At 63.7% G+C, this 54,509-nt stretch carries 62 protein-coding genes (1 of these 62 running past the window's edge); 30 read left to right on the forward strand and 32 right to left on the reverse strand.

Annotated features, from left to right (window positions below):
* Positions 1-275, forward strand: a 275-nt coding sequence (locus RHODMAR_RS28930; protein ID WP_042938002.1) for a hypothetical protein, incomplete at its 5' end; no start/stop codon positions are given.
* Here RHODMAR_RS28930 and RHODMAR_RS04670 read toward each other — a convergent pair.
* From RHODMAR_RS04670 to RHODMAR_RS04685, 4 genes are all read right to left on the reverse strand, one after another.
* The gene (locus tag RHODMAR_RS04670; protein WP_008711816.1) at positions 263-712 is read right to left on the reverse strand and encodes an Hsp20/alpha crystallin family protein; all 450 of its coding nucleotides are present in this window, start codon (positions 710-712) and stop codon (positions 263-265) included. The genes RHODMAR_RS28930 and RHODMAR_RS04670 overlap by 13 nt on opposite strands.
* A gap of 176 nt (positions 713-888) precedes the next feature.
* The gene (locus RHODMAR_RS04675) at positions 889-1,908 is read right to left on the reverse strand and encodes a DUF5914 domain-containing protein (protein ID WP_042938005.1); all 1,020 of its coding nucleotides are present in this window, start codon (positions 1,906-1,908) and stop codon (positions 889-891) included.
* A 165-nt stretch (positions 1,909-2,073) separates the two neighbouring features.
* Positions 2,074-3,222 (reverse strand): NAD(P)/FAD-dependent oxidoreductase, encoded by a 1,149-nt coding sequence (locus tag RHODMAR_RS04680; RefSeq protein WP_042938007.1) that lies wholly within the window; start codon positions 3,220-3,222, stop codon positions 2,074-2,076.
* Entirely contained in the window at positions 3,219-3,554 is a 336-nt protein-coding gene (locus RHODMAR_RS04685) for a bifunctional 3-phenylpropionate/cinnamic acid dioxygenase ferredoxin subunit (RefSeq protein WP_008711822.1), read from the reverse strand. Before RHODMAR_RS04685 ends, RHODMAR_RS04680 begins: the two co-directional genes overlap by 4 nt.
* 178 nt (positions 3,555-3,732) lie before the next feature.
* On the opposite strand from RHODMAR_RS04685, the gene RHODMAR_RS04690 reads away from it, so the two are divergent.
* From RHODMAR_RS04690 to RHODMAR_RS04700, 3 genes are all read left to right on the forward strand, one after another.
* Positions 3,733-6,165, forward strand: a complete 2,433-nt coding sequence (locus RHODMAR_RS04690) for a GcvT family protein (RefSeq protein WP_008711824.1) — start codon at positions 3,733-3,735, stop codon at positions 6,163-6,165.
* Positions 6,166-6,335: 170 nt separating this feature from the next.
* Complete coding sequence (solA, locus tag RHODMAR_RS04695; protein WP_008711826.1) at positions 6,336-7,487, forward strand: N-methyl-L-tryptophan oxidase; 1,152 nt, start codon at positions 6,336-6,338, stop codon at positions 7,485-7,487.
* The gene (locus tag RHODMAR_RS04700; protein ID WP_008711829.1) at positions 7,484-8,635 is read left to right on the forward strand and encodes an aromatic ring-hydroxylating oxygenase subunit alpha; all 1,152 of its coding nucleotides are present in this window, start codon (positions 7,484-7,486) and stop codon (positions 8,633-8,635) included. Before solA ends, RHODMAR_RS04700 begins: the two co-directional genes overlap by 4 nt.
* Here RHODMAR_RS04700 and RHODMAR_RS04705 read toward each other — a convergent pair.
* From RHODMAR_RS04705 to RHODMAR_RS04715, 3 genes are read right to left on the reverse strand one after another with little or no spacing between them, the layout of a single operon-like run.
* Positions 8,609-9,370, reverse strand: a complete 762-nt coding sequence (locus tag RHODMAR_RS04705) for an IclR family transcriptional regulator (protein WP_008711830.1) — start codon at positions 9,368-9,370, stop codon at positions 8,609-8,611. The two genes, RHODMAR_RS04700 and RHODMAR_RS04705, sit on opposite strands and share 27 nt — an antisense overlap.
* 18 nt (positions 9,371-9,388) lie before the next feature.
* Positions 9,389-9,700 (reverse strand): AzlD domain-containing protein, encoded by a 312-nt coding sequence (locus tag RHODMAR_RS04710; RefSeq protein WP_008711832.1) that lies wholly within the window; start codon positions 9,698-9,700, stop codon positions 9,389-9,391.
* Positions 9,697-10,410 (reverse strand): AzlC family ABC transporter permease, encoded by a 714-nt coding sequence (locus tag RHODMAR_RS04715; RefSeq protein ID WP_008711834.1) that lies wholly within the window; start codon positions 10,408-10,410, stop codon positions 9,697-9,699. The genes RHODMAR_RS04710 and RHODMAR_RS04715 overlap by 4 nt, the downstream gene beginning before the upstream one ends.
* Before the next feature lie 66 nt (positions 10,411-10,476).
* Here RHODMAR_RS04715 and RHODMAR_RS04720 point away from each other — a divergent pair, with 66 nt between their 5' ends.
* Together RHODMAR_RS04720 and RHODMAR_RS04725 are read left to right on the forward strand one after the other, a co-directional pair.
* Positions 10,477-11,034: a helix-turn-helix domain-containing protein gene (locus tag RHODMAR_RS04720; RefSeq protein WP_008711835.1), complete on the forward strand. Its 558-nt coding sequence runs from the start codon at positions 10,477-10,479 to the stop codon at positions 11,032-11,034.
* A gap of 168 nt (positions 11,035-11,202) precedes the next feature.
* Positions 11,203-12,030, forward strand: coding sequence for an SDR family oxidoreductase (locus RHODMAR_RS04725; RefSeq protein ID WP_008711837.1), 828 nt, complete (start codon positions 11,203-11,205; stop codon positions 12,028-12,030).
* A gap of 84 nt (positions 12,031-12,114) precedes the next feature.
* Here RHODMAR_RS04725 and RHODMAR_RS04730 read toward each other — a convergent pair whose 3' ends face one another.
* From RHODMAR_RS04730 to RHODMAR_RS04770, 9 genes are all read right to left on the reverse strand, one after another.
* The gene (locus RHODMAR_RS04730) at positions 12,115-12,723 is read right to left on the reverse strand and encodes a response regulator (RefSeq protein WP_008711839.1); all 609 of its coding nucleotides are present in this window, start codon (positions 12,721-12,723) and stop codon (positions 12,115-12,117) included.
* A complete protein-coding gene (locus RHODMAR_RS04735) occupies positions 12,720-13,859 on the reverse strand; it encodes a sensor histidine kinase (RefSeq protein ID WP_008711842.1) in 1,140 nt (379 codons plus the stop codon). The genes RHODMAR_RS04730 and RHODMAR_RS04735 overlap by 4 nt, the downstream gene beginning before the upstream one ends.
* Positions 13,860-13,932: 73 nt before the next feature.
* Positions 13,933-14,715, reverse strand: a complete 783-nt coding sequence (locus RHODMAR_RS04740; RefSeq protein ID WP_008711843.1) for an ABC transporter permease — start codon at positions 14,713-14,715, stop codon at positions 13,933-13,935.
* Between the two features lie 9 nt (positions 14,716-14,724).
* Positions 14,725-15,672, reverse strand: a complete 948-nt coding sequence (locus RHODMAR_RS04745; protein ID WP_008711846.1) for an ABC transporter ATP-binding protein — start codon at positions 15,670-15,672, stop codon at positions 14,725-14,727.
* A 282-nt stretch (positions 15,673-15,954) separates the two neighbouring features.
* Positions 15,955-16,341: a hypothetical protein gene (locus tag RHODMAR_RS04750; RefSeq protein ID WP_008711848.1), complete on the reverse strand. Its 387-nt coding sequence runs from the start codon at positions 16,339-16,341 to the stop codon at positions 15,955-15,957.
* 27 nt (positions 16,342-16,368) lie between these two features.
* Positions 16,369-16,932 carry a DUF3558 family protein gene (locus RHODMAR_RS04755; RefSeq protein WP_232433580.1) on the reverse strand — a complete coding sequence of 188 codons (564 nt, stop codon included), beginning with the start codon at positions 16,930-16,932 and terminating at the stop codon, positions 16,369-16,371.
* 56 nt (positions 16,933-16,988) lie between these two features.
* Positions 16,989-17,375 (reverse strand): hypothetical protein, encoded by a 387-nt coding sequence (locus RHODMAR_RS04760; RefSeq protein ID WP_008711852.1) that lies wholly within the window; start codon positions 17,373-17,375, stop codon positions 16,989-16,991.
* Between the two features lie 27 nt (positions 17,376-17,402).
* Positions 17,403-17,915 (reverse strand): DUF3558 family protein, encoded by a 513-nt coding sequence (locus RHODMAR_RS26865; RefSeq protein WP_008711855.1) that lies wholly within the window; start codon positions 17,913-17,915, stop codon positions 17,403-17,405.
* A 383-nt stretch (positions 17,916-18,298) separates the two neighbouring features.
* Positions 18,299-18,538, reverse strand: a complete 240-nt coding sequence (locus RHODMAR_RS04770; protein WP_042938014.1) for a YgaP family membrane protein — start codon at positions 18,536-18,538, stop codon at positions 18,299-18,301.
* 138 nt (positions 18,539-18,676) lie between these two features.
* Here RHODMAR_RS04770 and RHODMAR_RS04775 point away from each other — a divergent pair, with 138 nt between their 5' ends.
* Together RHODMAR_RS04775 and RHODMAR_RS04780 are read left to right on the forward strand one after the other, a co-directional pair.
* On the forward strand, positions 18,677-20,857 hold the full coding sequence (locus RHODMAR_RS04775; protein WP_008711858.1) for an MMPL family transporter: 2,181 nt from the start codon (positions 18,677-18,679) through the stop codon (positions 20,855-20,857).
* 98 nt (positions 20,858-20,955) lie between these two features.
* Positions 20,956-21,219 (forward strand): metal-sensitive transcriptional regulator, encoded by a 264-nt coding sequence (locus tag RHODMAR_RS04780; protein ID WP_042938034.1) that lies wholly within the window; start codon positions 20,956-20,958, stop codon positions 21,217-21,219.
* 38 nt (positions 21,220-21,257) lie between these two features.
* On the opposite strand, the gene RHODMAR_RS04785 is transcribed toward RHODMAR_RS04780, so the two are convergent.
* The 4 genes from RHODMAR_RS04785 to RHODMAR_RS04800 all read right to left on the reverse strand — a co-directional run bounded on the left by RHODMAR_RS04785 (position 21,258) and on the right by RHODMAR_RS04800 (position 25,056).
* On the reverse strand, positions 21,258-21,776 hold the full coding sequence (locus RHODMAR_RS04785) for an Rv2732c family membrane protein (RefSeq protein ID WP_008711863.1): 519 nt from the start codon (positions 21,774-21,776) through the stop codon (positions 21,258-21,260).
* A gap of 52 nt (positions 21,777-21,828) precedes the next feature.
* Positions 21,829-23,205 (reverse strand): MBL fold metallo-hydrolase, encoded by a 1,377-nt coding sequence (locus RHODMAR_RS04790; RefSeq protein ID WP_008711865.1) that lies wholly within the window; start codon positions 23,203-23,205, stop codon positions 21,829-21,831.
* 291 nt (positions 23,206-23,496) lie between these two features.
* Positions 23,497-24,648: a hypothetical protein gene (locus tag RHODMAR_RS04795; RefSeq protein ID WP_232433581.1), complete on the reverse strand. Its 1,152-nt coding sequence runs from the start codon at positions 24,646-24,648 to the stop codon at positions 23,497-23,499.
* The gene (locus RHODMAR_RS04800; RefSeq protein ID WP_008711869.1) at positions 24,649-25,056 is read right to left on the reverse strand and encodes a DUF302 domain-containing protein; all 408 of its coding nucleotides are present in this window, start codon (positions 25,054-25,056) and stop codon (positions 24,649-24,651) included.
* A 140-nt stretch (positions 25,057-25,196) separates the two neighbouring features.
* Between RHODMAR_RS04800 and RHODMAR_RS04805 the strand changes: the two genes are divergently transcribed.
* From RHODMAR_RS04805 to galK, 7 genes are all read left to right on the forward strand, one after another.
* Positions 25,197-25,925, forward strand: coding sequence for a DsbA family protein (locus RHODMAR_RS04805; protein WP_042938016.1), 729 nt, complete (start codon positions 25,197-25,199; stop codon positions 25,923-25,925).
* A gap of 8 nt (positions 25,926-25,933) precedes the next feature.
* A complete protein-coding gene (locus RHODMAR_RS04810) occupies positions 25,934-26,767 on the forward strand; it encodes a cytochrome c biogenesis CcdA family protein (RefSeq protein WP_008711872.1) in 834 nt (277 codons plus the stop codon).
* A gap of 320 nt (positions 26,768-27,087) precedes the next feature.
* Positions 27,088-28,416: a reverse transcriptase family protein gene (locus RHODMAR_RS04815; RefSeq protein ID WP_157225984.1), complete on the forward strand. Its 1,329-nt coding sequence runs from the start codon at positions 27,088-27,090 to the stop codon at positions 28,414-28,416.
* Positions 28,413-28,688, forward strand: coding sequence for a YrhK family protein (locus tag RHODMAR_RS04820; RefSeq protein WP_008711875.1), 276 nt, complete (start codon positions 28,413-28,415; stop codon positions 28,686-28,688). The genes RHODMAR_RS04815 and RHODMAR_RS04820 overlap by 4 nt, the downstream gene beginning before the upstream one ends.
* 251 nt (positions 28,689-28,939) lie before the next feature.
* Positions 28,940-29,806, forward strand: coding sequence for a DeoR/GlpR family DNA-binding transcription regulator (locus RHODMAR_RS04825; RefSeq protein WP_232433582.1), 867 nt, complete (start codon positions 28,940-28,942; stop codon positions 29,804-29,806).
* 16 nt (positions 29,807-29,822) lie between these two features.
* Entirely contained in the window at positions 29,823-30,938 is a 1,116-nt protein-coding gene (galT, locus tag RHODMAR_RS04830; RefSeq protein WP_042938037.1) for a galactose-1-phosphate uridylyltransferase, read from the forward strand.
* Positions 30,935-32,101, forward strand: coding sequence for a galactokinase (gene galK, locus RHODMAR_RS04835; RefSeq protein WP_008711880.1), 1,167 nt, complete (start codon positions 30,935-30,937; stop codon positions 32,099-32,101). The genes galT and galK overlap by 4 nt, the downstream gene beginning before the upstream one ends.
* A gap of 98 nt (positions 32,102-32,199) precedes the next feature.
* On the opposite strand, the gene RHODMAR_RS04840 is transcribed toward galK, so the two are convergent.
* Positions 32,200-32,850, reverse strand: a complete 651-nt coding sequence (locus RHODMAR_RS04840) for a cutinase family protein (RefSeq protein ID WP_008711882.1) — start codon at positions 32,848-32,850, stop codon at positions 32,200-32,202.
* Between the two features lie 219 nt (positions 32,851-33,069).
* Between RHODMAR_RS04840 and RHODMAR_RS04845 the strand changes: the two genes are divergently transcribed.
* The 5 genes from RHODMAR_RS04845 to RHODMAR_RS04860 all read left to right on the forward strand — a co-directional run bounded on the left by RHODMAR_RS04845 (position 33,070) and on the right by RHODMAR_RS04860 (position 37,855).
* Positions 33,070-34,194, forward strand: a complete 1,125-nt coding sequence (locus tag RHODMAR_RS04845) for a hypothetical protein (RefSeq protein WP_157225985.1) — start codon at positions 33,070-33,072, stop codon at positions 34,192-34,194.
* Positions 34,191-35,294, forward strand: coding sequence for an SMP-30/gluconolactonase/LRE family protein (locus RHODMAR_RS04850; protein ID WP_008711886.1), 1,104 nt, complete (start codon positions 34,191-34,193; stop codon positions 35,292-35,294). Before RHODMAR_RS04845 ends, RHODMAR_RS04850 begins: the two co-directional genes overlap by 4 nt.
* A gap of 62 nt (positions 35,295-35,356) precedes the next feature.
* Complete coding sequence (locus tag RHODMAR_RS04855; RefSeq protein WP_042938020.1) at positions 35,357-36,739, forward strand: outer membrane protein assembly factor BamB family protein; 1,383 nt, start codon at positions 35,357-35,359, stop codon at positions 36,737-36,739.
* A 78-nt stretch (positions 36,740-36,817) separates the two neighbouring features.
* Positions 36,818-36,973, forward strand: a complete 156-nt coding sequence (locus RHODMAR_RS28125) for a hypothetical protein (protein WP_008711890.1) — start codon at positions 36,818-36,820, stop codon at positions 36,971-36,973.
* 51 nt (positions 36,974-37,024) lie between these two features.
* A complete protein-coding gene (locus RHODMAR_RS04860) occupies positions 37,025-37,855 on the forward strand; it encodes a MerR family transcriptional regulator (protein WP_008711891.1) in 831 nt (276 codons plus the stop codon).
* On the opposite strand, the gene RHODMAR_RS04865 is transcribed toward RHODMAR_RS04860, so the two are convergent.
* Positions 37,843-38,025 (reverse strand): hypothetical protein, encoded by a 183-nt coding sequence (locus RHODMAR_RS04865; RefSeq protein ID WP_042938024.1) that lies wholly within the window; start codon positions 38,023-38,025, stop codon positions 37,843-37,845. The two genes, RHODMAR_RS04860 and RHODMAR_RS04865, sit on opposite strands and share 13 nt — an antisense overlap.
* 290 nt (positions 38,026-38,315) lie before the next feature.
* On the opposite strand from RHODMAR_RS04865, the gene RHODMAR_RS04870 reads away from it, so the two are divergent.
* From RHODMAR_RS04870 to RHODMAR_RS04880, 3 genes are read left to right on the forward strand one after another with little or no spacing between them, the layout of a single operon-like run.
* Positions 38,316-39,590, forward strand: coding sequence for a sensor histidine kinase (locus RHODMAR_RS04870; RefSeq protein WP_051047790.1), 1,275 nt, complete (start codon positions 38,316-38,318; stop codon positions 39,588-39,590).
* Positions 39,581-40,237 (forward strand): response regulator transcription factor, encoded by a 657-nt coding sequence (locus tag RHODMAR_RS04875; protein ID WP_008711896.1) that lies wholly within the window; start codon positions 39,581-39,583, stop codon positions 40,235-40,237. Before RHODMAR_RS04870 ends, RHODMAR_RS04875 begins: the two co-directional genes overlap by 10 nt.
* Positions 40,234-41,007 (forward strand): DUF4097 family beta strand repeat-containing protein, encoded by a 774-nt coding sequence (locus RHODMAR_RS04880; protein ID WP_008711898.1) that lies wholly within the window; start codon positions 40,234-40,236, stop codon positions 41,005-41,007. Before RHODMAR_RS04875 ends, RHODMAR_RS04880 begins: the two co-directional genes overlap by 4 nt.
* Before the next feature lie 20 nt (positions 41,008-41,027).
* On the opposite strand, the gene RHODMAR_RS04885 is transcribed toward RHODMAR_RS04880, so the two are convergent.
* On the reverse strand, positions 41,028-42,248 hold the full coding sequence (locus RHODMAR_RS04885) for an FAD-binding domain-containing protein (protein WP_008711900.1): 1,221 nt from the start codon (positions 42,246-42,248) through the stop codon (positions 41,028-41,030).
* Between the two features lie 42 nt (positions 42,249-42,290).
* Entirely contained in the window at positions 42,291-42,788 is a 498-nt protein-coding gene (locus RHODMAR_RS29560) for an FmdB family zinc ribbon protein (protein WP_442970028.1), read from the reverse strand.
* Here RHODMAR_RS29560 and fmdA point away from each other — a divergent pair.
* Both fmdA and RHODMAR_RS04900 read left to right on the forward strand, forming a co-directional pair.
* Positions 42,711-43,964, forward strand: coding sequence for a formamidase (gene fmdA, locus RHODMAR_RS04895; RefSeq protein WP_008711902.1), 1,254 nt, complete (start codon positions 42,711-42,713; stop codon positions 43,962-43,964). The genes RHODMAR_RS29560 and fmdA overlap by 78 nt on opposite strands.
* A 15-nt stretch (positions 43,965-43,979) precedes the next feature.
* Entirely contained in the window at positions 43,980-44,477 is a 498-nt protein-coding gene (locus RHODMAR_RS04900; RefSeq protein WP_008711904.1) for a hypothetical protein, read from the forward strand.
* On the opposite strand, the gene RHODMAR_RS26870 is transcribed toward RHODMAR_RS04900, so the two are convergent.
* Both RHODMAR_RS26870 and RHODMAR_RS04910 read right to left on the reverse strand, forming a co-directional pair.
* The gene (locus RHODMAR_RS26870; protein WP_008711906.1) at positions 44,474-45,037 is read right to left on the reverse strand and encodes a hypothetical protein; all 564 of its coding nucleotides are present in this window, start codon (positions 45,035-45,037) and stop codon (positions 44,474-44,476) included. The two genes, RHODMAR_RS04900 and RHODMAR_RS26870, sit on opposite strands and share 4 nt — an antisense overlap.
* Positions 45,038-45,159: 122 nt before the next feature.
* Positions 45,160-45,633 carry a hypothetical protein gene (locus tag RHODMAR_RS04910; RefSeq protein ID WP_008711907.1) on the reverse strand — a complete coding sequence of 158 codons (474 nt, stop codon included), beginning with the start codon at positions 45,631-45,633 and terminating at the stop codon, positions 45,160-45,162.
* Positions 45,634-45,753: 120 nt separating this feature from the next.
* Between RHODMAR_RS04910 and RHODMAR_RS26875 the strand changes: the two genes are divergently transcribed.
* Both RHODMAR_RS26875 and RHODMAR_RS26880 read left to right on the forward strand, forming a co-directional pair.
* Complete coding sequence (locus tag RHODMAR_RS26875) at positions 45,754-47,616, forward strand: HNH endonuclease signature motif containing protein (protein ID WP_008711910.1); 1,863 nt, start codon at positions 45,754-45,756, stop codon at positions 47,614-47,616.
* A 77-nt stretch (positions 47,617-47,693) separates the two neighbouring features.
* The gene (locus RHODMAR_RS26880; protein ID WP_157225987.1) at positions 47,694-48,050 is read left to right on the forward strand and encodes a hypothetical protein; all 357 of its coding nucleotides are present in this window, start codon (positions 47,694-47,696) and stop codon (positions 48,048-48,050) included.
* An 11-nt stretch (positions 48,051-48,061) separates the two neighbouring features.
* On the opposite strand, the gene RHODMAR_RS04930 is transcribed toward RHODMAR_RS26880, so the two are convergent.
* Together RHODMAR_RS04930 and RHODMAR_RS04935 are read right to left on the reverse strand one after the other, a co-directional pair.
* Positions 48,062-48,259 carry a PLD nuclease N-terminal domain-containing protein gene (locus RHODMAR_RS04930; RefSeq protein WP_042938026.1) on the reverse strand — a complete coding sequence of 66 codons (198 nt, stop codon included), beginning with the start codon at positions 48,257-48,259 and terminating at the stop codon, positions 48,062-48,064.
* Between the two features lie 47 nt (positions 48,260-48,306).
* Complete coding sequence (locus RHODMAR_RS04935) at positions 48,307-49,824, reverse strand: hypothetical protein (RefSeq protein ID WP_008711917.1); 1,518 nt, start codon at positions 49,822-49,824, stop codon at positions 48,307-48,309.
* Between the two features lie 136 nt (positions 49,825-49,960).
* Here RHODMAR_RS04935 and RHODMAR_RS28135 point away from each other — a divergent pair, with 136 nt between their 5' ends.
* The gene (locus RHODMAR_RS28135; RefSeq protein ID WP_042938027.1) at positions 49,961-50,200 is read left to right on the forward strand and encodes a PLDc N-terminal domain-containing protein; all 240 of its coding nucleotides are present in this window, start codon (positions 49,961-49,963) and stop codon (positions 50,198-50,200) included.
* Here the strand turns inward: RHODMAR_RS28135 and RHODMAR_RS26885 are convergent.
* Both RHODMAR_RS26885 and RHODMAR_RS04950 read right to left on the reverse strand, forming a co-directional pair.
* Positions 50,182-50,634: a GNAT family N-acetyltransferase gene (locus RHODMAR_RS26885; protein WP_051047795.1), complete on the reverse strand. Its 453-nt coding sequence runs from the start codon at positions 50,632-50,634 to the stop codon at positions 50,182-50,184. The two genes, RHODMAR_RS28135 and RHODMAR_RS26885, sit on opposite strands and share 19 nt — an antisense overlap.
* Complete coding sequence (locus RHODMAR_RS04950; protein ID WP_008711919.1) at positions 50,621-51,586, reverse strand: aldo/keto reductase; 966 nt, start codon at positions 51,584-51,586, stop codon at positions 50,621-50,623. The genes RHODMAR_RS26885 and RHODMAR_RS04950 overlap by 14 nt, the downstream gene beginning before the upstream one ends.
* Positions 51,587-51,650: 64 nt before the next feature.
* Between RHODMAR_RS04950 and RHODMAR_RS04955 the strand changes: the two genes are divergently transcribed.
* Positions 51,651-52,562, forward strand: a complete 912-nt coding sequence (locus RHODMAR_RS04955) for an aminotransferase class IV (RefSeq protein WP_008711921.1) — start codon at positions 51,651-51,653, stop codon at positions 52,560-52,562.
* A 3-nt stretch (positions 52,563-52,565) separates the two neighbouring features.
* Here RHODMAR_RS04955 and RHODMAR_RS04960 read toward each other — a convergent pair whose 3' ends face one another.
* Complete coding sequence (locus RHODMAR_RS04960) at positions 52,566-53,714, reverse strand: serine hydrolase domain-containing protein (RefSeq protein WP_008711924.1); 1,149 nt, start codon at positions 53,712-53,714, stop codon at positions 52,566-52,568.
* An 88-nt stretch (positions 53,715-53,802) separates the two neighbouring features.
* Positions 53,803-54,366: a TetR/AcrR family transcriptional regulator gene (locus RHODMAR_RS04965; protein ID WP_008711927.1), complete on the reverse strand. Its 564-nt coding sequence runs from the start codon at positions 54,364-54,366 to the stop codon at positions 53,803-53,805.
* A 105-nt stretch (positions 54,367-54,471) separates the two neighbouring features.
* On the opposite strand from RHODMAR_RS04965, the gene RHODMAR_RS04970 reads away from it, so the two are divergent.
* Positions 54,472-54,509: the start of an alpha/beta fold hydrolase gene (locus RHODMAR_RS04970; RefSeq protein ID WP_008711929.1), read on the forward strand. It continues 802 nt past the right edge of the window; 38 of the gene's 840 nt are visible here — the first part of the coding sequence; the start codon lies at positions 54,472-54,474; the stop codon falls past the right edge of the window.

Below are 54,509 nucleotides of genomic sequence, written 5' to 3' on the forward strand. Positions count from 1 at the left end.
CCGGTGCCGGCCTGTTGTCGATGCGGTCAGGCCGCGACGGGTTGTCGAGATTCGTGCGGGTAGAGGTCGTCGTCGACAGTCTCCACTCGTTGCTGATCGAGCAGGTCCGCCGTCGAGCATTCCCGAACACCGGTATCGACATCTACGACTGTGCGCCACCACTGATCACGATCGGGCGACTCCGGCCAGAGCACGGCTTCCGTTTCCACTTGCACCACCTTCCCTCGGTGAATTCATCCGATTCGCTTGTGCACGTGCGTGATCAGGTCGACTGATGCTCGAGGGATCGTGTTTCGCCGCTGAGCTCGGTGTGCGCGATGTCGATCTTTCGAGGCTTCGCGCGTTCGGCGAGGGGAATCGTCACCGAGAGCACTCCGTTGTCGTACGACGCCGAGATTCGTTCGGTGTCGACGCCGTCACCGAGCGATACCTGCCTGCGGAACGTGCCCGCGAAGCGTTCCGAAGAGATCCACTGCACACCAGTGCTTTCCGGTGCGGAGCGTCGAGCGGTGAGCGTCAGGGTGCCACGATCGACGTCGACGTCGATCGAGCCGGGGTCGACGCCGGGCAGATCGGCACTGAGCATGTAGTGATCATCGACCTTGTACAGGTCCATCGGCATGAACCGCGGAGCGCGGTCCGAACCGGACGAGGCACCCAGCATGGCCGAGGTGAGGGAATCGACATCACGGAACGGATCGAAACGAAGCACAGCAACCACCTCCTGTACCCAGATGCGCTCGCCCCTGTGGCGAGTCGCTCCTCAACTGTGCAGAAAAGAAATTAGCACTCTCGACCATCGACTGCCAAGAGTCTTTACGGAGGTTCTCAGAAAATTTTCAGAACCAATGATGCTGGGCCGCAGTGGTGGTGGTAGTTCGTAGAAGTTCAGGCCCGACCCGTCGATCGCAGTTCGTAGCGGCGTTCGGCGTACTCGAGATCGTCCTTCCACAAGCGCGCGGCAGTGAAGTTCATCGCCGGACGCAGCAGTCCGGACACCTTGCGCGCCATCTGGAATCCCGGGCGATCCGAGCTGGCGATCGTGGCCTCGATGACGGAGGTACGCGGGGTGCCGTCGGGTGCCGGAGCGAGCGGTGTGGCGTGCGTTTCGACGACGCTTCCCGCGCCTTCGCCGTCGAGGATGCGCATGATGATGGTGCGGGGGCCGGGGCAGACGAACTCGGCACGTACCGGAACTCCGACGCCGCGGCTGACTCGAAAGGTCACGTCTACCAGGAAGCGATCGTCTTCTTCGGGCACGTCGATCTCGGTGGGCGCGCTGACAACTTTCAGCCTCGCGAACGAGTACGGGTGAAACCATGCGCCGTGCCACGGGTCGAGCCGATTGGCGATGATGTCATCGGGCTCGCACTTACCGACGAGGGTCACCACACCGGCAATGGCCGTCGACGCGGGCGGACGGATCGGAACCACCGGTACGGGCGTCGGCTCCTCACCACCGAGCTCGTCGAGCCGAACCCACACCAGAACCCCGTCGTCGAACGCGGGAACCGGACGCCACCCGGCCTTGCCCTTCGGTCCGAGCGCCAAACCGTGCCAGCGGCAGACCAACGCGTCGCACTCGATCTTCGCGGTGTCCAACGCAGCACCGAGGTGTGGACATGCGCCCGGCCCGATGTGCACCTTGCCGGCAGAGTCACGCCACGCAACGAGTTCGGTGGTTCCCACATAGCGACCGAACGGCTTGTCGGCCTTGACGTCGCGACTGGCCGCGAACACGAACCAGTTACCGGAAGTCCGCGTCTTGGCGCGCTTCAGAGCCGACTCGATGACCTGGGGATTCGCACCCTTCCAGGTGGGCTCCTGCTTGGCCCACGACTCCGACGGTAACGGTTGCAAAGGCATCGTCTTCGGCCACCGTCGTCGTACTGCATCCAGCGCGGTCATTGCTGCTCCCAAAGTCGACAGTCGGTGTTCTCCTCCATTGTTCCCGCTCCTTGGTACTCAATGTGACATCTGGTGGCCTTTTCGGGGGTCAATGTCACATCGAGTGGACTGCGGGAGGGGTGAGGGATTGACGGGAATCCGTCTGCGGAGGCAAATGGTGGACGCTCAGGTCACCAGGTTCGAGGTATCGATCACCTGGCGACGCCATTTGCCGAAGGATCGCGGCGAGGAGACGGCGAGCACGGCGACCGGGTGATTGCCGTGTCGGTAGAGCGCGACGAAAGGGCCGGTTGTGGGGTCGCCCTCGACGATTTCGGCGACGCTTTCGGCTTCGTGGCGTCCGGCGAACTGGATTCGTGCGTCGTATTGGTCCGACCACACGTACGGCAGGCCGGCGAACTTTCTCGACGAGCCGGTGAGCAATGCCTCCACTGCAATGGCCGGTCTGGTAGCGGCCGATGTCCAGTGTTCGTCGCGCGCCACGGCACCGGTTGCCGGATCGCGGACGGCGGCGCAGTCACCCACGGCGAGGACGGCCGGGTTCGAGGTGACGCCGCGTTGATCGGTCACCACTGCGCCGCTGATCTCCAACCCGCATCCGTCGAGCCAGCCGACGTTCGGCACCGAACCGACCCCGAGTACGACGACATCGGATTCGATCACCGTGCCGTCCGCCAACTGCACGGCGCGCACCCTCCCGGCGTCGGTGACGAATCCGGCCACGGACGCTCCGGTCAGCAGGGTCGCGCCGGCGATGCGGTGCCACCCGGCGATGAGCGCCCCCAGCTCACCACCGAACACGCGGGACAGCGGAGTCTGCGACGCCTCGACCACCGTCACCGATGCGCCCAATCGAATGGCAGTGGAGGCAACCTCGCTGCCGATGAATCCGGCACCGACCACGGTGAGTCGAACTCCCGACGCCAACGAGCTGCGCAGAGCAAGCGCGTCGTCGAGGCTGCGGAGTACGTGAATACCGTCGATCCCTGCGGTTCCCGGTAGGCGGCTCGCCGCAGCACCCGTTGCTATCACGACCGCATCCGCGCTCACGTCACCGGACACGGTCGACACCGTCGTCCCCGACAGCCCTGTCGCCGCACAACCGAGCCGCCATTCGACGTCGAGGTCGGCGACATCGAGCGGCACGGTCGATTCGTCACCGAGCAGAAATGCCTTGGACAGCGGCGGACGGTCGTACGGCAGGTGTACCTCGTCGCCGATCATCGTGATGTGTCCGTCGAACCCCTGATCTCGCAAGGCTCGTGCCGCACAGACCCCAGCGAGGGAGGCCCCGACCACCGTCACCGATCTCATGGATTGACCGCGACGCGGATGACACCGTCCTCGACGTACACAGCGTGCGTCCGCACGGGAATTTTGGCGGGCGCGCCCAGTGCAGCCCCGGTGCGGAGGTCGAAACATGCTGTGTGCAAGGGGCATTCGACGGCGCATCCCTCTACCCAGCCCTCGGACAGGGATGCGTCCTGGTGAGTGCAGGTGTCGTCGATGGCGAAGAGCTCGCCCTCGACGTTGAAGATCGCGATCGGCGGTGCCCCTACCGGCGTGACGCGTAGTGCCTCGCCGTCGGGCAGATCCTCGGCGCGACCGACGTCGAGCAGGACGCGGGTGGAAAACGTTGCGGTCATCGGCGGGCCTCCAGGGACCTTACGGATTTACGGAGCTTGTGTTGTACCCAGCGTGAGATCACCCGGTTGCGGCGATGGAACGCTCGAGTTTCAATCATGTGAATCTGTTGCGCTATGCGAAGCGCAGTTCGTATTGTGCAACTAAATCTTCTCGACGTACACCCCCAAGGAGCGAGTCATGTCACCGAGCATCCCGAGGGTTGTGATCGTCGGTGCCGGAATCGTCGGCTGCAGCCTCGCCGACGAACTCACCGCGCGCGGCTGGACGGACGTGACGGTGCTGGACAAGGGGCCGCTACCGCTCACCGGGGGATCCACCTCGCACGCCCCGGGCCTGGTGTTCGCCACCAACTCCTCGCGCTCGATGTCGCGTTTCGCCGCGTACACGGCGTCGAAATTCAAGAAGCTCGACTGCTTTCTCGACGTCGGTGGCTTGGAAGTGGCGACGACGCCGGAGCGCGTCGACGAACTGCATCGACGTCACGGATTCGCGTCCTCCTGGGGCCTCACCTCGGAGGTGGTCGACGCCGACCGTTGTCTCGAGCTGTATCCCCTCCTGGATCGCGGCCGGATCCTGGCCGGACTGCATACTCCCGACGACGGGCTGGCCAAGGCCGTGAGGGCCAGCGCGACGCAGGCCGAGGCGGCTACCGCGCGCGGCGCGCGCTTCATCGGCGGCATGGCAGTGACATCGATCGATCAGACCAGCGGTCGGGTCACGGCCGTGCGAGCGGGCGAGCACACATTCGAGGCAGACATCGTCGTCTGTTGCGCCGGCTTCTGGGGACCCGAGCTGGGCGAGCTCCTCGGCATGAGGGTTCCCCTGCAGCCACTGGCGCATCAGTACGCGCACACGACGGCGTTGGACCTGCCGTCGCGTCGAGCCGGGACCGAGGCGGTCCTGCCCATCCTTCGTTATCAGGACGAGCGGTTGTACTACCGCGAACACGGTGATCATCTCGGAATCGGCTCGTATCACCATCGCCCCATGCCCGTGGATTCTCGCGACCTCGGCTCGAGCGAGAATGTGACCGCCGAGAGCATGCCGTCGTCGATGCCTTTCACCGAAGACGATTTCGCCGATGCCTGGCAGCGCAGCACCGAGCTGATTCCCACTCTCGGACAAGCAAAACTACAGCACGCGTTCAACGGTATCTTCTCCTTCACCCCGGACGGTGCGCCGATCGTCGGTGAATCACGAGAAGTGCAGGGTCTGTGGGTATCCGAGGCGATCTGGGTGACGCATTCTGCCGGAGTCGCGAAATCGCTCGCCGAGCAGATGGTCACCGGGCACAGCGAGATCGACATGCACGAGTGCGATCTGTACCGATTCGAGAAGACCGACCTGGTGCCGTCGAACGTCGCGCGCACGAGCGCACAGAACTTCGTCGAGGTATACGACATTCTTCATCCGCTTCAGCCGAAAGTGGAACCGCGTCCGCTGCGAGTCAGCCCGTTCTACGGTCGTCAACAGGAGCTCGGCGCTGTGTTTCTCGACGGTGCCGGATGGGAGCGGCCGCATTGGTACGAGTCGAACAGCGCTCTACTCGAACAACTTCCGGAGCAGTGGCAGGCACCGAAGCGGGAGCCGTGGTCGGCGCAGTTCTGGTCGCCCATCAGCGCCGTAGAGGCCTGGCGTACCCGTGAGGCCGTGGCGATGTACGACATGACCCCGCTCCGACGCCTCGAGGTCGGCGGGCCGGGCGCGCTGGCGATGCTGCAGAACCTGACGACCAATCAGTTGGACAAGAAGGTCGGCAGCGTCACCTACGCATTGATGCTCGACGCCACCGGCGGCATCCGCAGCGATGTGACCGTCGCGCGGGTGGCCGCGGATCGCTTCCAGGTGGGCGTGAACGGACCCCTCGACGACGACTGGATGCTGCGCCATGCCGGTAGCGACGTGTATGTCCGCGACATCACCGGTGCCACAGCGTGTATCGGGCTGTGGGGCCCTTTGGCTCGCGAAGTACTGTCGCCGCTGACCTCAGCCGACATCTCCCACACCGGCCTGAAGTACTTCAACGGCGCGACGATCGCGGTGGGCGGAGTCGACGTCCTTGCCCTTCGGCTGTCGTACGTGGGCGAGCTCGGCTGGGAGCTCTACACCGACGCCGACACCGCACTGCGCCTGTGGGACACCCTCTGGGAGGCAGGTCAGGCGCACGGCGTCGTCGCCGCGGGACGAAGTGCGTTCAACAGCCTCAGGTTGGAAAAGGGCTACCGCTCGTGGGGCACCGACATGACGACCGAACACGACCCGTACCAGGCCGGGCTCGGATTTGCGGTTCGAAAGACCAAGGGCGACTTCATCGGTGCCACTGCCTTGCAGGAGGGTCGGGGCGGTCCGGTGCTGACCTGCCTGACCTTGGACGACCCGTCGCACGTGGTGATGGGTAAGGAACCGGTGCTGATCGATGGCACCGTGGCCGGCTACGTCACCAGTGCTGCCTACGGCTACACGGTCGGCAAGACGGTGGCCTATGCGTGGCTTCCGGCCGGGCTGCAACCCGGTGATCACGTTGCAGTGCAATACTTCCGAGACCAACTGCCCGCAACGGTCATGGCCGAACCGCTGGTGGATCCCGGCATGAACAAGATCAGATGCTGAGCCGGGAGTGGAGCCCGCAGGAACGACCCAGAAGCCGGGAGTGGAGCCCGCAGGAACGACCCAGAAGACGGGAGTGGAGCCCGCAGGAACGACCCAGAAGCCGGGAGTGGAGCCCGCAGGAACGACCCAGAAGCCGGGAGTGGAGCCCGCAGGAACAACATAGGAGAGATATGACGTACGACGTGATCGTTCTCGGTATCGGTGGCATGGGAAGCGCCGCCGCCTATCACCTCGCGAAACGCGGACAGCGGGTGCTGGGTATCGACCAGTTCGGTCCCGCACATGCTCTGGGCTCGAGTCATGGCGGTTCGCGGATCTACCGCCAGTCGTACTTCGAGGATCCCGCCTACGTGCCGTTGCTGCTGCGTGCGTACGAACTGTGGCACGACCTCGCGTCGGACAGTGGCCGGGATGTGTACACCGAGACCGGTGGCCTGTATATCGGACGGCCGGACGGGACCACGTTCGGCGGCAGCCTGCGAGCCTCGGAGCAGTGGGGCTTGAAGCACGATGTGCTCGATCCCACCGATGCGCGGCGACGCTTCCCGACGGTGCGACTGCAGCCCGACGAGTTCGCCCTGTTCGAGGAGAAGGCGGGAATCACACGACCGGAGACGACGGTCGGTGCCCACCTCGATCTCGCCGAGGCGGCCGGTGCCGAACTCCGGTACGACGAGAAGGTGCTCGGCTGGGAATCCGACGACACGTCGGTGACCGTGACGACGGCGGCAGGTACCTATACCGCCGGAGCACTGGTGATCTCACCGGGGGCATGGGCACCGAAGCTGCTTGCCGAAATCGGAGTCCCCATGGTGGTGGAGCGGCAGGTGATGCACTGGATCACCCCGAACTCGGGGGAAGCACCGTTCGACAGCTCGCACCATCCGGTGTACATCTGCGGTGACGGACCGGATCAGATCTACGGCTTCCCGGCTATCGACGGCGACGGCGGTGGCGTGAAGATCTCCTTCTTCCGCGCCGGTACGCCGTGCGATCCCGACACCATCGACCGGATCGTGCATCCCGAGGAGATAGCTCGCCTGCAGGAACGCATCGTCACCACTTTTCCGGCGTTGTCCGGTCCACACCTGGATGCGAGGACCTGCATGTACACCACCACGCCGGACGAGCACTTCGTCCTCGCGAAGCACCCGAACCATGCGAATGTGACCGTGGCGTGCGGATTCTCGGGTCACGGGTTCAAGTTCGTTCCGGTCATCGGGGAAGTCCTCGCCGACCTCGCGATCGACGGTGCCACCGAGCACCCCATCGCGTTGTTCGATCCCGCCAGAGCGACGCTCGACCAGGTGGTATCGGCATGACGATGCTCGAACCCGAACTGGCACCCGAGCCCACCCTGCTGCCCACGTTGGGCGGCGAGACCTACATCGATCCGGCGTACTTCGTGCGCGAGCAAGCGCAGATCTTCGAGCAGATGTGGTTCTGTGCGATCAGATCCGACGACATCCCTGATCCTGGCAATTTCCGAACGGTGCAGGTGGGACGAGAGTCGGTTCTGGTCAGCCGGAATCGAAAAGGCGGTGTGACCGCATTTTTCAACATCTGCCGGCACCGGGGCGCGACTCTGTGCACCGAGGCATCGGGAACTGTGCGACGAAACTTTCAATGTCCTTACCACGCATGGACCTACGACTTGGACGGCAAGCTGATCGCTGCCCCGAACCTTATCGATATGCCGATGATCGATCGCGTCGAGTACGGGCTGCGCAAGGTTCACGTTCGCGAGTGGCTCGGCTATGTGTGGGTGTGCGTGGCCGACACTGCTCCGTCGTTCGAGGAGACCGTGCAGGGCGACGTTCGTGAACGGCTCGGAGGCCTCGGCGCGATCGACTCGTACAGCATGGATTCACTTGCGTTGGGGCGTCGGATCGTCTACGACGTCAAGGCAAATTGGAAGCTGATCGTCGAGAATTTCATGGAGTGCTATCACTGCGCGACCATCCACCCGGAACTGACCGAGGTGCTGCCCGAGTTCGCCGACGGTCTTGCTGCGCAGAGCTACGTGGGCCACGGTGCCGAATTCGGCAGCGACATAGCTGGATTCACCGTCGATGGCTCCCATGGATTCGACGCCCTCGACGGAATCGGAGAAGACCGTGACCGGCGGTACTACGCCCTCACCGTCCGGCCGACTGTGTTCGTCAATCTTGTTCCCGACCACGTGATCATCCATCGGATGTTTCCGATGGCGGTCGATCGGACGGTCGTCGAATGCGATTGGCTGTATGTGCCTGCGGTAGTCGCCGATCCGAGCAACGCCGAGACGATGAACAAGTCGGTGGAGCTGTTCCATCGCGTCAACGAACAGGACTTCGAGGCGTGTGAGCGGTGCCAGCCGGCGATGTCGTCACGGATGTACCGCGACGGAGGAGTACTGGTGCCGGCCGAACATCACATCGGTGAATTTCACGACTGGGTGGCCTCACGCCTGGCCGGACCACCCCAGTAGCGTCGACACCTGCTGTGCGGCAGCGAGAACGGAAGTACCTGCAGCGGTAAGACGTTCGTCGTCGAGTCGGTAGGTGGGGCCCGAGACGGTGATCGCGCCGACCGCGGTACCGTCGTAGCTGAGGATCGTTGCTGCCGTTGCGTTCAGTCCGATCTCGAGTTCTTCGCGGGCATAAGCGATTCCGGTGGCGCGCACGGTCTCGATCTCGTCGAGCAGATTTGCCTTGGTGGTGATGGTGTTCGCGGTGAACAGCTCCAGATGGCTCTCGACTCCGGCTTTGAACAGCGAGTCGTCGTATGCCATCAGGGCTTTCCCGCTCGAGGTCGCATGCAGCGCGGACCGCTCACCGAGCCAGTTGTGACTGATGATCGACGAACCGCCGCGAACCTGATCGATGTTGACCGTCACGTTGCCGTCGGGCACTGCGATATTGACGGTCTCGCCGATGGCGTCGGCGAGTTCCTCGAGAATGGGCCGGGCGATGCGGGTGATGTCGAGCTGAGCGGACACCGAGGTTGCGAGGCGAATCAGGCCGATACCGAGTCGGTACTTGCCGCGCTCGCCGGGTTGCTCGACGAGCCTGCGGAATTCGAGGGCGCTGAGCAGGCGGAAGGCCGTGGACTTGTGTACGTCGAGATGCGCCGCAACATCCTGAACGCCGGACTCACCGTGATCGGCCAGGTACTCGAGCACCTCGATCGCGCGGTCGACGGACTGGATGGGGGAATCGGACATGAACCCAGTGTTGCAGACTCAGCTGATCCCCATCCACCGAAGTCCGGCAGTGGTCGCCGCTGCGGCGACGACGATCACGACGAATGGTGCTCGACGCCACGCCAGTACGCCGGCAACAGTGACTCCCACGGGGGCTGCGAAGCCCGCGAAGTCCTTGCCCACGAGCAGGGAAGAAGTGGCAACCAGTGCGACGAAGACGACCGCAACCGCAGTGCCCATGACCTTGTCGATGTGCGGCGAGATGGCAACCCTCGTGCGCAGAGCCGGTCCCGCGATGCGGAGCGAATAGGTGCCGATGACCAGGGCGAGCAATGCAATCGTGAGGCTCATGCGGATTCCTTTTGTGCGACAGGGGTATTGGACAGCATGGCGGGGACGACGGCGACCAAGGCGAGCAGCACGGGTATGCCGCTCGGCAGAAACATCGACGCGAGGAGGGCGATGCCCGCGCCGAGCAGTGCTGCAGTGCGGGTAGCTCGATCTCGCAGGGCAGGCATGATCAGTCCCAGCAGGATGGCCGGGAATGCGGCATCGAGGCCTAGTGCGGCGGTATCGGTGATCGCGCCACCGCCGAGTGTGCCGATCAGGACGCCGATGTTCCAGGTGGCGAACAGTCCGATTCCGCACAGCCAGAACGCTGTTCGACGGCTGCCCGCGTCCTTCTCGGCGACGCTGAAGGCAACGGCCTCGTCGGTGATGAGGTGGGTGCCGAGTAGCCGCCTCAGCGGCGACACGTGCTCGAAGACCGTGCCGATGGAGAAGCCGAGTGGGACCAGTCGGGTGTTGGCGAGCAGGGCGCTCGCGACGGCGGCGACCGGATTGCCGCTGGCGGCCAGGATGCCGACGAAGATGAACTGAGAGGAGCCGGCAAAGACCACCACCGACATCACCACCGGTAACCACAGGGGCAGCCCGGCGGCGACGGAGATGGCACCGAAAGAGGCCCCGACCAGTGCGTCGGCCAGACAGACCAACGCGATGTCGCGGATGTTGACACCGCCGAATCTCGAACCGCGGTATGTTCGCCATGTCGAACGCATGGTCGTTATATTGGACGATGTTAGTCTGTTCGTCAAATCAAACGAACGTACCGATGGAGTGAACGAATGGCGGATACCGGAGCGCCCATCGCGGCCATCGCGGCGGCTCTTCAGCAAGAGCGGCGACGCGTGGGCCTGTCGCTCGCGGAAGTGGCCCGTCGCGCAGGTATTGCGAAATCGACGCTCTCGCAGCTGGAATCGGGCACCGGGAACCCGAGCATCGAGACCTTGTGGGCGCTCAGTGTGACCCTGGACGTGCCGTTCTCCAGATTGGTGGAGCCGGCCAAGCCTTCGGTCCGGTTGATTCGTGCGGGGGAGGGGCCGAGATTCGCGTCGGACAGGGCGGATTACACGGCAACACTGCTGGCGTCGTCTCCGCCGAACGCACGTCGCGACATCTATCTGATCACCGCGCAGGTCGGAGAGCCGAGACGCTCGGACCCGCACTCGCCGGGCGTCGTCGAGCATCTTGTTCTCAGTACCGGACGTGCCATGGTGGGGCCGATCGACGAAGCCGTCGAACTGACCCCGGGCGATTATGTCGCCTACCCCGGTGACGCGCCGCACATTTTCGAGGCTTTGGAGCCGAACACCATGGCTGTGCTGGTCACCGAACACAGCTGACGTGCGGGGAATAGTCCTCGGCCGTGCCTCGTTGGACTCTTCTGACGGCGTTCGCTTGGCAAGCCCCGGGCCTCACCCCATTTGTCGCTACGAGCGACCACTCGCCGAGAGGCGTTTGCAGCGGACGTCGTCCCTACTTTTGTCTCCATAGGGAAAGGGACGGTATCGATGGCAGTCAAGACCTGGTTCATCACCGGCACATCCAAGGGATTCGGACGCGAATGGGCTATCGCAGCCCTCGAGCGCGGAGACCGAGTGGCAGCGACCGCCCGCAACACCGACACGCTGAAAGATCTCGTCGAGCAGTACGGCGACGCAGTTCTGCCGATCGAACTCGACGTGAACGATCGCGCAGCCGACTTCGCAGCGGTACAGCAGGCCCACGAGAAGTTCGGCTCACTCGACATCGTGATCAACAACGCCGGCTACGGCTTGTTCGGCATGGTCGAGGAAATCTCCGAGGAAGATGCCCGCGCGCAGATCGAGACCAACGTCTTCGGTGCGCTGTGGGTGACCCAGGCGGCGTTGCCGTTCATGCGTGCGCAGGGGAGTGGCCACATCCTGCAGGTCTCGTCCATCGGCGGCATTTCCGCGTTCCCGAATGTCGGTGCATACCATGCATCCAAATGGGCACTCGAAGGCTTCAGCCAGGCATTGGCGCAGGAAGTCGAGGACTTCGGCATTCACGTGACGCTCATCGAGCCGGGCGGATTCTCCACCGATTGGGCGGGGCCCTCTGCGAAGAAGTCCACCGACATCGCCGCCTACGATCCGGTCCGGGAGAAGGCTACGAAGCTCAGAAGCTCGCGGCAGGCGACCCCTGGTGATCCGAGTGCCACACGATCGGCACTACTGAAGGTGATCGACGCCGAGAAGCCGCCGCTGCGAGTCTTTTTCGGTGACGCACCGCTGGAGATCGCAACGAAGGACTACGAGTCGCGACTCGCGAACTGGCGCGAATGGCAGCCGGTGGCCGTCGAGGCGCACGGAGGCTGACCCTCGGCGCACCTGAGGGTTCACGATCGCACTCAACGGGCGGGTTTCCGCGTATGAGCGACGATAGTGAACCACCAGGTGCGGTTACAGCCACCCGTTTTCGCGTGCGGTCTTGATTGCTTCGAGTCGACTGCTTGCGCCCAATTTGGTGATGGTGCCCGAGAGGTAGTTCCGCACAGTGCCCGGGCTGAGGAACAATCGTTCGCCGATCTGTTTGGTGGACAACCCCTGATCGACGAGCCGCAATACGTCGAGTTCGCGGTCGCGCAACGGATTCGGGCCCGCGCGCAGTGCTTCGGCTGCCAGCGCCGGGTCGATGACGGTGTGCTTGGAGAGAACCGCTTTGATCCCCGCGAAAAGATGCACTGCGTCAGTGCTCTTGAGCAGGTAGCCGTTCGCCCCCGCCGCCAGTGCGTCGTGGACGTGCCCGCTACCGGGCAGGGCAGTGAGCAACAGCACGGGAGTGCGATCATTCGTAGCTCGAAGGGCGGCCGTGGCCTCGATACCCGTCATTCCGGGCATATCTATGTCCATGAGGATGACGTCCGGATGCAGCCGCTCGGCCGCGTCGCATACTTCGTCACCGCGCGAGACCCGGCCGACCACCTCGATGTCCGGGTCGGTGGACAACAACACTTCGAATGCCTCCGCCAGCAATGCGACATCCTCGGCCAGCAGCACTGTGATCGTCATAGTTCTTCCTCTGCCCGAGGGATTGTGGCCGCGACTCGAAACTCGGTACCCGCCGCCGTCCTGCCGGCTGTGAATCTGCCTCCGAGGTCCTCGACCTGACGGGTCAGTGCAGCGATCCCGGTTCCCGCGCCCGGGTCGGACTTCTCACGGGTGACGCCGTCGTTCGTGAATTCCAGTGCGTCGTGGCCCTGCTCCACAGAAAGTCGGACGGTGCATCTTCGAGGGTGGGCGTGCTTGAGCATGTTGGTGGATGATTCGCGCACGATGGCGGCGAACACCCGTTCCACGGTGCTGCCCGATGGGGATTCCACCGAGGTGACGCACTCGATCCCCAAACGGGCACACATCGCGTCGACGGTCGCAAGCTCGGACATGAAGTCGTCCAGAATGGGGCCGCTGGTGATTCTTCGAAGATCGGCCTGCCCACTGTTGAGTACGTCGTGCACATGCCCGAGCTGCTCACGAGCTTTCTCGGGTTGATTCTCGAACATCTGTATCGCAGCCTGATTGCGTAACTGTGCGGTCACCAACGTCCGGCCGATGACATCGTGCAGATCCCGCGAAATGCGGTGTCGTTCGGCATCGACGAGCAGACGGGCAATCTGCTCGCGCGAGGCGCGTAGGGCGTCGAGCGCGCGAGCCAGTTCGGTGAGTGCAATCAGCACCACAGTCGTGGCGATGCCGAACAACGTGATGCCGAAGGCCTGTAGTGGCTCGGCCCGGTCTACATCGACGATGACGATCGTCGCGGCGAGAAATACGCCACCGACAACCGCTGGAGCCCAACGTCCACGCACCAACGTCGAGGAGATCGCTACCGACATGGCGCACATCTCCCACACCTCGGACATCGGAACCACCACGATCCCGAGTGGAATGGCAATCCATGCGGCGACCGTCAGCCGCCGATCGGCGCGTCCCACGACGAACGTGCGCTGTGCCAACACCGTCACGACAGCCACGAAGATCACTATCGAGGCCGATAGTGCGGCAAGTCCGAAGCCGATGACCTCCCGATGGTCGAACACTGTTGTGAGGGAGATGAATGTGAACAGCGCGACCACGAGCCAACTCGCGGCAAAAGCGACCACAGCGCTGGGGAAATGCCCTTCGTGTGTGGCATCGATCGTTGTCACTGCCGTCACTTTCTCTGATGAGGAACCCACACTATCGACGACGCCTAAGCGTTCGGCAACCGCGACCTGCGAATCACTGTCGGCCGGTTGCCCCAGCGAATCGGCGAATGGCGGCGAAGGAGAATCCGAAGAACCAGGCGGCGACGTTGATGAGTGCCCCCGCGAGCGAGGCGTGTGATCCGTCGAGGTTGTAGCCGTCCGTCAATGCGTAGCGAGCCAATGTCGCGACGCCGTACAGCGGTGTCACCTGTGCAACCGCAAGCATGCCGCCGGACAGTGGGATGAAGATGTTGCCCAGGAAGGCGAGGCCGGTCATGACGACGCCGGGAACGTGGGTGACCACCTCGGGCGGAAGCAGCATGCCCAGCACCAGTCCGAGCGCGGAGAAGATGGCCGATCCGAGCCATGCGACGACGAGGCCGGTGATCCAGACGGACGCATCTGCGCGGGCGCCGGTGAGTGCCCCCAGGATGCCGACCACGACGACCGGAATTGCCGCGTACACCTGGCAGGCGATGATGCGTGATGCGACGTAACCGCCGGCACCCACGGGCGACAGGCGAATTGTGCGTAGCCAGCCGTTGGCCTTCTCGTTCGAGATGCCCGCAGCCCGTGAGATGGTGCCGATCGACGCGCCGTAGACGGCGATGCCGATCATCATCCAGGCCTGAAAGTTGCCGTGCGGCAGGTCGACTCCGGCGCTGGGTTCGACGACCCGGAACAGGGCGAGGTAGAGCACGGCAGGCAGCGCGACGGTGAAGATCAAATTCTGTGGTGTGATCTGCCGGCGGATGTCGTGCAGGACGAAGGTGGGGTGCAGTCCGCGGCGAGGGCGTAGTGCGGTTGTGGTGGTCATCGGAAGTCCTCAGTTCTGGTGGGTGCGGTCGGTCAGCGCGGCGAAAGCCTCGTCGAGCGAGGCCGACACGATCGCGATGTCGGTCGCGGAGGTCGACGTGCTCAGTGCGCGCACCACGGAATCGGTGTCGGTGCACACGAAGCGGAACCGGCCGTTGGCGAGCTCCTGCAGTCGCGAACTGGTCTGTGCTGCAACAGAGTCGGCTTCGGAACGCGGCAGGTTAGCATCCACGGTGCGATTGGAGACGGTGGCCTTGATCTGGGCAACCGTGCCGTCGGCGACGAGAGCTCCGTCGACGATGACGACGATGCGATCGGCGAAGTTCTGTGCCTCTTCGAGGTAGTGGGTCGCGAACATGACGGTGGTGCCGTTCGCTGCCTGGGCGCGCATTGCTTGCCAGAAGTGTTTGCGTGCAGTGACATCCATGCCTGCGGTCGGCTCGTCGAGCAGCAGCAGCGCGGGGTTGGACAACAGCGCGAGGGCGAACCGAACCTTCTGTTGTTCGCCTCCCGAGCACTTCGACACGCGCCGATCCACCAGCTCGCCGAGTCCGGCCCGGGTGATGGCCGCGGCGGGGTCGGCTCCGATGTACAGCGAACCCATCATGTCGACGAGCGCGCCGACCGTGACGTCCGGCAACAGTCCACCGGACTGAAGCACCGCGGCGCTGCGTCCTGTCGCGGCTGCGGTCAGCGGGTCGGTGCCGAGTACCTCGATGGTGCCGCCGTCCGGTTCGGTGAGCCCGAGGATCATGTCGATCGTCGTGCTCTTGCCTGCGCCGTTCGGTCCGAGAAACGCCACGACCTGCCCGCGGGGAATCGAGAGGTTCATTTCGCGAACGGCGCGGAACTTCGAACCCGTGGAGTCGCTGAACGACTTGTGGACACCGGTGGCGTGCACCGCGAGTGCAGTCTCGGTACCCACCGCCTCGGTGCGAGTTGAACTCTGCGTGATCATCTGCAATTCCCTTCGCTATTTCGTCAGTGGATCCTCAGCCGTGTTCTTTGGCGACACATCAGACTCTCCACCTCGACGAAAGCGCAGGTCAACGCCAAATGAGACGTCGTTTTCACCGTCATGACGAACTGCTGACAACTGTCATGTGCAACTACGGACCAGGTGTCACGTAAGCGCCGTGAAGCTGGGAACTACGCCCCTCGCAGTAATCGACACCCGGCGGACAGGGCGTGCCTGACCATCGAGGGCGCGGATTCGTAAACGGACGCCGGCGGTGCTCTCTCAGTTCTCCGGAGTGAGCGCGGTGATGTTCGCAGCGGTCTGGGCATCGGTGGTTTCTGTCTCGTCGAAGTAGCGACGGAAGAGCATCCGCATCGATTCGATGACGTCGATGTGCTGCTGAAGAATGACGTCGAGAGAGCGATCGGTGCCGGTGGCCAGGCGAAGGAACTTGCTTTGCAGATCCTGTGCAGACTTCATGTCGCCCCAGGCTTTTGTCTCCGTCAAGACTGATGCTTTGCGTTTCATGCCATTAAGGTGCGCGATATAGGTGACACACGCGGCGTCGCACTGTGCAGCAACGTCGGCGGGAATGGTGATGGTGCCGGCGTCCGCTTGGGCGTTAAGTTGTTGCCAATGCGCGATGAGGTTCGGCTGGGAACCGGTCATGGTTTCGACGTCTCTCGATCGTGGGAACTAGCTGGGAAGTTCGGAGTCGAGGGCGGCGACCACCCTGTTGAGTTCCGCGCACGGGTCGTACGGCGGGGTCCGAACCTGTCCATCGGTGATCAGCGTCGCTCGGATCAATTGGGGCCCTGCCGTGAAGGCGACGCCGCAATTGAGTGATGCGTCGGACGCGAGCTGCTGATACTGGGTGGCATTGCGAGTGCCCACCCGCACTGGGCTGAGTCGGTCGAAGTAGCTCGGATCGTCAATGAAGTCCAAGGTCTGGAGCCCGACAATCAACGAGACGTAGTACATGTTGTTCGGCGGCCGGTCTTCCCAGCCGCAGATCTTGAATCCGTACTGATCTCGTCCGAAGATCCCCGACTCTTTCGTGCTGACGTTGAGCCCGGCTCGCTCGATGGCCTCGTCGGGGATGGTGCAGGGATCCCAGGGCGTCGTGGGGGCTGCGGCGGTGGTGCTGGTCTCGGCGCTTACGGCTGTGTCGGCTGATGCCTCACCCTCGGTGCTACTCGTGCAGCCCGCAATTACCAGAAATGCTGCTATTGCCGGCATCCATCGACTTGCCCTACGCATCGGTCTTGTCCGTTTCTCGTGGATTTTGGTGTCGTGTCGCCAGGTGATGGTGCGTTTCAATTTCCGGGTGCAAGCGCGGTGATGTTCGCGGCTGTCTGGGCATCGGTGGTTTCTGTCTCGTCGAAGTAGCGACGGAAGATCATCCGCATCGATTCGATGACATCGATGTGCTGCTGAAGAATGACGTCGAGAGAGCGATCGGTACCGGTGGCCAGGCGAAGGAACTTGCTTTGCAGATCCTGTGCAGACTTCATGTCGCCCCAAGGTTTGACTACGCCCAGCTTTGCCGCGTCGATCTTCATCTTGTCGAGGTGCGCGAGGTAGGTGACGCAGGCTGCGTCACATTTGGCAGCGACGTCGGCGGGAATGGTGATGATGCCTGCCTCGGCTTGGGCGTTGAGGTCTTGCCAGTGCGCGATGAGGTTCGGCTGGGCGTCGTTCACAGTCTCGCTATCCTTTGATCGGAGGATCTAGCTCGGAAGTTCAGAATCGAGCTCTGCGACCGCGGAGTTGAGCTCCGTGCACGGGTCGTAAGCCGGGCCATCGACCAGTGCGCTCGTATTCAGGGTCGACATGATCAATTCGCTTCCAGCAGTAAAGGCGACGCCGCAGTTGACGGCCGCATCGGCACCGACCTGCTGAAACTGCGTAGCGTTGCGCGTTCCCACTTGGACCGACTGGAGTCGGTCGAAGTTGGGAGTGTCGGCGAGGTAGTCGATGCCCTTCAATCCCACAAAGATCGAAAAGTAGTACTTGTTGTCGGGGAGCCTGTTCTCCCAGCCGCAGATCTTGAAGCCGTACTGATCTCGTCCGAAGATCCCCGACTCTTTCGTGCTGACGTTGAGCCCCGCTCGCTCGATGGCCTCGTCGGGGATGGTGCAGGGATCCCAGGGCGTCGTCGGGGCTTCGGTGGTGGTGGCAAAAGTCGAGGTCTCATCGGGCAGTGCCTCGCCGTCGACGGCCGTCGAGCATCCGACCGCCATGAGTAGCCCAAATCCGATTGGCGCCCATCGGCCTGTACGACGCATCTGCTCGATCCCATCTTCGGAAGTCACTGAAGAGTTGGACGCAGCGGCACACGAGATGGTTCCACCCGACACCCGCGCACCTCAGTGTTCACGATCGGTTCCGATCCGCAGCTATCCGCGCATGATCGACGATCGTGAACTCTCAGGTGCGGCTACGCCTCGATCTGCGTCGAAGGTAGTGCTCGCGGTTACGGGCAGGCCCGACGCGGAGCGAGTTCGCCCGAGCCCGAGCAGGTCCGGGCTGAGTTCGACGCCGGTCGAGGTGGTCAGGCCGGGTAGTGGATGAGGTTCCGCCCGGTTCCTATTGCGAGCTCGAGTACCCCACAGGTGGCGCGGGTTCAGCGTGCCGGACTCGGCGACGTGTGCTGCTGCATCCCCAACTTTCGCATCATCAGACTGGCCGGGCACCAGCCGACTGCCGAGTAGAACACGAGGTTTCCGCCGACGAATGCGGTCAGTGTGTGCCACCGCCGATTGTGCAGACGGCCGAGCGCGAGACTCGTGAGCACGATGGCCCCTGCCAGGGCGGGGACGGCGCGATCGATGCTCGGGCGGGAGGGACCTGCAGTACATGACATAGGGGGAATTCTCGATTCTGTGAGTTCGCGGTGTTGATCAACTGTATACCCTAGGGGGTACATGTAGGGAAGGCATTGATACCCCCGGGGGTACCGTGCTACCGTTCGGGAATCGACCCCGACCTGTAAGGACACGATGTGAGTTACACCGACATTCGAACCGATGAGAGCTCGGCCGACAGTTCGCCGCCGGGGATCACCGGGGGACCGTTGGCGCGGTTCGGTGCGCGCATGGCCGGCAACTTCAAGTGGGTAGTGACCGCATGGCTCGTGGTCATCATCGGCCTCGGGGCGTTCGCCCCCTCGGTGTTCGGATCTCTCGCCGGTGCAGGTTGGCAGGCCAACGGATCGGAATCGGTCCAGGTTCGCGAACTTGCACAGGAGCACTTCGGCGGAAACTCCTCGGCCGCAATCCAGGTGGTCGTCCACTCGGACACCGAGCAGGTATCCGATCCGGCGGTCGCGGCGGTCATTGCCGAGGTCACCGGCATTCTGTCCGGCGACTCTCGAATTTCCGAGGTCATTCCCCTGCAGCCGGGCATGTCGATCAGCCCTGACGGGCACACCGGAATTCTCATCGGTGGAGCGAACGGCACGACCGACGAGATGGTCAAGGCTGTCGACGATCTCAAAGGCGAGCTGACCGCGGCGGCCACGGACACGATCGAGGTCTATCCGACCGGAGCGTCCGCGTTGTGGAGTGACTTCAACAAGGCCAATCACGATGCGATGATCAAGGCCGAAATCATCTCCTGGCCAGTGACATTGGCGATCATGGTTCTTGCGTTCGGATCGCTCGTCGCTGCCGGCCTGCCGCTGCTGCTCACCCTCGCCGGTCTCGTCGCGTCCGCAGGCGGCCTGGTTCTGCTGAACGAGCTCACGCCTATTTCGGTGTGGGCCATGAACTTTGCGATGATGTTCGCGCTGGCACTGGGCATCGACTATGCACTGTTTCTCGTCGTGCGATTCCGCGATGCACTACGCAAGACGATCGACGCCGGACGGATCGACCCGCAGCGCGCCGTGGCCGAAACCATGGACACGGCAGGCAAAGCTGTGCTTCTGTCCGGGTTGACGGTGCTGATCAGTTTGTCCGCTGTGCTTCTCGTTCCGGCACCTGCAGTCCGGACGATGGCGGTAGGCATCATGCTGGCGGTCGTCTTCGTGCTCGCTGCCACCCTTACACTGCTCCCCGCAGTGCTGGGCAAGCTCGGACCCAAGGTCAATGCCGGATCCCTCCCGTACGCAAAACGCCAGGTGCACCGCTCTCCTCGCTTCGCTTCCTGGGGCCAGCTGCTACACAAGCATCCGTGGCCGTTCGCCATTGGCTCGCTGCTGATTCTGGTAGCACTGTCGATTCCGGCTCTGGGGCTCAAGGTCGCCATGCCGTCCATTTCGGTTGTGCCCGAGGATGCACCGGTGCGGCAGGGCTACGAGTTGGTGCAGGCGCAGATGGGCGAAGGTGCACCGGGAATGCTGCAGATCATCGCCCCCGCATCGGAGGCCGAGCAGACCGCGCAGATCGCGGCGAGCGTCGACGGAGTGGCTATGGTGACACCGCCGATGCCGGCGATGGATGGATCCGACTACGTGATGCTGCAGGCCATCCCGAACGTGGATCCGTCCGATCCCGCGCTCGAGACCACCCTCGATGCCCTGCGAGCGGACCTGCCCGAAGGGGCGATAGTCGGTGGCGCACCGGCGGAGAACCTGGACTTGCAGACCGCGCTGAACGAGTACTTGCCGATCGTGGTGTCGGTCATCCTGGTACTCGGATTCTTGTTGCTGCTGATCGCTCTGCAGGCTCCACTGATCGCCCTCCTGGGTACTGTGGTCAGCTTGCTGTCCACCGGAGCTGCCTTCGGTGTGGCGAAGCTGATCTTCCAGGACGGTTACGGCGCCTCGCTGCTCGGCTTCACGCCACAGGGATTCCTGAACGGCTGGGGTCCGGTGTTCTTCTTCGCGATGATCTTCGCGATCGCGATGGACTACACGGTGTTCCTGCTTTCGAGCGTCAAGGAGCACTACGACAACACCGGTGATCCGTACGGTTCTCAGGTCGACGGTATGGCGCACTCGGGACGGGTGATCTTCGCTGCAGCAGCGGTGATGGTCGCGGTGTTCTTCTCGTTCGCGCTCGCGGACCCACTCCCACCCAAGGAGATGGGGATCATTCTGGGTGTGGCCGTATTGTTGGACGCGATTCTCATCAGATTGGTCCTGCTGCCGGTGCTCCTGCGTCTGACCGGTCATGCTGCGTGGTGGTCTCCCGCATGGTTGCGTGCGGTGCTCCCCAAGATCGGGTTCTCGCACGCCTGACTCTCGGACGGTGGTGGCCGAACGCACTGCGCTTCGGCCACCACCCTCCGTTACCCCAGGGGGTAACCTGGGGTTACTCGAACGAAGGATTGATGGACATGACCGGTGATACCGAAAGCATCGCGTTGGTGCTCAACCGCCTGCGGCGTGCACAGGGCCAGCTCTCAGGCGTGATCGCCATGATCGAAAGTGGCCGTGACTGCAAGGACGTCGTCACCCAGCTCGCTGCTGTCTCCAAGGCACTGGACCGGGCCGGCTTCAAGATCGTCGCCACCGGACTCCGCGAATGCATCACCGGAGCGGAAACGGGCGAGAAGATGAGCGAAGCCGAGCTCGAGAAGCTGTTCTTGGCTCTCGCCTGAGGTTCGCACAGCAGTGATCCGGCACCGCGTCAGCGGGGTCAGGCTCCGCCCAGGTGCCCGTGCGGATGGGTGAAAACCGCACGGGCCCATAGTGCTGTGGACACCAGTGCCGCCGCAGCTCCCAGATACAGCCCGATGGCGGGGCCCGCGAACCCCGCATCGGGAGTCAGCGATTGCCGGGACCAGATGGCCAGGACGGCGAGGACAGTGGTCAGCCCGTTACCTGCCAACGCCAAGCCTGCCCAGCGGAACCGTCGAACTGCGCGTGCCGCGACAGCCACTGCCACGGTGAAGGTGACGCTGAAGGCCATGAACAGCGTCGGGAGTGCGCCCGCGGACTCGGCTTCGGCGCTCGCCGTGCGCAACAGAACGTCGTATCCGTGCGCCGAACCGGTGAGGGGGAGAACGAACCCCAGGGTTGCCGTCGCGATCGCAGCGATGAGAAGAGGTGTGGCTCTACCGAATTCGACCTCGGGCACAACGCGGCGTTCGATGGCGTCGAACACGGAGCGGTAGTGGCTCAGTTCGGCGTCGTCGCCGTCGCCCTTCTTGCTCACTTTCCTACCGTATCGGGCGACGAGTTCTTTCGAGCACCTCCGCCGAGAATCGTCAGTGGGCGTGCGTCGTCATCCCGGCGTCGACGGCATTGGAGAAGTCGTCATCGATGAACACCACGTCGCGGCCGGCTCGGTCGAGCAGGCTGGCAGCGATGGAAGCCCGGTATCCGCTGGCGCAGTGCACCCACAGTTGCCCAGCAGGCAGTTCGTTCAGGCGTTCCAGCAATTGGTGCAACGGTACGTTGGCTGCCCCGGGTATGTGCTGGGCGTCGTACTCGTCCTCGCGGCGCACGTCGAGAATCACCGCATCGGTTTCGTCCGCTTCGTCTGCGGAGACGATGCCGTCGGACAGTTCGGCGAAGGTATGTCTCGGATACGACGAGGCTGGAGTGTCCCCGCTCAGCTCGTCCGCCGAACCCGTTGCTGCGCCCTGTAGTTCGTCTATTCCGATGCGTACCAGCATGCGCTGAGCGTCGGCCACCTGCTCGGATGTCTCTCCGATCAGCGACAGCGGAGTGCCCCACGGCATCAACCAGCCCACATAGGTGGAGAACTGGGTGCCCAGCGCTATGCCGACGCTGCCGTGAACGTGGGACGACGCGTAGGCCGTGCGGTCCCGGAGGTCGACGATCCATTCGCCGGCGTCGATACGGGTCCGAAGTTCTTGTGCTTCTACAGCGCTGGGCGGGGACATATCCGGTGCGGTGGGTCCGCTGCTGTTCAATGCTCCCATGTGCGCGTAGTAGGCCGGGTACGCAGTGAGATTTGCAATCAGCTTCTCCACGAATGCGTCTTCGTCGTCGGTCGTCAGTGCATCGTTGCGCTGCTTCTCCTCGCCGATGGTGCCGCCGTCGCCGCCCGTTGCCGACCCCGACGAGCAGAAGCTACCGAAGCCGTGGGTGGGGAATACCTCGGTGGCGTCCGGCAGTTCGGTGGCCAGCCGGCGCGCCGAGTGGAACTGCGCATGGGTGAGTTCGTCGGTGCGTGCTGCGTCGACCAGGTCCGTGCGGCCCACCGAGCCGTAGAGCAGTGATCCTCCGGTGAACACGGCCGGTGTCTCGTCACCTTCGGTGATGACGTAGGACAGGTGTGTGACTGTGTGGCCCGGCGTGGAGACTGCTCGCACGGTCATGTTGCCGACCGTCAGCTCGTCTCCGTCGCGGACCGCGTGCCGCTCGAACGAGACGTCGTCGTCGGCATTGACCACGTACGGGCAGCCGTTGCGTTGGGCCAGTTCGTAGCCGCCGGAGACGTAGTCGTTGTGGATATGTGTTTCGACGACCATCGCGCAGGTGACACCGTGTTGGGCCAATGCTTTCTCGACGCGGTCGATGTCGCGCTGGGGGTCGACGACGACGGCCGATGTTCCGTCGTGGACGAGGTAGCTGCGGTCTCCGAGGTCTTCGGTGGAAATCACTTCGACGTGCACGGAAAATCACTCCTTGATCGGTCGTACGGATGTACCTGCATTCGACGTGCCGCTACAGCGACTACTTCCTGGAGAACATGCGGGACAGAAACCCCGGTGTCTTCGGATCGGCGGCATGCCCCTTGCATCGATCGGCCGAGGGAACGCTACGCATCACCTGGTCGACGTGTTGGCCGCAACCCGCCCACGTCGTTTTCCCGCACTTCTTGCACGTGACAGCTCTGCACATGACTTCTCCTTTTCGACGAACCAAGAAGAAGCATACCCCATGGGGTATAGATCGGTGGGCAATCAGAAGTGGGGGATCACCTTGAACGCCGTATGGCCGCCGCTGTCCGCGGTCAGCGCCACTCCATTGGATGTCATCGCTATCGGTACCGGGCCGGATGACGTTCCCGTGACGCGACCGGATACCGAATCGATAGCAGTCACAGACGATTTCGCTGTGCCGTAGACGATTCCGCCGACGATCGTGAACTGTTCGGCGCCGGGAAACTGGTCGGTCGTGAATCCCCGGGTGCCGTATTGCTCGAACAGCACGGCAATTCCGTCGTCGCCGAGATCCCCGGTGGTGATCAACGTCGATCCGGTACTCGCGTCGGCGGTCACGTTCATCGGGGTCAGAGCGCCACTGACCCATCGGAGCTCGGCGTCCGAGAGCCGGTAGACGGCCTGGATCGGCTCGGGACGGGTAGGGATCGTCCACGCCACGGCGACGGAGTTGCCGGCAGCCCCGACGAAGCGCGCGGTACCGGCTAGTGCTGCGGGCGGCGGTGTCAGTGTGGCGGTCGACCACGCGGTGTTGCCGGTATCGACGGTCACAATTCGTGCGTGCACACCATCGCGGACCACCGCATATCCGTCGGATTCGGACAGTGCACCGCTCAGCTCGGTGGAGTGCCCGTCGACGGCCGATACCGCAGCCTCCGCTCGGGCCGATTCGCCGTTGCATCCGGCGTCGATCAGCAGCCCCATGCCGGTCAAGCAGCCAGCGGTACCGACCGGGCCCCAGACGACGTCTCCTGTTCGGGTGTCGCGAGCGGTCAATGAGGCCGCGTTGCCGGAATCGGTGGTGTCGATGTCTTCGGTGACCAACAGTTCCCGGTCGCGCACACTGGTGACGGCGAACTGTGCGCGGTCTTTCGGTACGTCGACCCCGAACCGAAGCGTGCCGGTGTCGTCGAGCACTTGAACCCTGACGGAATCGGATGAGGTATCGAGGACACCGACGAATCCGTCGTCGACCACATGCGGTGTCGAGACGAACGGCACCGACCACAACGGGCTGTCACCGAAGCCGGGCGGCGCAACGAGCGTCGACGACGAGGGGATTTCCACCGCCTCGACAGTCGACGAGCGAGTGCACCCGGTCAGGGCCAGGCACGTAATTGTCCCCACAGCGGCGATCGCTGCTGTCGACGGCCGGATACGGTGACTGCTCACTTACGCAGTGGTGCTCTCGCCGTCGAGTGTGTCGATTGCCGCCTGCAGCAGCGCAGTGGCTTCGTCGGCGACGTCGGAGAGCCCGGGTGCCGCGGACAGTCCGACCATCAACTGCGGGTTCATCGCCTCGACGATCGTGTTGTCCCCATCGGCGCGGACGACGACGTTGCAGGGCAGCAGCAGACCCACCTGGCGGTCGGTGTCGATCGCGCCCTTGGCCAACCGCGGATTGCAGGCACCGAGAATGACGTAGCGTTCGATGTCGGCATCGATCTTGGCTTTGAGGGTGGACTGCATGTCGATCTCGGTGAGGACGCCGAAACCCTGTTCCGACAGTGCTTTTCGAGTAGCTTCGACAGTGTCCTCGAACGACGAGTTCACCCGTGTGCTGATTGCCAATTCGGTCATGATGTTGCGATCCTCCATGTGTCGACAGTGGGCTCGGCCACGAACACGAGTGGTAGACGTGTGCGTAGGGTGTTGTTGCGAGGGTATACCCGTATGGGTATCAGACGCCACCGTCGCCGAGCTCCGAGAGGGTGTGAATCATGTCGACCTCACGATCGACCCGCCGACGAGACATCTGGCTTCTCGGGATCGCCGTGCTGGTGGCCGCCGTCCTCGTCGGAGTCCTCATGGTCGGAACACGTGCCGGCTCCGACTCGGAGGCCGATTCGGAAGGGGCCACGTCGGGAGGGGCCACAAGCGTGATCCAGCAGACCGGACCGCTGGGGGACCTCTCGCGTCGCACGGTCGACGATCCGATGGCGCTCGGCGCAGTGGACGCGCCGGTGGTGCTGGTCGCGTTCTCGGACTTTCGATGCCCCTTCTGCGCCCAGTTCAATCGGGAGACCGAGCCGCAGCTGATCGACCGGTACGTCGACGACGGCACTCTGCGGATCGAATGGCGTGACCTGCCGATCTTCGGGCAACAGTCCTTCGATGCCGCTCGCGCGGGTCGGGCCGCGGCAGCCCAGGGCAAGTTCTGGGAGTTCACCCATGCGGTGTACGCCGATGCGCCCGAGACCGGTCATGCGGATCTGACGATGGACGAGTTGAAAGCTTATGCACAGCAGGCGAGAGTCCCGGACCTCGAGCGTTTCACCGCTGATGCCACCGGAACGAGCTTCGACTCCGCCATCACCGAAGACTTCGACGAAGCGCAATCTTTGGGCATCCCGGCTACACCGGCATTCTCGGTGAACGGCGATCCGGTGGTGGGCGCTCAGCCGTTGTCGACCTTCGTCGACCTGATCGACAACGCAGCCGGCGCGTAGGCCGCAGGATGTCGCAGATCGGGCTTCTCGGAGCATTTCTCGGTGGGTTACTCGCTCTGCTCAGTCCCTGCTCGGCGTTGCTGCTGCCGTCGTTCTTTGCCTACGCGTTCGGCGGGGTAGGCACGCTCGCCGGCCGCACCGGGGTGTTCTACGTCGGGCTCGCTGCGGTTCTGGTGCCACTGGGAGCGGGCGTCGGTGCCATCGGGTCGGCGATCACCCAGTATCGCGGCGTCACCACGATGATCGGCGGCGTCATCATCATCGGGCTCGGGATGATGATCATCGTCGGTCGCGGGTTCGCGCTGGGGTCGGCGCAGCGAGCGGCCGCTAGCCGCGACGTTTCGTCCATCGGGTCGGTATTTGCCCTCGGTGCGGTGTACGGGCTCGCCGGATTCTGCTCCGGACCGCTGCTCGGTGCAGTCCTGACCGTCGCCGTGGCCGGTGGACAGGCGTTCTACGGCGGGATCCTGATGGCGCTCTATGCCGCCGGCATGGTGGTTCCCCTGTTCGTACTCGCGCTGGTGTGGGATCGGTTCTCGCTGGGCTCTCGAACGTGGCTGCGCGGCAGGGAAATCAGGGTGGGACCTCTGAAGACGCACAGCACGTCGCTGATATCGGGGTTGATCTTCGTCGGCATCGGCGTGCTGTTCCTGCTCACGGAGGGAACCGCCAATCTCGGCGGAGTGATGGGCGTCGACAGTCAGTATTCGCTGCAGGTGTGGATAAGCGATGTCGCGGACACGGTTCCGAATGCGGCTGTCCTGCTCACCGGGGTGCTGGTGGTCATCGTATTCCTGGCGGTCCGGATCCTCCGCGGACACAGTCGCAACGCCCAGAACTGATACAGCCAGAACTGATACGCCCAGAACTGACAGTCCACCGCCCGACGAATGCAACGCACTGACAGGCTCGCGAGACTTTGGCATGGTGGGAAGATGCAGCGGCGCGTGGGCGAGAGTTGGTCCGCGGGGCCGGTCCCAGAGTTGTGGGGCGCTCCGCAGGCTGTGCGCTCAGGGGTAACCCCTGGGTACGACACGAGAATCGAGTACTGCGTCCGAAGCAGGCGGGCACGCTCCGCGTGCTTTCCAGCTACGAGGACGAAAGATTTCGGTCGCCCCGCGCCGTTGCACCTCGGACCGACGTACCTCATCGAGAACCCGACGTGACGAAGCGCGAATTCTCTCCCCGCGCGGCAGCGACCTTGGCGGGGCTGGCCGCCGATGCCGGGTGGACGCGCCCCGGCCTCGAGGAAGCGTTCGCGCGGCTGATTCCTGCCAAGGCGTCGTGGCTCGCTGACCGCATCGTGAATCTGTATCCGAGCCCACCGTTCGACGAGGCATCGATCTTCGTTCTGCTGCGCGATCTCCCGTTCATCGCGGAGCCCTCGGTATCCTCGCAGCGACCGGCTACGCGTGCCGGCGACAAACCCTGGCGATTCGAGGTACCGCGCTACGAGACGACCGGTCAACTGGCGCGATCGCTCGACCTGACGATCTCCGAGATCGACTGGTTCGCCGATCTGCAGGGGCGACTCCGCACCGCTCCGTTCCCGTTGCAGCACTATCGATCTGCGCGAATCGACAAGCGTCAGGGAATCAGACTGCTCGAGGTGCCGAAACCACGCCTGCGGGAAATTCAGCGAAAGATACTGCGGCGCATACTCGATCGAATTCCAGCCCATCCGGCCGCGCATGGATTTCGGAAGGCGAGAAGTCCCCGGACGTTCGCGATGCCACATTCGGATCGCGCCGTGGTGGTCTCGGTCGATCTTCGACGCTTCTTCCCGTCCATCGGGTTCGACCGGGTGGTCGCGATATTCGAAGCCGTCGGCTACCCCCGGGCAGTCGCGGCGAACCTTGCCGCGCTGTGCACGACGGTCACCCCGGCCGTCGAACTGATCGGGATGGACCGTCCCACTGCGGCGAGGCTGCGCGCCACCCACCTGCCGCAGGGTGCGCCCACATCACCTGCGTTGGCGAATCTCGCTGCGCGGCAGCTCGATATCCGTGCAAGCGGCTTGGCCCGGTCGATCGGTGCCCGCTACAGTCGGTACGCCGATGATCTGGCGTTCTCCGGCAGTGCGGATATCGACGTCGACAGACTGTTGTGGCTGATCTCCCAGATCGCGCACGACGAAGGTTTCGCGATTCATCCCGACAAGACCAAGGTCAGGCGCGCACATCAGCGACAACAGCTGACCGGGCTCGTCGTCAACTCGTGGCCGGCAGCCCCCCGAGAGGAGTACGACAACCTGAGGGCACTGCTGCACAACTGCATCACCGCCGGAGCAGCGAGTCAGAATCGTCGCGAAGTCAACGATTTTCGAGCCCATGTGTACGGTCGAATCGCGTGGATAGGCGAGACCAACGAGACTCGTCGAACGAAGCTGCTCGAGATGGCATCGCAGGTGCAATGGCTGCCGCCAGTGTTCGAGTCGTCGAATTCGGGTAGTCGAACCGCACACACCTTATCGCCGGAGGAGCCGCAATGAAGGACCTGACTTTCACCATCGGACACGAGGAACTGGTGATCCGCCAGCGATGGGAAGTTGCCAGCATCATCAACGACATTCTCATCGCGGTCTGGTTCATCATCGGCAGCATCCTGTTCTTCCACGAGAGCACCACCGTGGCCGGTACGTGGTTGTTCCTCCTCGGCAGTATCGAACTGCTCATCCGGCCGATGATCCGACTCGGCCGACGCGTGCACCTGACGAGAATCGGACGCAGCCAGTCGGCCCCGGACAGCGAGGCGGACTACTGACCGCAGGCGGCCATGGAGGTCTCGGGGAGTCTTTCGATGTCGGATCGGTCGATGACGGTCAAAAACGAACAATCAACCCGGCGATTCGGGGCTCATCGCCCGGCCCGTGGCGGGACGCGGGTAGGAAAGACACGTAGTTGCACCCTGTATGGCGGCTAGCGGAGGTCTCTGACCTGGCGCGACAACAAGATGTTCATTTATGTTGACATCTGATCGATGTGCGTTCATATTATGTCGATGGATCGTGTGCGATGGACCGACTCCGCCGGCGTCAGTGCAGTGATTGCCGAAAGACGCTGATGCTCGCCCATCAGCGTCAGCAGAAGATCCTCGACCAGGTGACGGCGGCGGGCGCGGTCAAGGTCGCCGATCTGGGAGCCGCACTGTCGGTGTCGGACATGACCGTTCGACGCGATGTCAACGAGCTGGTTGCCCGCGGCCTGGTCGAGCGGGTGCACGGCGGCGTGACGCTGCCGCGATCGGCGAGTGTGTTCGAGCCGGGCTTCTCCGCCAAGTCCGAACTGGATCGAGATGCCAAGGCCGCCATCGCCCGGGCCGCAGCGCGGTTCGTCCGGCCGGGGACCTCTATCGGTATCTCCGGTGGCACCACCACGCACGCTCTCGTACGCGAATTGCTCGACATTCCGGACATCACCGTCGTCACCAATTCACTTCCCGTTGCCGAGGTCTTCCACGTCGGCGGCCGGACCGATCAGACCGTGTTGCTCACCGGTGGGCAGCGCACTCCCTCCGACGCGCTGGTCGGGCCGCTCACGGTCGGTGCAGTGCAGAGCGTCCACCTGGACATGCTGTTCCTCGGAACACACGGGGTGGACATCGAATGCGGCCTCACCTGTCCCAATCTCATGGAGGCGCAGACCAATCAGGCCCTGGCCGCCTCATCCAGGCGTGTCATCGTGCTCGCCGATCACACCAAGTGGGGTGTCCGTGCCCTTGCCAAGACCATTCCGCTTTCGCAGGTCGACGTGTTCGTCACCGATGCCGGGCTCGACCCCGGGGTTCAGGACGCGTTGTCCGAGCTGGTCGACGACGTGGTGATCGCGGGAGAACATTGCACCGAGACGAACGAGGAACGAGCACTCGATGACCGCGCATGACGCCACGACGCACGCGATGCGCACCACGTCGACCACTCTGGCCGACGGCCGTGAGCTGATCTACTACGACGACACCGAGCCCTACGTCTCCGGTGGCGCCACCCGAGAATTGATCGATACGCGGCCACTGTCGCCGGCACAGTCGCAGTCACAGATGCGATTCGACGTTCTCACCGGTGAATGGATCGTCATCGCCGCGCAGCGAATGGACCGTACGTTCCTGCCGCCGGCCGATGCGTCGCCGCTGGCACCGAGCCGTCCGGGCCGTCCGCCCACCGAGATTCCGGCGTCGGACTACGACGTGGTGGTATTCGAGAACCGATTCCCGTCGCTGGCCGAAACCGCAGCGCAACAGCATCTTCCGGCCGAGGTGGACGGAGAGCCGTTGTGGCCGCTGGCCCCCGGCACCGGCCGATGCGAGGTGATCTGTTTCGCGAGCGATCCCGACGCTTCATTCGTCTCGCTCGAGCTCTCCCGAGTGCGGACCATCATCGACGTCTGGGCCGATCGCACCTCGGCCCTCTCGGCGATTCCCGGGGTGCAGCAGGTCTTCTGCTTCGAGAATCGTGGCAAGGAAATCGGTGTCACACTGACGCACCCGCACGGACAGATCTACGCGTACCCGTACCTCCCGCCCCGCTCCGACGCACTGATACGCCAGTCTCGCAAGCATTTCGAGCGAACGGGTCGAGTTCTGCTGGCCGATGTACTCGCTGCCGAGCTGCGCTCGGGTCGGCGCATCGTGGTGGACGCCGAGCACTGGGTCGCCTACGTCCCGGCGGCCTCGCGTTGGCCGGTCGAGGTTCACCTCGCTCCGCGTCGCGACGTCGCGGACCTCGCCGAACTCAACGGTGCCGAGCGGGACGAATTGGCCGGGGTCTATCGGAACCTGTTGCGAGGCGTCGACGCGTTCTTCGAGGGCGTCGACGAGGTGCCGTACATCTCGGCGTGGCACCAGGCTCCCGTGGGAGTCGACCGCTCACTGGGACGGCTGCACCTGCAACTGTTTTCGATGATGCGTTCCCCGGGCCGAATGAAATTTCTGGCCGGATCCGAATCGGCCATGGGCGCGTGGGTCAACGACACCACCCCTGAGCGGATTGCCGACAGGCTGCGCGAGGTGCTCGGATGAACTGGCTCGACGTAGTGGCCGAGGAGGATCTCGCCGACGGTGCCGCGGCGCTGTTTCGCGCCGCATTCGGCGGTGAACCGGGCGGCGTCTGGATCGCACCGGGTCGGGTCAATCTGATCGGTGAACACATCGATTACGCAGGCGGACCGGTGTTGCCGTTCGCACTGCCGTACGCCACGGCAGTTGCTGTACGCCGACGCGAGGACGCCATGATGCGGGCGGTATCCACGCACACGGACAATTCCTGGACCGGAGCGATCGACGAGATCGGCCCGGGCACACCCTCGGGCTGGGCCGCATACGTGGCAGGCGTGGCCTGGGCGCTGCAGGAGTACGGGATCGGCGGAGTCGATGTTGCCGTGCATTCCTCGGTGCCGGTGGGTTCGGGGCTGTCGAGCTCGGCGGCCCTCGAGTGCTCGTTCGCCTTGGCGCTCAGCGAGTTGTTCGACCTGCAGGTGGAGCGAAAGGTGCTGATCGAGGCCAGTATTCGCGCCGAGAACGAGATCGCCGGTGCGTCGACGGGCGGAATGGATCAGAACATTGCGATGTCCGCGCAGGCGGGGCATGCGTTGCTGCTCGACTGCCTCGACGGTTCGACGCGTCAGATACCCCTCGATCTCGGCGCGTCTGGATCACGGCTTCTGGTGATCGATACCAACGCGCCGCATCGGCTGGTCGACGGCCAGTACGGGGCGCGTCGGGCCGCCCTGGACACTGCGTATGCGGCACTGGGGGTGACGACGCTGCGCGGATTGGACTCCGAGCAGGCCGTCTCGGGCCTCGACGACGACATCCTGATCGGCCGAGTTCGCCACGTCATCAGTGAGATTCGACGAGTCGAGCAGGCGGTGGAGATTCTCGACCGCGGTGCCGCAGGCACGGAGCTCGGTGAGTTGATGACGGCGTCGCATGTGTCGTTGCGGGACGACTACGAGGTGAGCTCGCCGGAATTGGACAGCGCGGTCGACGCGGCGCTGCGAGCGGGTGCGTACGGCGCGCGGATGACCGGCGGAGGATTCGGCGGATCTGCCATTGCGCTGGTGCCGTCGGATCTGATCCAGGCCGCAGCAGCTGAAATCTCCTCCAGTGCCGCACGATCCGGACTCCCGGAACCCACGTTTCTCTCCGCTGAGCCCGCCGGCTCAGCGCATCGATTCTTCTGACCCACGGCAAGAAGGACTCCCACGGCGCAGATCACGTACGAAGGAGCCAACAGGCTCGACTCGGGAGCTGACGTCGCGCCGTCGGCCCTGTATCAGCGTCAGCTACGGACCTGGGAGGCAGCGAACTGAGCACCTTCGGTGGTGGAGCCGTTCGTTCCGTACCGAAGGTGTGCGAAAGTACTGAAGCCGCCGATCTGGCATACCGGATCGCCGAAGTTGCAGAAGCTGGTGGCACGTGAACCGTATGTGCTGCTGGCGGTTTCGATCTTCCGTCCGAACAGGCCGAGTGGGTTGCCGAATACCACAACTGCCTCGACCCGAGAGGCTATCGCGGCAGGGATGATGGCACCGGAGAAACTGCTGGGGGTGTTCAGACCGACGGCGTTCGTGACGACGGTGGCCCCTTGCGAGTAGCCCGCGATCACGAACGTCGTCGACGGGCACGACGCTGCGACGGATGTCAGGTGGGAGACCAGGTCACGTGATCCAGGGCCGGCGCTGGCCTGCGTGAAGTCGGCCGCGTAGTTCACCGCGTACGTGCTGACCGAGCGGTCCGACAGTTCGGACTTCAACGAACTTACGAACGGTGTTCCGGTGATACCCAAACCTGGTAATTCGCCCGTTCCGCGAGCGAACGACACATCGACGTCCGAACACGAGGCTGCGTTCGCGACGCCGGACGGCTGTGCCACGAAGAACGCGGAAACGGCCAGCGCGGCAACTGTGCAAGAGGCCGAACGTCGGTTCATGGAAGTACTCCTGGGTCGGTTGTCAGCGGTCGTCGAACCATAGCTGCGTAAGCCGACCGAGCGCAGCACCTCGAATGAGGACACATCGAATTGCGGTGGAAGGCTCCGCCCGATGATACGCACCAAGCCTGGTTTCTCAACATCTGTTGCGTTACTCTCCTCGGCGGGGCCGAGTCCGATCTGCACCAATTGCGGATACAAACTTTCCGGGGGATACAAGTGGCGAATCAGTGGTTGCGTGGAATTGCGGTATCGGTTGTGGCGGTCGCGTTGTGTCCGATTGCGACGGCCTCGGCGCAGCCCGCGCCGAGCCCGGCACCGGCCACGATCATGGGATCCATCGACGACGGACCGGGCAGCTTCAGTGTCTACCGCACCGTCGACAGCGGGCAGCGACCCACCGCAGCAGACAATGCCGCGTGCGGCGACTACTTCGGTTCACCGCGTTCGTTGACCGTGGTCGAGCGTCTCGACGCGCGAATGTACACCTTCGCCAACGATCCCTCGACGGGTTTCCTCAGCGATCCGACCGCGCAGAACGTCGGGCCCATCTACGTCTGCGACGGCCCGACAATCGACGGCCAGGCCTTCCTCGACCAATGGGGCGTGCTCACTGCCCCTGGCCTGGGCAGACTCTCGATGAACGGGCCCTGTGGACTCGAATTCATGATCGGTTCGCCCGGACGGGCTGCGGTCGATTGTGTTCTGCGGGTGAACCCCAATGATTCCGGCGTCACCGACGGGGTCGCCACCAGCAACTCGGTCGCGAACCCGCTTCGCCTGCCGGACGGCCGCACCGGTTCGCTGTGGACTCTGTACACCCTGGGGGAGGGAACCGCTCCGGTGGCAGAGCCCGTTGCGGGCACTCCCCAGCCGACCGGTTCGGTGAAGTACAGCGTCGGTCGCGAGGTCAATTCTGTCTCGGCGGGCTCCACCGCCGTATGCCCGGGTGGACTGCGCACCACGGAGATCCATTCGATCTCGGTGGATCCCGCCACCGGCGCCGCGTCGACCGAGCCGTCCCAGGACATCGCCGCAACGGCGTCGATCTGCTACCAGAACCCGTCGTCCCCGGACTTCGGTGCGTCGCTGAGCATCACGAGCTTCGGCGTTACACCCGCACTCACGGCCACGTCCACCGGGCAATGCCGACGGACCGATCTGGCCGTCGAGCCGGGCACCGTGCAGCAGTCCTGCGGCTTCACCCTGCCGCCGCAGCCGGGTCGCGGGCTGACCGGTGGACAGGTGACGCTCAACGGCCTCGTTCCGACGAACGACGCAGCAGGATCGGCCAATTCGGCGATCTGGACCACGTCCTTCCTCGGCTCCATCACGCCTCGATGATCGGACGTCGGACCGGGGTTCTCGTTCTGGCGTCGATCGCAAGTTGGATCTCGCTCGGGGTGGTGACCGCGCCCGATGCAGCGCCCGAACCGCTCGCGGTGGACGGATCTCTGGGATACGGGCAAACCCGGGATATCGCCGTCACACCGCTGCCTGGTCAGCCGGAGGGAATGGCCGTCGATCCTGTGGACGGCAGCATCTGGTCGGGATCGAACCGGCCCAATTCCTCTGCAGAGCTCTGGCATTGGGATTCCGACGGCAGGCTGATCCAGACGTACTCGTTGATGGATCACGAACCTTCGGAGCACGGTGTCAACGGGATCACTCTCGACGGGGACGGTCGGGTGTACGCCCTCGACTACTCGGGTGCGCGGGCAGTGAGAATCGATCCGCACTCCGGCGAACAAACGGTGTATGCCACGTTCGCCGATCTCCCGAGCTGTGCTGCAACTCCGGGCGAGCCGTGTGAACCGTCGCCTCTCGATCGACCCGCCTGGCCGAATTGGGCGACCTTCGCCCCCGACGGAACCATGTACGTCAGCGACCTGAACCAAGCCACCATCTGGAAGGTACCGGCCGGTGGCGGTGCAGCCGAAATCTGGTATCAGAATTCAGATTTCGCGTCGGTCTACAGCGTCAACGGCATGCAGTTCGACGTCGCGGGCCGGCTGAACTTCGTGGTGACCGTGTCGCTCACCCCGGACATCAGCTCGTTCGGGCGTGGCGTCGTCTACCGAATCCCATTCGGTCCCAACGGTTCGCCCGGCCAGCTGGAGCGGGTAGCCGTCGTTGCGCAGGGCGACGGGCTGGCCATCGGTTCCAGCGGGCGCATCTATCTGCCGATCTCGAACCCCTTCATCAACTCGATTCAGGTGGTCGACCCGAACACGGGGTCGATGGTGGCCGAGCTACCGGCCGTGGTGGATCGCGTCACCCGCTCCATCCCGTACTCGACGCCGGCGTCGGTCGCGTTTCGCGGAACCTCGTTGATCGTCTCCAACCACGGACTCCTTGCCATCGACCCGCGTCAATGGGCGATCCTGGAACTCGGGGTGGGAGAGACCGGACTGCCGCTGAACTACCCGAAGGGCCTGGTCTGAGGGCCTTCGGCGGGTCGCTGGAGAAGGGCGTCTCGAATGCCGCGAAGTGTTACCGTCGCCCGGTGAATCTCACTCGTAGCGAGCGCTGGAAGCTGAGTGCTCTTGGTCTGGCTATGGTTGTCGGTGCTGTGTTCATCGCTGTTCGGGTCGCGACGCACGAGCCGGAGACAGTGGACGCTGGACAGTCGGAATCGGTTGTCGAATCGTCACTGGATTCGCCTCCGGAGCTTGCGTGGGCTGCCGACGTGCGGACGTTGACCGACAACGAAGGCGATGTGCTGTTGTCGATGCCGTACCTGCTCGGTCAGTACTACGGGTACGGCGGATTCCTCAGCGGCGACGACGTGATGATCGGAGCCACCGGGTACCCGCTTCCCACTTCGGATCCGTCGAGCGGCGCGGAAGTCGGGGCGGTCACTCTCGTTGGTGTGAACCCCGATAGCGGTGCGCCGCTCTGGAAGACGCCCATCGGTCGAGTGAGTCAGTGTGCGCCCGAACTCGAATCGGTGTTGCTCGCGTGCTGGGGTGATCGACGCGTCGTGTCCATCGACACGTCCGACGGGGCGCTGGTCGCGGACGTCGGAACGGATTTCGATGTGAACGGCGCGCGGATCGTGAACGAGACCGTCTTCGTCTCCGGCGATCTGGACGGAACACCTGTGCTGACCAAGGGCACTCCGACTGCCATCGAATCCGACTTCCGTCGAACATTCGAGGGGTCCGCCGACTTCTCCTCGGTGTACGTCACGCCGGACCAGAAGTCGGTGATGCTGACCCACCGGGGCGACGGGACGCCGCAATACATCTACACGGTCTTCGATCTCGACTCCGGCAAAAAGAGATTCACCTACGAGGGCGATTCGGTTCGGAGCGTAGGCGACGGCTTGTGGCTGTCGAGCATCGGCAGCGAATCCGGCACTGTCGGAACCCAAAACCTGTTGGCAGCAGACGGTTCCATCATTCGGGCGATTCCTCGGCCGTCGTACGGTGCCTCGATGTACCCGAGTACCTCGGCGAAGACCCTGTCCATGTTCCTCGGTGACGGTGCCTACGATCCCAATACCGGCAACGAGCTCTGGCGCAATCCGGCCATGGTTGGATCCGAAGTCAGCGGGCCGCAATCGGCCCTGGTGGCGGTGGTCGGACGCATCGTGATCGTCGCCGACCCTGAGGCAAAGACGTTGACCGGCCTCGACATCGAGTCGGGTCGTGAGCAGTGGACAACACCGTGGGAGGACGCCTACTGGGTGAGAAACGGCCTCACCGACGGTGAGAATTTCGTCTTCGGCGACTATCGGGGAGCACACTCGATCGATGCGAGAACCGGCGAAATCGGTTGGTCCATACCGCAACCCGAAGGCGTCGATCCTCGAATCATGGTTGTGTCCTCGGCTGCGGGACACATGACGCGGTCCTGGGGCGATCAATTCACCGTGTACCGCTGACGACACGCATATTTCGGCCTCGGACTTGGATTCCATCCTCCCGTAGCCGTCGGTAATCAGAAACGGAGGCGGAAATAGGTGAGTGCTCACTCGGGACTGGCCATCCCCTCGGTGGATATGCGAGACGCCTGGCTGGAAGCTCACGCCGAATGGGGTCCGGGGTTGCACGAGGACGGATTAGGGTTGACGGCCGTCGAAGGGTTGGCAGTCGGGTATTGGATCGAGCTGCCATGATTTCGTTCGCTTGACCCTCACACAGTGTGAGACGGAATTCTCGGAGGTGTCATGTTCGGTATCGGAGAGTTCGCATCGATCGGCCGGGTGTCGGTTCGCATGCTTCGGCATTACGACGAGATCGGGTTGTTGACGCCGGCACGGGTGGATCCGTTCACCGGCTACCGGTCGTACGACGGCAGGCAGTTCGAGGTTCTGGGCCGCATTCTGATGTTCAAGGACCTCGGGTTTCGACTCGACGAAGTGCGGCAGATCGTCCACGCGCAGGTCAGCGACGATCGGTTGCAAGAGATGCTCGCCGCCAAACGCGACGACGTCGCCCGTCGGCTCGATCTCGACGCTGCCCGCCTGCGTCGACTCGATGCGCGACTCTCACACACAGAAGGGATTTCCATGATCACCGTGGACACCAAGTCGTTGCCACCCAACCGCATTGCCTTCGTCACCGAGACTGCCGACGGCTTCGGTCCGCAGAACATCGGTCCGGTCATCGGGCCGATGTATGCCCGGCTCGCCCAGACCCTTGCCGAACACGGAGTGCCGTTCGGGCCCTCGTCGATCGCCATGTACGAAGCCGTCGCCGACGGAGACGGCACCGGCGTCACCGTGCACGCTGCGTTCGAGGTGGGGCCGACGGTCACTGCGGCCGAGGGATACGAAATTCGGGAGCTCCCGCCGGTCGAGCTCGCGGCGACCACCGTGCACCACGGCTCCATGTCGACGATCGGCGAGACCTGGGAGGAGTTCATGGCCTGGATCGATACCAATGGCTACGAGCTCTCGGGCATCTGCCGTGAGTACTACCTGGTGTCGGAACCGCAGCCTCAGGACAATTGGGTCACCGAACTGCAGCAGCCGGTGACTCGGCGTCAGGAGGCCTGAGCCAGCTCGACGAGGGCGGTGCACTGGCAGCCGCCGGTGACCTCTTCGCACTCGAGCACCAGGAAGTGACGGACGTACTCGAGATCCATGCAGTCCGGCTCCGTGCACTCCGGACCGCCGACCGCGTGGATCACGAGTGTGCCGTGGCAGGTATCGATGCTGGCGGACATGCGAATTCCCTTCTGTCGTTTCTTCTACCTCCTTGATATCACCGGGCTCCGACAAGTTCGGGAGAAGACCGGCGTGTTCGACGCCTGACCTGGGCAACAGCCATCACCGTCACGGCCCGGACGAGCCCGGCGGACAGTCGATCGGAATCGAGAGTGTCGAGGTCGATATCCGTCGAATCTGCTTGCTGATATCTCGAGAAGCCCACGTTCGACGGTAGGGCTGGCCATACCCTCGAACCGTGGGTTCACAGTGGGGACAGGCCGATTACACCCCACCTAGGCTGATCCGCATGAACAAGTCACTACCGATTCCCCTGAATCCGCTCAGGGCCTGGATATCGCCGAACTGGTGGCTGGCGGTGGCGTCGTTGCTGGCGTCGACGCTGGCCGGGCTCGGCGGCTGGATGATCCTGGGACTGCTGGTACTTGCGGTGTGCGCATTACCCTTTGCGCTCAGCGGAGTCCTGGTTTTTCTGCTGACGATAGTGGCACTCCGGTGGATGGACATCGCAGCTCGCGCCGGAGTCGGGTTCACCAGTGGGGTATCGATCGCCGGCCCCACGTCGACCGTCTACCCCACGAGTTGGCGCAAATTCGTCTGGTGCATCCGCGACATCGGCTTGTGGAAATCACTGTGCTACTGGATTCTTCGCATCCCTGTCTCGGCCGCACTGCTGTTCCTGCTGCCCTCGCTCTTTCTCGTACTGCCTGTTCTCGCGGTGGCGCCGTTGGCCTGGATGGTGACCAACCCGGTCGGCAACAACCTCGAGATCGGGGATCGGGTGGGATTTCCGCTCATTGTGTCGGTCGGTGTTGCTGCGCTGGCGACTTTCGTTGCGGGGTTGCCGCTGCTGGTGACTGCCCTGGCGAGACTCGACTGGTGGAGTGCGGCAGCACTCCTCGGTCAGTCGCCGTCCAGCAAGCGAGTGGATGAGTTGACGACGAGCCGGGCCCGCGTCGTCGACGCTGCGGATGCCGAGCGTCGACGCATCGAGCGTGATCTGCACGACGGCGCACAGCAGCGCTTGGTATCGGTGGCCATGTCTCTGGGACAAGCGAAGTCGCGCGTCTCGGCGAACGACGACGCAGTGTTGCAGGAACTGCTCGAGGATGCCCACCGGGAGGCCAAGAACGCCATCGGTGAGATACGCACCCTCACTCGCGGTCTGCATCCGCCGATCCTCACCGACCGCGGACTCGACGCCGCACTGTCCTCGGTCGCGGCGCTCTGTGCAGTGCCGGTGACCATCGAGATCGATCCGGCGTTGGCCGGAGAGCAGCGCCTGAACGCCACCGTCGAATCGACCGTCTACTTCGTCGTCTCGGAGGCCCTGACCAACGTGAGCAAACACGCGAATGCCGGCCATGTCCGGGTCGACGTCACGAGAGGTGATTCCGCAGTGCGAGTAACGGTGCTCGACGACGGAAGCGGAGGTGCGCAGGTGGCTCCGCACGGGGGCCTGGCAGGTCTCGAAGACAGGCTCAGCGGAATCGACGGCACCCTGTCGGTCACCTCACCGACCGGCGGTCCGACGCAATTGGAGGTGAGCATCCCATGCGAGTGATCATTGCCGACGATTCGGTTCTGTTGCGAGAGGGCGTCGCTCGACTGCTGAACGACTCAGGAGCCGACGTGATCGACAAGGTGGGCGACGCATCGCAACTACTCGCGTCGATGTCGGCCGCCGATCCACTGCCCGACGTGTGTGTGATCGATGTACGCATGCCGCCGACGTTCCTGGACGAAGGTCTACGCGCAGCGTTGGTCATTCGTCAACGATGGCCGGATGTAGGAGTTCTCGTGCTGTCGCAATACGTGGAGGAGCGGTACGCGGCAGAGCTGATCCGGCAGAGCACGGACGGCGTCGGCTACCTGTTGAAGGACCGTGTTGCCGATGTGGACGAGTTCGCCGATGCCGTTCGCACTGTTGCGGGCGGTGGGACCGTCATCGATCCCGAGGTGGTTCAGCAGATCCTTGCTCGGGCGCCACGATCGGACCCGCTCGATTCGCTGACTCCGCGGGAGCGAGAAGTGTTGACGGCCATGGCCGAAGGCAAGTCCAACGCCGGAATTGCGGCCGCCTTGGTGGTCGGCCAGGCAGCTGTCGAGAAGCACATCGGAAACATTTTCGCCAAGCTCGGCCTACTCGGAGACACTGCTGATCATCGCCGAGTCATGGCCGTCCTACGATACCTGGGAGCAATCCAGTGACAAAAGCACTGTGGCGCAACACTGTTGCCATCTTGGTTGCGGTAGTGGTCGTCGGCATCGCCGGTGCCGCAACGGCAACTGCGATCGCGTATGCCTTCACCACGCCGAAGATGCAGTCCTTCGAGTACAGCGACGACACTGTCATCGCCGGGAAAAATCTGCGGCTCACCAGCAGGTTCGCTCACCTGGCGGTGTCGATGAGTCCCGACTCGGAGGTGCACCTACGCGCCGCTGGGTTCTACCGAGGAGATATTCCGACGGTGGACATCGCTGACGACGGATCGACGATCTCGGTGGAGTGTTCCTACCGAGAGAACGGCAGCTGCGATATCGGTGTCGAGGTTGAGATACCAGCGGGGTTGATGCTCGATATCGACGGGTCTGCGGGCGATGTCGTGCTCTCCGACGTGGACGCGCGGACTTCGGTGACGACCTCTGCGGGGTCGGTCATCGCACGTGGCTCGATCGGAACCCTGGACGTGGATACCAGATTCGGAGACGTCGACATCACCGATGCGGACTTGTCTGCGGCCGAGGTGAACACGACATTCGGTCAGGTCGTCCTGGACTCGCGTCTGCCACCGGACTCGGTACGGGTGCAGAACAGCATGGGAGACAGCAGGATCGAGCTTCCGGCTGCCGAATTCTACGACGTCGAGGCAAGATCGGAGAAGGGAGAGGTCGAGATCGACGTGGTCGACGACCCGAGCTCGCCGAGATCGGTGACCATCAACAGTGAAGAGGGCCAGATCTCGGTCGGCCGCCGATAGCCCGCGTCAGTGACTGCAGCTCAGTGACTGCGACGCCACGCGCTGAACGAGCGCACCGAGGAGGTGGTGGGGCGCTTCAGCCACGGCCACGGATGCAACTCGACCGGGGCTATGGCGTCGGCGATGCGGGAGAAACCGGGTACGGGTGCCCAGGTGGCGGCCAGGGATCTTCCGGACAGCTCGTCGGAGACTCGACCGCGACGCACCTCCAAGGGGCGGGTCGACGCGATCTCGCCGAGCGTCTCGGCGAGGAAGACCAGCCGTTTGCCGGACAGTCGCAGTTTTCGCAACAGTGGTTCGTCGAACACGAAGACGGCAGGTCGGTCGAGATCCGCGGCCAATGCGGGATCGGCAGTACCGAGAGACTCGGCCGTCAGCCAGACCTGTTCTGCACCTTCGCCTTCCATTCGGGCGGGTCCGGCCGGGACCGGAGCCTTGTTCAGATCGGGACCATCCACCGCGGGGCCGAGATCGTCGTCGGGCCAATTCTCGATGGGGCACGCATCTTTCAGAGCGCAGTTTCGGCACAATGATGGGGCCCGCTTGTTCACCTGCCATCGGCTGAAGCCGTAGACCTTGCCGCTCCCGGTACCGACGGTCCACTGCCAGCCGAGGCGGTTCGCGGCACGGGAGCCGTCGAGCAGGTGGGCGAACATCTCGTCCTCGCCGTCGCGCCACGTCGCTCCGGCGCGGACCGCCCACTGGGATGCGAGCCACATACGCGTTTGATTGACCAGCCAACCGTCGTCGTGCAATTCACCCACGACCGAGGACATGCAGTTCATCTCCTCGGTCCAGGGCTGCGCCGACCAGTTCTGCGGTCGCGGTTGTTCGCGGCGCAGGGATTGCCCCAGCTCCGTCCCGACCCGTGCGTAGAGATGGCGGGCGTACTCCTGCCACATCAGCTCGTCGCGATAGCGGGAACGGTCGCGCGGGGGAGCATCGGATACTGCGTCCCACACTTCACGTAGCGTCAGCAATCCGTGTCGGATGTACGGCGACATACGGCTTGCGCCTCGGCGATTCACCGGGAGAACGGTGCTGCGGTCGCGGGAGTATCCGGTGATGTCGAGCCCGGCCAGCGCAGCATCGGCGGCCGACTGTCCACCGCGGATACCACCAGCGGCGACACTGTCCGATCCTTCACGCGTCAGATCGCCCAGATGCTCCGCAACCCAGGCAGCAACGTCGTCGGTGGCAGCGCCGTCGGCGATGGACGGGGGAGCAGGTAGTTCGGGCATGCCGTCGGACTTCCCAGTCGGGTCGAAAGGGAAACGCGCGAGTCAGGGACGCGGCAGGCGACGATGCAGCGGATTCGAGGTGGTTCGAGTCGCGGTCCGACCCTGCTGCGGGATCGACGAGACCACGGCAGGCGCGTCGGCGGTGGCTCGAGCGGCGTCGTGCGCCTTCATGGCGGCGCTGTTTCCTCTCCCGAGAACGGGTGAGGAGATCTTTCGTGAGGCGGTCCCTCCACATTCCGGGCAGGGCACCTCGGAGGGTACGTCGGCCATGGAGAATCTCTGCTCGACGGGGGCGCATCGCTGTGCGCAACGAAAGCTGTAGGTGGGCACGGAGTCGAGGGTAGCGCGATCAGCAATGTTCCAGCACAACGTCATACAAGATTTACTCGCCAGAAGCTGCCGGATGCACCACAACGGTGCAATGATCAGGACAGGAGAATTCCGCGCAACCGGAGGTGCCCCGTGCCAGAACTGCTGTTTCCGCTCGACTCGACGAAGAGTTTCACCGAACAGGAGATCGTCGGTCATAACCGATGGCATCCTGACATCCCGGCGGCGGTCACGGTCAAACCCGGCACGTCCTTTCGAGCGCACTGTCGTGAATGGTTCGACGGGGCAATCCACAACGACGATTCGGCCGAAGATATTCTGAATGCGCCGCTCAACAACGTGCACACGTTGTCCGGGCCGTTCCACATCGAGGGAGCCGAGCCCGGTGACCTGTTGATCGTCGACATCCTCGACGTCGGACCGATCCCGCAGGAGGATTCGGGCCCGCTGGCCGGCCAGGGCTGGGGTTACACGGGAATCTTCGCCAAGCAGAACGGCGGCGGGTTTCTCACCGATCGATTCCCCGATGCGTACAAGGCCATCTGGGATTTCTCCGGCCAGACCACTACCTCTCGGCATGTGCCGCACGTGAAGTACACGGGCATCACCCACCCTGGCCTGATGGGAACTGCACCGTCAGCGCAACTGTTGGCCAAGTGGAATGCCCGTGAAGGTGCGCTGATCGCCACGGATCCGAACCGTGTTCCGCCTTTGGCCCTGGCACCCGAGCTCGACGGAGCAATTCTCGGAACTCTGCAGGGTGACGAGTTCTCGCGCGTCGCAGGTGAAGCCGCCCGAACTGCACCGCCCCGCGAGAACGGCGGCAACCAGGACATCAAGAACCTCACCAAGGGCACCCGCGTCTTCTATCCGGTGTTCGTACCGGGCGCAAAGTTGTCGTTCGGAGACCTGCACTTCTCGCAGGGAGACGGGGAGATCACATTCTGTGGTGCCATCGAAATGGGCGGCTTCATGGATCTGCACGTCGACCTCATCAAGGGCGGCATGGAGACGTACGGGGTGAGCGAGAACGCGATCTTCATGCCCGGCAACACTGCACCGCAGTACTCGGAATGGATTGCCTTCTCAGGTATTTCGGTGACGGTCGACGGTGAGCAGAAGTATCTGGACTCGGACCTGTCGTACCAGAACGCCTGCATGCACGCGATCGACTACCTCACCAAGTTCGGCTACAGCCCCGAGCAGGCGTACCTGCTGCTGGGGTCGGCTCCGATCGAAGGACGCCTGTCCGGTGTGGTGGACATCCCGAATTCCTGTGCCACCGTGTACATCCCCACGGCGATCTTCGACTTCCCGATAGCGCCATCGGCCAGCGGACCGTTCCAAATCGACCCGGGAATGGGAGCTCCTCGGGCGCAGTTCTGACTCATCTCTTCTGATATGTCGCAACTGTGGATGCTCGAGGACATGGAACCCTGGCCCGACGAGCCTGCCGTAGGCGCGGTGTTCACGCCCACGACATCCTGGGCGTCACCCGACACGATGGACCTGCCCGCCGAGGTGTGTAGCGATGTGCCCGCGCGAGTAGAGGCCGTCACGACCGGTGGTCGGACGGAGTGGGTGGCGCATCTCGGCGACGGCTTCACCACAATGATGTCCGACGGCAGCGTGGTCGGGGACGTGATGTTGCACGGCTGCCTGATGTGGGACAGGTATCTGTGGATGGACTTTCGGACGCGACCACAGGGCAGCCTCCGTGTCCTCGATCGCCCCGGTGTCCTTGCGCAACACCAGGTATTGACGCCGACACGGCACCCCGGCGCGTTCAGCGTGACTTACGACGGTGCGATGGATTATTACCAATGGGGTTCGATGCCTGGAGAATTCGGGATTCAATGGAAGGCGTCGGTGGTCGAGATTGTTCCGTCGGGTGGCTAGTGGCCCGCAGTGATGATCTGGTCGACGCGGACCGGCTGGGACTCGATGTCGTCGAGCGCGAGAACGTCCGCGACGGTCTCCGCGCTGCCTCCGAGATACGCGCACGGGAAATCGAAGTGCTGAGCCACACACCAGGCGTGGTCGGTAGGCCACCACAGATGTGGCGACAGTCCCGCGAGCGTGTCGGTTGCGCGCGCGACCGATCCCGTCAGTAGGAAATAGTTGTAACCGGCGATGGTCGCGGTCGGTGCTATGTCGCGAATGTCCTCGAGGGCGGTGTTGCCCTCCCAGACCGCGAAATAGCAATCGTCCGGTGTCGTCGTAGTACGAGTGAGGATTTCGAGGATGGCTGCCAGCTGATCGAGCCAGGGCGCAACTGTCTGTCGAGTGGTGCCATAGGGATAGACGACGCGGGCATAGGCGTCGAACACAGTGGGGACCAGTGAGCCCACCGTGGTGTTGGGAACTACCCCCAGCCTCTCGGTCACCCAGCGCGCTGCCGAGACGTCCTGCTGCAGATCGTCGTTCGACCATTCCGACGGATAGGTGCTCAATGCCATAGTTCTGACGCTACCGATACCGAGGGGGTGGCATGATCCATTTTTTGCACGCGAACATTTCTATCTATCCAACGGCGGGGTAGCCCCAGCTATCGAGCCACGTCACACCGAATTCGATGGCGCTATGAGTGGTGCCTGCGCCACAAGAACGCCAGCGCTGCAACGGTTGGGATCAGGAAAGCTGCGTACGGTGCCGCAACCGTCAACTGTTCGAGCGAGGACAATTCGGGACTCCAGCTGTTCGGATCGCGGCGGACCGAATCGCTGACGATGGTAACGAACGAACTCAGAATCATGAGCAGGTAGAACACCATCGTCAGAGTCAATCCAACGGTCGCATACCAACGGCCATGACGGAAACTGTCGGGTGAGGCGAGCTCGAAGCTTCCGCTGACGTAAAAGAAGGCTGCTGGAATGAGAATGACCAATCCGGCTGCCGTAGTGATGTTCCAGGTGGTCACGACTTCGCCGATGGCGTCATAACCGATACCCAGTGCGCCCGCAGCCAAGCTGATGCACCACCAGACGAGGGGAAGTGTTCCCGCCACGATCACCCAGCGGCGAATACCGCGCGTGCGATTCGGATGGGTCAGCATGCTTCCATTCTCTACCGATGTCGTTGCGTAAATTCCGGGTTCGGAGCTCGGCAGCGGACGTTCCAGCGTTGTCGTACGTGTGTTCGAAAGTCTGTCGGTGGGTCGCGATAGATTCTGTACATGCTTTCGGGGGACGGCGGATCAGGGGTGGACGGCATCGATACGGTGCCGCCTGTTCTCGAGGTGTCCGATCCCGAATTATCTGAACTGGTGCGTGCCGTGGAATTCGCCGCCGCGGGGTTGGCCGAACAAGCGTCGGTGGCGTGGTCGAATGCCGACCGGCGTGCAGTCATTCAGCGGATGGAAAAGCTGACCCGGTCCCTGACTGCGCACTCGTACACCTGGCTCAATGAACTGATCGCCCAACACGGGCTCGATGTGTACCCCGGCTCGGTACCGTCCTCGGTGGCGTGGATGCTGCGGATCACCCCACGTGCAGCAGGAGCTCGGGTGCGTCTGGCAGCGGAGCTGGGCGATCGCACCGCGTTCTCCGGCGAAGTGCTCCCGCCGCTGCTGCCGCACACCGCTACAGCGCTACGAGCGGGATTGCTCGACGCCAAGCATGTGCAGATGATCCGGGAGTTCTTTCGGCACCTGCCCTCGAGTGTTGACCCGCAGACCCGCGATCTGGCCGAAGAGCAGTTGGTGGGCTACGCCTCGACCACACGACCCGATGACTTCGCTCCGTTGGTGGCGCATCTGGATTCGATCTTGAACCCCGACGGCGACCACGACGACGACGACGACGATGACGACGACGGCAAGTCGAGACCGCGGAAACGGCGGGATGCGTACTTCTACCTCGGTGAGCAGGGTGCCGACGGTATGTCGGAAGGCAAGTTCTGCGTCGACCCCGAGCTGCGGGCCTACCTCGAAGCACTGTTTTCCAAGGCAGCGAAACCTGGGGTGAACAACCCTGCAGACCCGACATCGGTCGTTCACGACGACGAGACCGACATCGACGGCAAAGACGGGGACGACGCGGACGACGCGGACGACGGCGGGAGCGGCAGAACCACTTCGCCGAAGCCCGAGCCCACTGCCCGTGATGCCGGGTCCAGTGATGCGGGACTGTGGGATGGAACGGACGGCATCAGTGACGACGACTGCGGTGACTGTGGGTGTGACACACAGCGTGGTTGCACTACTGAGCCCGACGGCACCGACGATTCCGACGATGCCGGTTCCGACGACGCTGGTGCCGAAGACGCTGCTGAACCCAGCGGCCACTCCGGATCCGATACCGGCGCCGACGACCGACCGGACAGTGCAGCACCGGACAGTGCAGCACCGGACTCTGCGGTGCGGGACGCTGCTGCAGCTCGGGATCTGCGCACTCAGAACGAACGCCATCACGACGCCCTGAAACTGGCGTTGCGGCACACCCTGGCCTCCGGGACTCTCGGCACCCATCGCGGCCTGCCCGTCACCGCCATCGTCACCATGAGCCTGAAAGATCTGGAAGCCGGCTGCGGCTACGCCATGACCGCCACCGGATCACGCGTCTCCATCCGCGACGCCATCCGCATGGCCTCGCACGCCCATCACTACCTGACCATCTTCGACGACGACGGCAGAGCTCTGTACCTGGGCCGCTCCAAGCGCATCGCCTCCGCCGATCAACGCATCGTGCTCATCGCCCGAGACCGCGGCTGCAGCTTCCCCTCCTGCACCCGCCCCGCCACCTGGTGCCAGGCCCACCACGTCACCGACTGGACCGACGGCGGCCTCACCGACATAGATTCCCTGACCTTCGGCTGCGACATGCACCACGCACTCGTCGGCGACGGACCCGGCAAGTGGGCGACCACCAAAACCACAGCCGGACATCGATACCCGGGCCGCACTCTCTGGCACCCACCCACCGCAATGGACCCCAAGCGCCGCGGGCTGATCAACCACGCACACCACCCAGAAGAGGTCCTCTACCCGCCCGACCAGCACGAAGACCCCGGCGACGAGGAGCCGCGACAACCCGCATGACGGCCCACACCAGCATCAGGGCACAGCTCTGTCTGTTGGCGGCAGAACCCTCGGCTGTGGCTGCGTATGGTGGGCACATGATGGTTCTCGGGACCGGGACGGCAGCGTTGTCGCCGCCTGTGCACTTCGTGTGGAAGACGCTGATGCGACCGGACCTTCATCCACACAATCGTGGGTTTTCCTGGCCGGTGATGTTCGAGGATCAACCGGTGCCACGTGTCGTCGAGAGCAGCGAGTTCGACCGCGTCGTATGGAGTTCCCCGTGGTCAACAGTTCCGGACATCCTCCTGCAGTTCGATTTACGCCCCACAACAGATCTGCGTTGGACGCTGTCGGCGCACGCGCCCCTACCCAGTCTGCAGACTATCGAATGGTTGCGCGGGCAGGTCCGCCATCTGGTGAATGTCGATCTCAGGAACGCGCTCGGGCATTAGCGGACAGCACGCTATCGATTTCCGCCGCTGGGGCCGTATGTATAGCGCTTACCGACGACGAACCACAGGATCGGCCCGATGATCGGCAGAATCAACGCAACCACTATCCACGCCAGCTTGGCTATGAAGCCGGTACCCGGGTCGCGGACGATCGACACAACGGCCATAGCGAACAACGCGAGGGCAATCGCGCCACCAGCAGAGGTCATGCCTCAGACGATAGCTCAGTCAGCGCGGTCGACGAGTTCAGTCGAAATCAACGGCTCCCTGGCCTGGAATCCCCACCCAGTGCAGCAATATTCACGTCAGACGGCCACTGCATCACCGGGTCGTCGTGCCGAAACGCTTTGACCCCCTGCGCTATGACAAGAATCCGACCGGCGCGATCGACTGCGACATCAGGTCTGGTCGCGATGACGGGAACGGAGGTCAGGGGCATGAAAGTCTCGGCGTCGAAGACGGTCAACAGCCAGAATTGCTCGGTCTGCTCGTAGGACACCGGCCCAGGGAAAGGCCACCACGTTCTCGGCGATCTGCGGTCGGGAGGGTGTCCGATCGTCCAGGCAAACTTGCCCAGCTGGCCACCATGAAACTGGCTGCGGCCCAATGGTTCTTCCTCGTCGCCGATGGTGAGATTCGGTTCGACCGAAGCCATGTCGACGCCCCGGATCAAGCGCACTGGGTCTCCGGCGAGATACGGATTCCCATGGCCGCGAGGAAGCTGCGGAATGGCCGGCCCGATTGTCGACTCTCCGGTAGTCGACACCCTGACCAGTCGGACGACTGGTTCGCCACGCGGCTGAACGCATGCGATCCAGGTATCACGCTCCACAGCAATGGAATTGACATGTCCCCCGAGTGCGGCGACGTCCTTTGAATCCGACCCGGGCGCGTACACTCGCCAGGTCTCATCCCCGGTGCAGACCAGTAGAAATTCTCCGTTGACTGCCCCGACGTGCGCAGCCAAGGAATCGATCCGAATTGTCTCGTCACCGAGGGAAATCCAGAACATTCCGTTCTCGCCGCCGACCCAACACCCCTCGTTCGTGGCCCAGATCGATCGACTACCACCGATCTTTGCCGGCAGAACATGCTCGGCTGCAACACTTTCTGCGTCGATGCTGACGACCAGGGGTAGATCGGCGTCGAGAATCCAGGTGATGCCGCCGGCAGCGGCAACGCCACCCGGCACGATGCGGGGACGCGTCGGCAGTGCGGGAACGTCGTCGAGATCGAGATCGACCATGACGCTGTTCTCCTGATCGACGGTCACGCTGTGGTCCAGCGGCATCGGATCGTGACCGAAGAACTGCTCGACTTCTTGCACGTCGCGCATGCTGCGGTGGCCTGGGGCTATTTTCCACCCCTCCCCGGGGACGACCTGATATCGCTCCGACACCAACCGCGCGCGCGTGACGCGACCGCGGAATCTGCCCTCGGTGTCGTAGCCGAACTCGCCATAGAATCTTCCGGTCAATTCGACTCGATCCGTCCGGGGCTGGAATCCGCGCCACGACGCAACCCACCCGTCGCCCCGGAGCAGTCCGGTCCACTCCCAACGGCGAGGGGAGTTCTGACCGGCGTATTGCCAGATCGGGTCATGGCCGGAGGGCTCGAGACTCGCCTGGATGCTGACGACGTCCGGCTCGGTATCGGGAAACTCGACGAATCTGAGCGGGCCGGTCAGCAGAGAACCCACCCGCGGTGGGGCGATCTCACCGTCACCGATCACCGATGACGAAATATGCACGACGAGCGTGCGACGGTCGCTCATGCGCCTTTCAACGATGTCATGGACGGCAGGTTACCGAAATCGCCGCGACAATGCGGAGGGTTCGCGGCGATGGCCGCAGTGTGCGTGGCGAGCAAGATCGATAGGCTGGCCGTTCGAGGGGAAGGGAGCAGGAACCATGGACGGCAGTAATCCCACTGTGCCGCTTGCGTTCGATCTCGCATGGATGGCTGCGATCGTCCTGTGGCTTGGCCTGGTGGCGATTGCCTGGGTATCTATTCTTCGGAGCACCCACGCGCGTCGGGGATCCGCGTTCTGGTGGTGTCTGTTCGTCCTGCTCATGCCGATTTCCGGCGCACTGATCTGGTTCGTCGCGAAGCCACGAGATTCCGACCCTGATCAGCGGACGAGTTCGTAGCGGGCCAACCACAGCCCGGGCAGCACCTGCTGATTCTCGACGTGCACGAAGCCGAACGATTCGTACAGCCTGCGAGCCGGGGGATTGTCTCGTCCGGTGGCAACCTGCACGCGTTGTCCGACAAGCGATTTCAGCACTGCCTCGACCAATTCCCGCCCGATGCCTTGTCGGTGTGCCTGCGGTGCCACCACCAGACGGTCGATCTCCGACCCGGACCATGCTGCCGCACCGCGGATTTCGCCGTCCGCTCTCGCGACGAGCCAGTGAATCCGTGCACCGCACAGATCGTCCACCGACTCGTGCAGCAAGGGGATGCGGTCGTCCCCGATCAGCCTCGCTTCGACCGCATACGAGTTCTTCTGCAGCGCGAGAATCTGCTCGGCAAGGGCCCTGTCGTCGGACGGCTCGACACGAACGATCTCAATAGCGGCCACCTGCAGGGGCAGGCAGAGCATCGAGTGCGGCCAGGTGGTCCGGGCTCAAGGTCAGCGAGGCCGCGCCCGCGTTCTCGTCGAGCCGCGACGTGCGTCGGGTGCCCGGAATCGGAACCACGTGCTCGCCCTGCGCCAGAACCCAGGCCAGTGCCACCTGCGCCGGCGTCGCGCCGAGTTCGTCCGCGACTGCCGCTATACCGTCGACGATCACGAGATTGGCGTCGAGGTTGTCCTGACTGAAGCGTGGCAGTCGAGAACGGAAATCGGCAGCCGCGGGCGCGGTTCCGCGAAAGGTTCCGGTCAGGAAGCCGCGACCCAACGGCGAGAACGGTACGAACGCTGCGCCGTTGTCCTGGGTCCACTTCAGGGACGTGGCGAGGTGATCCCGCGTCCACAGGGACAACTCCGACTGGACCGCCGAAATCGGATGCACCTGCTGGGCACGATCGAGCTGCTCGACGGTGAACTCCGAGACCCCGAGTGCGCGAACCTTTCCGGACTGCACGGCCTCGGCCATCGCACCGATACTGTCCTCGACGGGGACCTCGGGATCCGGGCGATGCAGGTAGTAGAGATCGATGTGGTCGACGCCCAAGCGGAGCAGCGAATCGTCGATGGCCTGCCTGAGGTGATCGGGCTTACCATTGGGGCCCGAAATGACCGACTCCCCAGCGTCGCCGACGTGGGAGACGAGACCGCCCTTGGTCGCCAAAGTCACCTCGGCGCGGCGGCTGCCGATGGCTTTGCCGACGACCTCCTCGTTGGTGAACGGGCCGTACACATCTGCGGTGTCGATGAAATTCACGCCCAGGTCGAGGGCATGCCCGATGACGCGATCAGGACTCTCCGTCTGGTCGTCGGCCTTGTAGGCCCAGGTCATGCCCATGCACCCCAGGCCGATGGCACCTACCTCGGGGCCGTCGTTCCAGAGGGTGCGTGTCGGTGTATTCATATACCCGACGATAGAGAAGAAAAAGCGTTGTCGCTCGAACTCGCGCCACGACTAGCATCGCCCCATGGCTCTTCCACACTCGAAGGTGTATTTCGGCGATCGTTTGGTCGACGCGCAGGACGCGACGCTCGGAGTCGCCACCTCGGCCGTTCTGTACGGTCTGAGCGTCTATACGGTGTTCCCGGTCCAGGTGGACGGCGAACGCCGTACGGCGTTTCGGTTGCTCGATCACTACCAGCGGCTCGTCGAGTCCTGCAAGATCATCGGGATCGACACCTTTGCATCGGAGTGGACCTTCGAGAGATTCGTGCAGGTCACTCGTGATGTGGTGGCCGCCAATGCCCCGACGACCGAGGTCTACGTTCGCGCCACCGTCCACGTCGACGAGTCGATCCCCGGAACCCGGGTGCGTGGACTGCACACCACGGTGTCCATCTTTCTGTACGACGCCAATCCGATTGTCCCGCAGGACGGGATGCGGCTGAAGACGAGTGTCTGGCGGCGAATCCCGGACAATGCCATTCCTTCTCGCGCCAAGGTGAACGGTGCGTACGTCAATTCTGTTCTGGCCAAACAGGATGCGATCGACAGTGGCTTCGACGACTGCATCTTTCTCGACATCAACGGTCACGTCTGCGAACTCAGTGCGGCGAATATCTTCCTCGTCAGAAACGGAGTGCTCGGCACCCCGGACGTCACCAGCGACATCCTCGACGGCATCAACCGTCGGACGATTCTGACCCTGGCGCGCGAGGAAGGCCTCACGGTTCAGGAGCGCACCGTCGACCTCACCGAGCTGTACATCGCCGACGAGGTTTTCGTGTGTGGAACCTCGGCCGGTGTTGCCCCGGTGTACGAAATCGATGGGCGCGCAATAGGAACGAGGGGGACCGGCCCGGTGACGCTGACTCTGCGTAAGCGTCACCAGGCCGCACTCACCAGCGACGTAGTGCACGGCTGGGTGAGCGAGCTGTAACGGCTACGCCGGGCAGGTCGACTCGAGTCCGGCAATGAGCGCGGTGCTGGCGTACTGAAACAGGGGATCGGTGGCGGGGTCAGGAGCCGCGGAGGTCCAGGACAGTGATACTTGACGCTCCCCGTCCGGGCTCGCGAACGCGAGCGTGCTGTAGCCGAAGCCGTTGCCGCGCTGCCCGAATACGAGTTCGCCGGAACCAGGATTGCAGGCATCGCCGCCGAGGAGCAGACCGAGTCCGTAGGCCGAGGGGGTCACGACCTGCATCTCCTGAACGAGATTGGCCGGGAGGAGGGTGCCGTCGAACAGTCCGCGGAAGAACGTGTTCAGATCGCCGACCGTGGACACCACTGCAGCCCCCGAGGACCAGATGCTCGCGTCGAAGTCGGTGACATCGGTGTACGTCCCGTTCTCCAGAACGTAGCCGTGCAGGGCATCGTCAGCGATTGCGGCATCGGTCGGGTAGTCGGTGTAGGTCATGTCGAGTGGATCGAAGATCCTGTCCTGCAACGACTGCCCGATGCTTTTGCCGTCCAGATCGGCGACGATGCGTCCGAGCACAACGTAGTTGGTGTTCGAGTAGACGAACTCGGACCCCGGCTCGGTGGTCCACGGCAGCGCCAACGCGTCGGAGATCAGCTCGTCATCGGTGACTACGTCAGCTGACCTGGACGCGATGGCGGCGGCACTGTCGAATCCGTTGAGGTAGTCCGGCAGTCCGCTGGTGTGATCGGGGAGCTGGCGGATGGTCACCGGCTTGGGCAGCAGTCCGGGCAATAGTTCGTCGACCTGCTGATCGAGTTGTACCTTCCCCTCGTCGACCAACTGCAAGATCACCGCCGCGACCATCGGTTTGGTGACGCTCGCGATCCGCACCGGATACTCGGCGGACGCCGGCTCGGTGCCATCGCGTTCGACGAGACCTGCAGCCCCCGACCACGAACTCTCACCGTCACGCACCTGCGCGACCGCGGCAACGGATCCGGCGTCGACCAGAGCGTCCAAGGCAGCCTGGACGCCGTCGGTGCTGATGTTCCCGCTCGAGGGCGTGGTGGTTGTCGGCTCGACGGCTGAGGGCGATTCGCTGGAGGAACACCCGCTCAACAGCAGGGATGTCGACACGGTGAGGGCGGCGAGGACTCGTAGCTTGCTCATGTCTTCGACGCTATCGCCGTCGAGCTCAGAATTTCAGTGTCAAATGTCAGTGAATATCGATGAGCGCCATCGACCTATGGGTGCAGGTTCACCGTCGCGCACTCGCGTCCAGTAGAACTTTCGCTGCCTCCTTTGCGACAGCGGCAGATTCGGGCGACTCGCTGATGGCGGCGGTTGTCTGCGCACCCTCGGCGAGTAGGGCGATCTGCTGTCCGACGGTCGGCGCGCACCCGGCCTCGACGGCCAATTCGGTGACGTACTCGATGAAGTTCTTCTTGTGCTGCTGCGCGGCGTCGGCGACCTCGGGCATCGTGCCACCCAGTTCGCCGAACGAGTTGATGAAGGCACAACCGTGAAAGTTGTCCTCGCGAAACCAGTGATCCAGGAAGTCGAAGATGGACAGCAGCTTTTCTCGCGGGGAGTCGTGCACCGCCGCTTCTGCGCGGATCCCGTCGTTCCACTGACCGGTGCGACCGCGAAGAACCTCGGCGACGATGGCGGTCTTCGACGGGAACAGCGAATACATGCGCTTGAGCGAGATCCCGGCTTTGGTGCGTAGCTCGTCCATCCCCACCGCCTGGATGCCACGCGCATAGAACAACTCGTCCGCGGCGTTCACCACGTCTGCCCGTCCGGTTTCCGTACTGGTCATCGCTTACCCCTTGCCGAGAGAACCAACGTTCTCTACAGTAGTGGATACGCGGAGAGAACGACCGTTCTCCCGCGTCGGACTTCACTCACGAAGGAAGGCGACACCATGGCGTACATCAAGGTCGACACCGAGAACTCCACCCC

Origin of the sequence: Rhodococcus sp. AW25M09, assembly GCF_000333955.1 — a bacterium.
Classification (GTDB): domain Bacteria; phylum Actinomycetota; class Actinomycetes; order Mycobacteriales; family Mycobacteriaceae; genus Rhodococcoides.

What these genes read in the sequence shown, in the direction of transcription:
- RHODMAR_RS04725 (WP_008711837.1), top strand. Translation starts at nt 11,203, where the DNA reads ATGGCAGTCAAGACCTGGTTCATCACCGGCACATCCAAGGGATTCGGA.
- RHODMAR_RS04730 (WP_008711839.1), bottom strand. Translation starts at nt 12,723, where the DNA reads ATGACGATCACAGTGCTGCTGGCCGAGGATGTCGCATTGCTGGCGGAG.
- RHODMAR_RS26880 (WP_157225987.1), top strand. Translation starts at nt 47,694, where the DNA reads ATGATGGTTCTCGGGACCGGGACGGCAGCGTTGTCGCCGCCTGTGCAC.
- galK (WP_008711880.1), top strand. Translation starts at nt 30,935, where the DNA reads ATGAACTGGCTCGACGTAGTGGCCGAGGAGGATCTCGCCGACGGTGCC.
- RHODMAR_RS04865 (WP_042938024.1), bottom strand. Translation starts at nt 38,025, where the DNA reads ATGTCCGCCAGCATCGATACCTGCCACGGCACACTCGTGATCCACGCG.
- RHODMAR_RS04685 (WP_008711822.1), bottom strand. Translation starts at nt 3,554, where the DNA reads ATGACCGCAACGTTTTCCACCCGCGTCCTGCTCGACGTCGGTCGCGCC.
- RHODMAR_RS04825 (WP_232433582.1), top strand. Translation starts at nt 28,940, where the DNA reads ATGGACCGACTCCGCCGGCGTCAGTGCAGTGATTGCCGAAAGACGCTG.
- RHODMAR_RS04755 (WP_232433580.1), bottom strand. Translation starts at nt 16,932, where the DNA reads ATGCGTAGGGCAAGTCGATGGATGCCGGCAATAGCAGCATTTCTGGTA.
- RHODMAR_RS04810 (WP_008711872.1), top strand. Translation starts at nt 25,934, where the DNA reads ATGTCGCAGATCGGGCTTCTCGGAGCATTTCTCGGTGGGTTACTCGCT.
- RHODMAR_RS04770 (WP_042938014.1), bottom strand. Translation starts at nt 18,538, where the DNA reads ATGTCATGTACTGCAGGTCCCTCCCGCCCGAGCATCGATCGCGCCGTC.
- RHODMAR_RS04750 (WP_008711848.1), bottom strand. Translation starts at nt 16,341, where the DNA reads ATGACCGGTTCCCAGCCGAACCTCATCGCGCATTGGCAACAACTTAAC.
- RHODMAR_RS04675 (WP_042938005.1), bottom strand. Translation starts at nt 1,908, where the DNA reads ATGACCGCGCTGGATGCAGTACGACGACGGTGGCCGAAGACGATGCCT.
- RHODMAR_RS04885 (WP_008711900.1), bottom strand. Translation starts at nt 42,248, where the DNA reads ATGCCCGAACTACCTGCTCCCCCGTCCATCGCCGACGGCGCTGCCACC.
- RHODMAR_RS04800 (WP_008711869.1), bottom strand. Translation starts at nt 25,056, where the DNA reads ATGACCGAATTGGCAATCAGCACACGGGTGAACTCGTCGTTCGAGGAC.
- galT (WP_042938037.1), top strand. Translation starts at nt 29,823, where the DNA reads ATGCGCACCACGTCGACCACTCTGGCCGACGGCCGTGAGCTGATCTAC.
- solA (WP_008711826.1), top strand. Translation starts at nt 6,336, where the DNA reads ATGACGTACGACGTGATCGTTCTCGGTATCGGTGGCATGGGAAGCGCC.
- RHODMAR_RS04870 (WP_051047790.1), top strand. Translation starts at nt 38,316, where the DNA reads ATGAACAAGTCACTACCGATTCCCCTGAATCCGCTCAGGGCCTGGATA.
- RHODMAR_RS29560 (WP_442970028.1), bottom strand. Translation starts at nt 42,788, where the DNA reads ATGCCATCGGTTATGACCGACGATCTCCTGTTCGGTGAAACTCTTCGT.
- RHODMAR_RS04745 (WP_008711846.1), bottom strand. Translation starts at nt 15,672, where the DNA reads ATGATCACGCAGAGTTCAACTCGCACCGAGGCGGTGGGTACCGAGACT.
- RHODMAR_RS04875 (WP_008711896.1), top strand. Translation starts at nt 39,581, where the DNA reads ATGCGAGTGATCATTGCCGACGATTCGGTTCTGTTGCGAGAGGGCGTC.
- RHODMAR_RS04910 (WP_008711907.1), bottom strand. Translation starts at nt 45,633, where the DNA reads ATGCTGACCCATCCGAATCGCACGCGCGGTATTCGCCGCTGGGTGATC.
- RHODMAR_RS04965 (WP_008711927.1), bottom strand. Translation starts at nt 54,366, where the DNA reads ATGACCAGTACGGAAACCGGACGGGCAGACGTGGTGAACGCCGCGGAC.
- RHODMAR_RS04900 (WP_008711904.1), top strand. Translation starts at nt 43,980, where the DNA reads ATGTCGCAACTGTGGATGCTCGAGGACATGGAACCCTGGCCCGACGAG.
- RHODMAR_RS04935 (WP_008711917.1), bottom strand. Translation starts at nt 49,824, where the DNA reads ATGAGCGACCGTCGCACGCTCGTCGTGCATATTTCGTCATCGGTGATC.
- RHODMAR_RS04690 (WP_008711824.1), top strand. Translation starts at nt 3,733, where the DNA reads ATGTCACCGAGCATCCCGAGGGTTGTGATCGTCGGTGCCGGAATCGTC.
- RHODMAR_RS04955 (WP_008711921.1), top strand. Translation starts at nt 51,651, where the DNA reads ATGGCTCTTCCACACTCGAAGGTGTATTTCGGCGATCGTTTGGTCGAC.
- RHODMAR_RS04705 (WP_008711830.1), bottom strand. Translation starts at nt 9,370, where the DNA reads ATGTCCGATTCCCCCATCCAGTCCGTCGACCGCGCGATCGAGGTGCTC.
- RHODMAR_RS04840 (WP_008711882.1), bottom strand. Translation starts at nt 32,850, where the DNA reads ATGAACCGACGTTCGGCCTCTTGCACAGTTGCCGCGCTGGCCGTTTCC.
- RHODMAR_RS04850 (WP_008711886.1), top strand. Translation starts at nt 34,191, where the DNA reads ATGATCGGACGTCGGACCGGGGTTCTCGTTCTGGCGTCGATCGCAAGT.
- RHODMAR_RS26865 (WP_008711855.1), bottom strand. Translation starts at nt 17,915, where the DNA reads ATGGCGGTCGGATGCTCGACGGCCGTCGACGGCGAGGCACTGCCCGAT.
- RHODMAR_RS04680 (WP_042938007.1), bottom strand. Translation starts at nt 3,222, where the DNA reads ATGAGATCGGTGACGGTGGTCGGGGCCTCCCTCGCTGGGGTCTGTGCG.
- RHODMAR_RS04820 (WP_008711875.1), top strand. Translation starts at nt 28,413, where the DNA reads ATGAAGGACCTGACTTTCACCATCGGACACGAGGAACTGGTGATCCGC.
- RHODMAR_RS04960 (WP_008711924.1), bottom strand. Translation starts at nt 53,714, where the DNA reads ATGAGCAAGCTACGAGTCCTCGCCGCCCTCACCGTGTCGACATCCCTG.
- RHODMAR_RS04715 (WP_008711834.1), bottom strand. Translation starts at nt 10,410, where the DNA reads ATGCGTTCGACATGGCGAACATACCGCGGTTCGAGATTCGGCGGTGTC.
- RHODMAR_RS26875 (WP_008711910.1), top strand. Translation starts at nt 45,754, where the DNA reads ATGCTTTCGGGGGACGGCGGATCAGGGGTGGACGGCATCGATACGGTG.
- RHODMAR_RS04860 (WP_008711891.1), top strand. Translation starts at nt 37,025, where the DNA reads ATGTTCGGTATCGGAGAGTTCGCATCGATCGGCCGGGTGTCGGTTCGC.
- RHODMAR_RS04700 (WP_008711829.1), top strand. Translation starts at nt 7,484, where the DNA reads ATGACGATGCTCGAACCCGAACTGGCACCCGAGCCCACCCTGCTGCCC.
- RHODMAR_RS04780 (WP_042938034.1), top strand. Translation starts at nt 20,956, where the DNA reads ATGACCGGTGATACCGAAAGCATCGCGTTGGTGCTCAACCGCCTGCGG.
- RHODMAR_RS04740 (WP_008711843.1), bottom strand. Translation starts at nt 14,715, where the DNA reads ATGACCACCACAACCGCACTACGCCCTCGCCGCGGACTGCACCCCACC.
- RHODMAR_RS04950 (WP_008711919.1), bottom strand. Translation starts at nt 51,586, where the DNA reads ATGAATACACCGACACGCACCCTCTGGAACGACGGCCCCGAGGTAGGT.
- RHODMAR_RS04720 (WP_008711835.1), top strand. Translation starts at nt 10,477, where the DNA reads ATGGCGGATACCGGAGCGCCCATCGCGGCCATCGCGGCGGCTCTTCAG.
- RHODMAR_RS26870 (WP_008711906.1), bottom strand. Translation starts at nt 45,037, where the DNA reads ATGGCATTGAGCACCTATCCGTCGGAATGGTCGAACGACGATCTGCAG.
- RHODMAR_RS04805 (WP_042938016.1), top strand. Translation starts at nt 25,197, where the DNA reads ATGTCGACCTCACGATCGACCCGCCGACGAGACATCTGGCTTCTCGGG.
- RHODMAR_RS28135 (WP_042938027.1), top strand. Translation starts at nt 49,961, where the DNA reads ATGGACGGCAGTAATCCCACTGTGCCGCTTGCGTTCGATCTCGCATGG.
- RHODMAR_RS04710 (WP_008711832.1), bottom strand. Translation starts at nt 9,700, where the DNA reads ATGAGCCTCACGATTGCATTGCTCGCCCTGGTCATCGGCACCTATTCG.
- RHODMAR_RS04930 (WP_042938026.1), bottom strand. Translation starts at nt 48,259, where the DNA reads ATGACCTCTGCTGGTGGCGCGATTGCCCTCGCGTTGTTCGCTATGGCC.